Genomic DNA, 55,128 nt, shown 5'->3' with positions numbered 1-55,128 from the left:
TTTCATAATGCCCAATCATTTGATTAATTTCATGAGACTTTGAAACAAGAGCATCGCTTAATACAGAAAGCGTATTATGTTTTTCTTCAAGTGTTGCACTAAGTGAATTTTCAGACTGTTCAAGAACATGAATAGTTTGGGAAAGTGTCTTTGCATGTTCACCAAAACTGCTCGTTATATGATTAATTTGTTCAAAGGTACTCTTTGAAAGTCCTTGCAGAATTTCAACATTAGTATTGAGCGCTTGATTTGAGGCTGACAAACGCTCTGCTACTTGGTCCGTGTTGCGGAAAAAATTATTCGTACTCTCATTAAACTGCCCATCAATATTTTGAACAGCCGATAATAAAACATTACTATTTTCGTGAAAATTGTGAATTGATTGATTCAACTGTGTTAAGATGGATGAGACATTATTAACAAGCTCTTCCTTCATAATCGTTATTGTTTGAAGTGTTTCAGAGTTGGCTTTGGTTAAGCTATTCACTAAAGATTCATTATGTGCATAAATTCTTTGTTCAGCATCTTGTGTGGAAAGAGAGAGTTGTTCACCGATATGCTGTGTTAAAGAATCAATTGATTCTGTCGTATTTTGCGCTGCTTGATTTAAGTGATTTGTAAGCTCTGTTATTTTTCCAACATGTTGTGAAATTTGTGTTGTTGTTTGATTTCCAGCATCTTCCAGACGGCTCGTGACATCAGAGAGCTGATATCCTAAATTATTTTTAAGATTTTGCATAGAGTGATGAAGAACATCACAGCGTTCATTAAGGACTTGCTCTATTGCTGTTGTTGATGTGTGAATAGTTTCATTCAATAATGCTTGTGCATTATGACTGGCTGTTGCGAAAGCTTCGACAGTATGCGCTGTTTGTTCAGACAGAACGGACAGAACTTTTTCACTGGTATCATAAACAGTTTTTTTGACATTTGATACAATGCGATTGCCTGATTCTGAGAGAATATTTTCTGCTTGTGCAGTAACATTTGTAACAGATGAAAGAATTTGTTCACTCGTAGAAGAAAGAATATCAGAAGCTTTTATAATCTTATTATGCAGGTTATCTGTAACTGTATTAACAGAGTCTTCTAAGGTTACACGCATATTGTCAACACTACTTTCCAGCGCTTGTTGAATTATCTGACTTTGCTCATTATTAAAAATGAGAGACGTTTTTAACGTGTCAGAACGTTCCTCAATAACAGATGTTTGCATATCAATGGCTTCACAGATTTGGCTGAATTTTTCAGATAATGTTTCCTCTAGCGTTGTTGTTCGTTCAAAAATTTTGTGTGCACGATCTTCTAGATCTGTATCAAATGATTCCATACGTGTTTCAAGGGTTTCAAAGAAAACACCACTCGATTGAGAAAGAGTATTCTTTAAAATTTCGGCATGGTTTTCAAGGTTTCTGATATGATCTTGAACCGTTTCAGTAATGTTTTTATTATTGGCGACAATTGCACTCTCAACTAAATCTATTTGTTGTTTCAATGCAACATCGACACGTATATCACTTTTTGCAATGAGGTTATGGATTGTTTCCATGCGTTGCTCAAGTGTGCGTGCTTGATCGGCAAGAACTTCATTGAGAGAAAAACTATTAATCGCTAAAGAGTCGCGCAGAGCATCGGCACGGATATCAATATTTCTCGCCTGTGCTTCTAAAGCATCTTGGGTTGTATTGCAGCTTTGTACAATGACATCTTGTAGCTTTTCAGTGCATTGAATGATGTTTGTAATATGATTTTCAGCTTGTTTATCAACGACTTGAACATTATCAGCCAAAACTTTTTCAATATGAGAAGTATTTTGGGACAAAACATCAATTTGATTTCTTAATGTATCCGCAATTTTATTTTTCTCGTTATCGAGCATGTCTGCCATAAGAGCTCGTTGATCAGAAAGTTGTACTTTAAAATCTTGTGAACGTTCTTGTATGATATCAACAATGGCATTGTCGACATATTGAATTTCTTCTCTCAGACTTTCTTTACTTTTATCAATTGCAGAAAGAATAGCTTCACGTCCATTTGTAAATGCATGGGTAATGTCTGCTGTTTTTTCTTGGAGGTTCTCATTTATTTTCAAGACATGAGCTTCCAAGAAGTTACCAAGTTTTTCAGCATTATCCTCTAAAGCCTGACTGCGTTCTATAAAGGAATCAATGATGGAATCACTATGTTCTTTAAGAGAAAGATCAACAGTTGCTAAACGTTGTTCAAAGGCTCCAATTGCTTGCGAGGTTACGTTATCAAATTTAGAAGAGAGTTTATGTGCTTGGTCGTCGAGCTTTAAGATCTTCTCATCAAAATTCTGTAGAGATTGATTATTACGATCAATAAGAGCTTTATCCAAGGCTTTAAACTTTTCATCGACAGCGTGCAAAGTTTGATCTGTTACTGCTTGTATATGTGTTGCAATTTTAGCAACATGTACTTCCGCTTTTTCTGCTGTTTCATTAAAGGTTTTTTCTATTTGTTTTTCATTATGATCAAATCGTTTTGCAAAACCATCAAAGTTTTTTCCTAATTCATGAAAAAATTCCGTGTTTTTCTGCTGAATTTGTGTTGTTGTTTTGTTAAATTTTTCAACAAGTTGATTTGTTACGCCATCACCGGCATAGGAAAGTTTTTCAACAAGGTCTTCACCTTGTTTTTGTAAAGTTTGAGAAAGGGTTTGTGCAAGCTTTTCAACATTGGTCACAATGTTAGAGGTAACCAAACCAAATTCATCACTCAGTTGTTCTTGGGTTCCTTTAATTGTTGATTGTACGCGATCTGCGTGATTCAAAATGGCTATGCGTTCATTACTCAATTCTTTGATTAATGTGTGAATGCGTGATTCATTCTCAGCATAGGCTTGTTCTAGATTGTGAACTTCACCTTGTATGATTGCTTCAAGTTCAACAGCACGTCCGAGGGTACGTTCAATACCTTCGTTCATTGCCGCTACTTCTTCACGAATGGTTTGCCCTATAGCAATAGCTTGTTTTTCAGATAGATGTTGTGGTTCACTAAGGCGCTGTGCAGCATTGGTCATAAGAAGCGCAATATTATGCAAGTCGTTTGAACGTTTTGTTAATTGAGCAACGCCCCAAGATATAAGGATAGGAATTGCTGTTCCGGCTGCTACAGCAAGTCCTGTTGGGGATGTAACAAAAGTGCTGATATTGGATAAAGAGCTGAGTCCGGTAGGTGCGAGCTTATGCGCAATAAAAGCTCCTCCCGTTGCCCATAAAGCACTAAGCGCTGTTGTATACCAGTAGACTCGAGAGGAAGAACGCTGCTTGAATGGTCCAAAATTTACAGGGGTTGTTATATCATCATTTGCAGGAAGAAGTTTTGTAGGCAATAATGTATTATGAACAGTTCCACCTGAAATATCAGGTGAAGGTTTTGGAGCAAAAAGCTGTTCAACAACGGATTTATCAATAACAGCTTCATCATGAATATTAGAAACAAAAGTTGACGTACCGTTTTCAGCAAAAAATTCTTCTTCTGCCATTGCAATTTTTTGAATCAGATCATCAACATTAACAACATTTTCAGAATTATTGGATGATATCGTTTCAAATCCTGTGTCATCGAAATCAAAGTTCATAGCTTTTGTGAGGGCTTCTTCAACTTCAACTTCAAATGTTTGCAATTTGGTTCTGCGTGCCATACTCGCCTCGTACTCTTACAGCCGGAAAAGGGATACGTCCTCTTCCACATAATTTCTATATACTAGCTGTTAATTATTTAGAAAGGAATATGCTTAGGGAAAAATTTTAAAAACTTATCAAGATAAAGTTAACGCAGTTTCTTATACCCTGTTTAAAAATGTTATAAAATATAGTAAAAACAATTTATTATTTAAATCTAACAAAAACAAAAATACTGTTTACAACTTGTGTTTATAAAAAGCTTTATAAGCCGGCAGTCTTTGAAATAAGGACAATTTAATAGCAGTTATATATACAGTAAGGTGCGAACGCCTCTCTTTAATACCGATAATCGTTAATAAATGTTGTTGTCCGCTTACTTTTATTGATTCTAAACGAAGCAGTTTCATCATCACATATAGTCTGTAATAGCTTAGGACGTATAAAAGTATGCCTTTGAATTGTAAGCTCATAAAAAAGTAAACGTGGAAAAATTTTTAATTTAGTATAGCTTTTCGTAAGCTGTACTTTATTATTGCCTTAAAGAGCCGTTTTTTCTCTAATTTCAGTTGTTTGTTGCTGAATTTTGAAGCTTCTACGTTGACAATTGGATATTTTTCAGTCGATATGCATGCACGAATATTTTATGCAATCTAGATAAAGGTGTAAGAATAATGGCAGAGCGATCACAACACCTACAAGATGTGTTTTTAAATACGGTGCGTAAGCAAAAAATTTCCCTTACAATTTTTCTTGTCAATGGCGTTAAACTCACGGGTATTGTAACTTCATTTGATAATTTTTGTGTTCTTTTACGCCGAGATGGACACGCGCAATTGGTTTATAAGCATGCTATTTCTACGATTATGCCTGGGCAGCCTGTACAGATGTTTGAGGGTGAAAGTCCTGAGTAAACATATCATTTTAAGATAGACCTCTTATCCCATTTTAAAAGTACTTAGATTGCTATGATAAATGAAAATGAGAGATTAGGAGGGGTATTTGCGCAGAACACAGGACAGGTGCGCGCACTTGTTTTGATACCGTTTTTTCAAGAAAATAGAAGTGAAAGCTCTTTGAGAGAGTGTTCTGTATCTTCTCGTGTTAAAGAGTCATTAGGGTTAGCGCGTGCTATAGGGTTAGAAGTTGTTAATTATGAAACGATTAATATTGCAACGCCTCGCTCTGCGACTCTCTTTGGAAAAGGTAAAGTAGATGCGTTAACCTGTTATATAGATGAATATTCTATTGAGCTTGCGATTGTAGATCACTTTTTAACGCCAGTACAGCAGCGTAATTTAGAAAAATTATGGAATTGTAAAGTTATCGATAGAACGGCTTTGATTCTTGAAATTTTTGGGGATCGTGCACGAACAAAAGAAGGAGTTTTGCAAGTAGAGTTAGCGCGTTTGTCCTATCAAAAAGGGAGGCTTGTGCGTAGTTGGACACACTTGGAAAGGCAACGGGGGGGGCGTGGCTTCCTAGGTGGACCTGGTGAGACGCAAATTGAAGCAGATAGGCGTCTTTTACAAGAGAAAATTATTCGTATTCGCCGCGAATTAGAAACGGTTATTAAAACACGTGCACTTCATAGAGCAAAAAGGAAAAAAACATCTTATCCTGTTGTGGCACTGGTAGGATATACGAATACAGGAAAGTCAACTCTCTTTAACTGTTTAAGCGGTGCAGATGTTTTAGCAAAGAATATGTTATTTGCAACGCTTGATCCGACTTTGCGCAAAGTTGTTCTTCCCCATGGAAAAACTATTCTTTTGTCTGATACTGTAGGGTTTATTTCTAATTTGCCAACAAATTTGATTGCAGCTTTTAGAGCAACCCTTGAAGAAGTGGTTGAAGCGGATCTCATTCTTCATGTAAGAGATATGTCAGATCTTGATCATCGAGCACATGCTCAAGATGTTTTAGAAGTGCTTTCAAGTCTTGATATCGATATTGATGATATGGAGCATATCATAGAAGTTTGGAACAAGATTGATATGTTGGATGGGCAAGCATTGAGTGTTTTACAAACAAGCGCAAAAACACGATTAAATCCTGCTCTCATGGTATCAGCACTTAAAGGGGATGGACTTGATCAATTATTAAGAGCTATTGAAATGCGAATTTTTGGAGAGGTGCAAAGCATTGAATATCTTTTACAGCCTCATGAAATGTCGCTTATCGATTGGTTTTATGAAAACTCTGCGGAAATAGTGCAAGAAGGACATGATGATGGGTCTATTACCATTAGAGCCGTTATTACTTCTGAAGCAAAAAAGCAATTAGAGAATATCAAAAAAAATATGAATTAAGTTCTTTAAAGCTATTGTCGAACATTTATGCTTAAATTTTATGTTTTTCTTATCTCAAAATAATATGACAGCAAATTAAGAGGATAGTTACTACTTTCTCTTAATAAAACAATATGAAGAAGTATTTTGCTGGTTAAAATAAAGATGAGTCTTAAGTGTAATAAAAGACTATTCGTACGTACCGTATGGCGAAGCATTTTGATTGTTTTGCTATTACAAATGCTATGTGTATCTTTGATTTGGTTGTATTATTTTGTCCAGCCCCGTGGTTACCAAGCAACTTTAGTATTTTCATTATCTGATTCTGTAGGAAAACCATTACCAATTAAAAAGCAAGACGATGTTATCGCTTTTTTGTTTTCACAGCCTATGTTCTTCAATGATTCGAATTTTTCTTTAAGTGCTTCTTATAAGAAAAAAAATCATGAAAATATCCATTTATCGCGTCATGGTGATTTTATCGATCTTACTTTTGAAGCCGAGACACTTGAAGCAGCTCAACGTGGGTTGGAAATTTGGTTTTCCGCATTTTCACAAGCAATCATAAAACAGAAACAATTTTTGTTAAATGATAAATTAGAAGACAAACAATATGATAATACTGCAATCGTTAATATCGTGCAGGAATTTCGTAAATCTGTTGATTCTTTTATTCAGCATGGTGTAAAACAAACAGAGCTTCATGATCTTTCGATGCAATTAACGCAAGCAACTTTAAAGCGTATTCATTTAACAAGTTTGAATTCAACAATTAATATGATGCGTGAAAATGGGCAGTCTTTACTGTCTTTATCGTTTATTGCAGGCAATTCAGCAATTGTTTCTCTGGAATCTAAACGTGACCTCTTGGAAACACAAAGAGCACATATGGCTGCGCAACTGGGGTGGACACATCCTCAAATTAAAGCGATGACTGCAGAATTAGAGACAGTTTCTCATCAATTAAAAAATAAAATTTTACAAATCGTTTATCAAGTTCATTCAGATGAGGTTATTGCAACGGAATTAGAAAAACAGCTCAAAAAAAGAATAAACTTTTTTGTAAAAGATCAATCCCAATCTTTGAATGAAATATTTAACGAGTTTGAAAATAAAATAAAAGCAGCAGTCGATGCACAAAATGAAGCGATGAGCAAGTCTGCTCAACGAAGAGAAAAAATTATTGATTCATATCGGAGATTGAGTGATGATCCTCTTCTCTTACAAAATACAAATATCCACGTGGTTATGCCAACAACGTTAGCACCAATTTCTTTTATGGCTCTTTATGGAAAAAATATTCTTGTGAGTGCATTGGCCAGCTTCCTTACTCTTTTGCTAGGAATATTGTTATTTTATCCGTGCTTTAAAAGCAAAAAAGACCAACTCTCAGAAGAGGATTTGAGATCAAAAGAAAATGCTCTTAAGAAGAATGAGAGTATTTTAGTCTCTCAAGAAATGAAAAATTTTGAAGCTTTTATTACGATAGAGGGATTATCTGATGTTTTGAAATGGCGTGCTTCAACCATTGTTTCAATCATTGGACCAGAGGCTGCACGGACAGCGGCAAAGCTTTCACTTCATCTCACAAAAGAGAATAAAACAATTTTGTTGGTCGATATTTCTGGTCAACAAATAGAGAAAGTCATTGGCCCACATCGCGGACTGAGTGATATTTTAACGGGCAATGCCAAGTTGCATGATGTTATTTACCGTGATTATGATACGGGGGTTGATATTCTTCCTCAGGGGTTAACAAGTGCTATTTCTGCACAAGATTTTTCAAATGATATTTCTCATATATTACAAGAATTTAAAAAAGAATATGATTTTATCATCCTAGAGATGGCAAGTGAACCAAAATATGGATTTGAGCAATTTGCAGAGCTAACAGACTATTATATTTGTAATACTGTTCTTAATGAACAAGAATGGATGATGCGGATGGTAGACAGCTTTCCAAAGACTGTTTATCGCATTGTTGCATCATAAGCTTCGTAAAAAAAGAAATATGTATCGCATGTTATAGTGGTATGCTTGTTTTTTGCTAAAGTTGTAGTACATACTAAAATAGACAAAGAGTTAATGTTTAAATTTTAAAATGCATTTTAGTTGGAGAGAAGCGTGGGGCAATCAGAGATGGCAGTAAAGAGATTAAACAATAGCATTTTAACACCTGTGCAAAAGAAAAATAGAAAACAAATACAGGTGTGGCTTTACTCTATTTTATTGCTTTGTTTGGCAATTGTCTTAGTGGGTGGCGCTACTCGTTTGACGGGATCAGGATTATCTATAACGGAATGGAAGCCAATACATGGCGTTATTCCACCGATTGGTGCGGATCAATGGCAAGAGGAATTTTTAAAATATCAACAGATAGCACAGTATAAGCTGCTTAATCCTGATATGACTTTAAGTGCTTTTAAGGTCATTTTTTGGTGGGAATGGGCGCATCGTTTTCTTGGGCGTCTTGTTGGTCTTGTTGCTTTATTGGGGCTCATTTGGTTTTGGGCGACTAAGCGTGTTGAAAAAAATATCTTACTTCCGCTTATTGTCGTGCCTATTCTTATCGCCTTTCAAGGCTTTATTGGTTGGTGGATGGTTGCTTCAGGGATTGGGCAAAGTAATTTAACAAGTGTGAGCCAATATCGTTTGGCATTTCATCTTATAACGGCATGTTTTGTTATTGTTTTTGTTACTTATTTATCTCGAGGACTTGCAGAATACTCAGAAAAGCCAGCAAATCAAAAGGTGCAATATTTTGCGGCTTGGCTTGTTATTCTCGTCTTGATAGAGATTTATTTCGGAGCTTTGGTTGCAGGGCTTCATGCTGGAAAAGTCTATAATACATGGCCGCTTATGGATGGGCAGATTATTCCTGATGGATTGTTGCAGCATCGTCCTGTTTGGCTCAATTTATTCGAAAATTCCTTAATGGTTCAATTTATTCATCGGTTTTTTTCTTATTTTTTATTTATTGTCTCAGTTGTTCATGCTTTCTATGTACAAAAAAATGTTCCACATTCAACTCATTCTCGTCGTGCATTTCTTATCTGTGTTATGATTATTATCCAAGCACTCTTGGGTATCTTAACACTGTTACATGAGGTTCCGATAAGTTTAGGGCTCATTCATCAAAGTATGGCACTAGCAGTGTTATGTTTTGCGGTTGCGCACTGGCGAGCAACAAAAGGGGCATATCGCGTTGTTGAATAAAAGTTTGTGTTTAAGGAGGTTTAGTCGCTTGAAAGCATTAAATCGAGGTTTTGTATAGCCGCAGCTGATGCGCCTTTTCCTAAATTATCGAATATGGCGCTGAGATTAAAAATACCTTCACGATCATTTCCAAATACGAACAGTTTCATATCATCTTTATTGGCTAAACACTCTGGATTAAGTCTTTGAAGTGAAGCAGTTTCTTCTTGTGATGCAACTAAAATGGTATTTTGTCCATCGTAATGGTTTGCGAGAATTTCGCGCAAATCAGAACAGTTTGCTGATTTTGTGAATAAATGGCGGTGCAGAGGAAGATTCACAATCATTCCCTGAGAAAAACGACCCACACTTGGTATAAAAAGTGGGGTTTGATTGATTTGTCCATAGATTTTGATTTCTGGCACATGTTTGTGTTCAAGATTAAGACCATAGATAAAATAATTGTCCTGAATATTTTGTTGAGATTGATTTTCCATTTGTAAAATCAACTGTTTCCCACCACCAGTATAGCCGGAGATTGCATTAATCGAGATGGGATAATAGGCGTCTAGTAGTCCTGCTTCACGGAGGGGGCGAATCAAACTAATGGCCCCGGTAGGGTAGCATCCGGGATTGGTTACATAATGTGCAGCTTGGATGCGCTTTCTTTGTCCTGCTGTCATTTCAGGAAAACCGTAAACCCAGTCTGGTGCAATACGGTGGGCTGTCGAGCTATCAATAATCCTAATGTTTTTATTTTTTTTAAGCCAATGAACTGTTTCGCGTGCAGCATCATCTGGAAGACACAAAATAGCAATATCGGCTTGATTAAGATAGTCTTGTCGCAGATGAACATTATGGCGATCTTTATGAGCTAGAGAGAGTAGTTTTAAATCTGTACGCCTTTCTAAGCGTTTTTGTATTTGTAGTCCGGTTGTGCCATGTTCACCATCAATAAAAACTTTGGTTAGCATTCTTATTTGCCTTCGTATTAACTTTGCCTATTATATTCAGCTTTTCACATTATAAATTATTTCTAATCATTAAATTATTGAATTTCTTTAGATTATAGATATTTTTTGTAAAAGGTGTAAACAAATTAAGAGTGTAAAAAAAGAAATGTAATCTCATTTTTTACCATTCTTGAGAGGGAAGTTTTTCGCTGTTTTTATAACAAAGAATAAGATAAATATTTGCTTCATTATTTTTGAGTGTAAGTAGTTTAAAATGTTTGGTTTGCATGGTTTGCTGTGTTATCGTTTCTTGACTTTATTTTTTTATGTTAGGAATGTGTTTTATGACTCAGCAAGAAAATGACGCACAAAAGCGCTTTTTTAATGATAGTTTACAAACTGTTGATGGTGCAATTTTTGATGCAATTAGAGGGGAGTTTGAGCGTCAACAACATGAAATTGAACTGATTGCTTCAGAGAACATTGTTTCAAGAGCGGTTCTTGAAGCGCAGGGGTCTGTTTTAACTAATAAGTATGCAGAAGGTTATCCAAGAAACCGCTACTATGGTGGATGTCAATTTGTTGATGTCGTTGAAGATTTAGCCATTGAAAGGGCAAAACAGCTTTTCGGTGCTGCTTTTGCGAATGTACAGCCTAATTCTGGTAGCCAAATGAATCAAGCTGTCTTTTTAGCTTTACTGAAGCCTAATGACACATTTATGGGATTAGATTTAAATGCTGGTGGTCACCTTACGCATGGTTCATCTGTTAATATGTCAGGAAAATGGTTTGATGTTGTTTCCTATGGTGTACGTAGAGAAGATCAGATTATTGATATGGATGAAGTTGAGCAGCTGGCAAAAGAGCGTAAGCCCAAACTTATTATAGCGGGTGGTTCATCTTATCCACGGCTATGGGACTGGAAGCGATTCCGTGAAATTGCAGATGAGATTGGTGCTCATCTACTCGTTGATATGTCTCATATTGCTGGTCTTGTTGCTGGTGGCGTGCATCCTTCACCTGTTCCACATGCGCATATTGTAACAACAACAACACATAAGTCGCTTCGAGGTCCTCGTGGTGGTTTAATATTGACAAATGATGAGGCTTTATCCAAAAAAATTAATTCTGCAATTTTTCCTGGTCTTCAGGGTGGTCCTTTAATGCATGTGATTGCCGCAAAGGCTGTTGCGTTTGAGGAGGCTTTGCGTCCCTCTTTCAAGAGTTACAGTGCCAATGTTGTCGCTAATGCGAAAACTTTAGCAAAAACATTACAGAGTAATGGTTTTAATATTGTTTCTGGTGGTACAGATAATCATTTGTTGTTGGTTGATTTACGTTCCAAAAATCTAACAGGTAAACGTGCTGAATTGGCTTTGGGACGCGCTCATATTACCTGCAATAAAAATGGTATTCCTTTTGATTCTGAAACGCCATCTATAACATCGGGAATTCGTTTGGGATCACCTGCTACCACAACGCGTGGTTTTTTAGAAAAAGAGTTTATTCAAGTTGGTCATCTGATTTCAGAAGTTCTTGATGGTCTTCGGAGCGCAAAAAGTGATGAAGATAATCATGCTGTTGAAATGGCTGTTGAGAAAAAGGTAAAAGATATAACGAATCAATTTCCTCTTTACTCTTATCTTAGCACTCGTTAAGGATACAAAGGATGCGCTGTCCTTACTGCCAATATGAGGATACACAGGTTAAAGACTCACGTCCAGCAGAAGAGGGGGCAGTGATTCGCCGCCGTCGTGTGTGTTCCGTTTGTGGTGGTCGTTTTACAACTTTTGAACGTGTTCAGTTGCGCGAGCTCTTGGTTGCTAAAAAAAGTGGACGATGTGAACCCTTCGATCGTGATAAGTTAATGCGATCAGTTGATGTGGCTGTACGTAAGCGCAATATTGATCCTGATCATATTGAACGAGCAATTTCTGGCATTGTACGTCAGCTTGAAAGTTTGGGAGAACCAGAGATTTCTTCAGAAAAAATTGGACGTCTTGTGATGGAAGCATTGAAGAGAATTGATGATATTGCTTATATTCGTTTTGCTTCTGTGTATCGAGATTTTCGTAATGCAAGCGATTTTCACGATGTTATAGATGAATTGTCAAAGGGTATCGCGGATACAGAATCTCGTTTTGATGAATAAAAAAGTGCAAGATGAACGGTTTATGGCTGCAGCTATTCGTTTAGCAGAACGTCATGTCGGTCTTACAGGTGGGAATCCTTCTGTTGGTACGTTAATTGTGCAAAACGATAATGGTGCGGGAGCTTTTATTGTTGGCTATGGCGTAACAGCTATTCATGGGAGTCCTCATGCGGAAGTGCAAGCTTTACACATGGCAGGTTCTTTGGCTCAAGGAGCGACTGCTTACGTTACTTTAGAACCTTGTGCGCATTATGGAAAAACTTCGCCATGTGTGAATGCACTTATTGATTCAGGTGTTTCTCGAGTTGTTGTTGCGCTGACTGATTGTGACAAGCGTGTTGATGGTCATGGTATTGCTCTTTTACGAGCGGCGGGTATTGAAGTGGTTGAGGGCATTTTAGCTGAAGAGGCTTTTGAATCCTTATGGACGCATTGGTGCATAAGGAAGATACAACGCTGTGCGGTTACTTTTAAAATGGCAATTTCTGCCGATAATGGTGTTGGAAAAAGAGAGAAGGGCAGCGTAAAAATTAGTGGAACACTTTCTCATGCCCATACGCATATTCTACGTGCTCAAAATAATGCTATCCTCGTTGGTATTGGTACTATATTAGCAGATGATCCACAACTCAATTGCCGCTTGCCAGGGATGGAGATGCGCTCACCAATTCGTATTATTTTGGATGCAGATTTATCTATCCCCCTTGATGCAAAAGTTGTCCAAACAGCCATAAAAATTCCTACATGGGTTATTTGTGATGTGGATCTTTCAAAGAAAAGCAAAAAAAATGCATTGGAGCAATATGGTGTGTCTGTTTATTCGGTCGAGATGAACAATGGTTGTGTAGAACCCTTTGCTCTTTTACAGATGCTTTATAAACATGGGATTAATAGTGTTTTATTGGAAGGGGGCGTCAAGACAGGGGAAAAATTTTTGAATGCTGGTTGTGTTGATCATTTGATATGTTTTCATACCCCCATTGTTTTAGGCAAAAATCGTATTGAAGCCCCTCATTTTGGAAATTATCTCTCGCAGTTTCATGAGATTGAGACAAGAATGTTTGGAAATGACCGTTTTTATAAGTGGAGACGTAAGACATTATGTTCACAGGAATTATAACGGATATTGGTTGTGTTGAAGATGTTCAACCTTTAAAGCAGGGGATGCGTTTAAAGATTTCTACCCGCTATGCTATAGAAAGCTTAGCAATTGGCGCGTCAATTGCTTGTTCAGGAATTTGTCTGACAATTGTAGAACGAGGATTAAAACAAGAAGATTCCAATTGGTTTGTTGTCGAGGCGTGGGAAGAAACATTACGTTTAACGAATCTTGCACAATGGATAAAAGGAACTTTTGTTAATTTGGAACGTTCGCTTCGATTGGGTGATGAAATGGGAGGACATTTGGTTTCTGGTCATATTGATGGTTTGGCTGAAATCATTGATCAAAAAAATGAAGGGGATGCAATTCGTTTTTATTTAAAAGTTTCAAGACAATTTATGCCGTTCATTGTTAATAAGGGATCTATTGCTCTTAATGGGACATCTTTAACTGTTAATGGTGTTGAGGACTGTGTTTTTGATGTTCTTATTATTCGCCATACACTCGAAATGACAACGTGGGGACAAGCTAAAATTGGAGATCGGGTCAATTTGGAAATTGATCAACTTGCTCGTTATGCTGCAAAAATTTTAGCTTTAAAAAGAGAAGATGAATAAGCCAAAACTTTCTTGATCGTTTTCAGAATTTTATGCTTTATAACCCTGATTTTTTTGATTCGTTTTTTGTGGAATTCCATTATGATGAAAGAGATACGTAAAAAGCCTCACGTATTGATTGTTGAAGCACGTTTTTATGAGGGGATTTCTGATGCGCTTTTGAGAGGTGCAGTGAATACTTTGCAAAAAGCTGAAGCAAGTTATGATGTTGTAACGGTTCCTGGAGCATTAGAAATACCAAGTGCAATAGCTTTTGCTGAAAAAAATAAGATATCGTATGATGGTTATGTTGCTCTTGGTTGTGTTATTCGGGGTGAAACATATCATTTTGAAATTGTTGCTAATGATTCTTGTCGTGCATTGATGGATTTAACTGTTCATCAGCACTTGGCTATTGGAAATGGTATTTTGACTGTTGAAAATGAAGAACAAGCATGGGTGCGTGCAAAACTAGATGATAAAAATAAAGGTGGTTTTGCGGCTGAAGCTGCTTTATGTATGATCGCTCTAAAAAAGAGATTTGGAGATAATCGTTAAATATGGCTGATATAAAAAGCAGACATTTTCCGCGTTCAGCCAATAAACGTGGAGCAGCAAGACTCGCTGCAGTTCAAGCACTCTATCAAATGGATATCGTGGGTTCGGGGGTGTTGGAAACGGCAGCTGAGTATGAGGCTTATCGCTTGGGAAAAGATATTGATGGAGAGCAGTATCTTGAAGCTGATTTTCAATGGTTTTTGGCGATTATAACGGGTGTTGTAAAAGATCAAAAGCAGCTTGATCCTCTGCTTCATCAACAGCTTTCAGCAGAGTGGTCTCTTTCACGTCTTGATTCTATATTGCGAGCAATTTTACGAGCAGGTTTATGGGAGTTGATCAACCGTAAAGATGTCCCCGTTGCGGTTGTCATGAATGAATATGTTGACATAGCAAAGGCGTTTTTTGAAGGTGATGAACCGAAACTTGTTAATGCAGTTCTCGACAGTATGGCAAAAAAAGTTCGCCTCTAAGAGCTACAAATTCCCCTATTATAGGTCTGATAGTATCAGACCTATAATATTGAAACGGTATGTAGACTATATGATTTAGTTATGGCGTGGCAAATTCGCAGGGCCTTTTATAATTTGAATTAAGAAAGGATGTTCTTTTGTTACAGTTGGCGTTGTTTTTGTAATAAAATCAAACACTTGACCGTCTTGTAATCCGTAATTTGCAACTTTTGCAACCTGATTATTTTTATTGAAGTAAATGGCTAAAACTTTGCGATCAATAATCTTTGTTTTCATAAACTGCATCCCACGATAACGTGTCTGTGAGATGTAATAAAAAACTTCATTATCATATTTTGTTTTTAATGAAGGGGTCCCTAAAGTTAAAAGAACTTGCTCTTGACTTGAGCCAATAGAGATAGAACTTAAAGCATTTTTATCAAGAACATAGCCCTCTCTATAAATTTGGCTCGAACCTGAAGAATCAAGAAGACTACACCCAGCAAGCATTCCTATGCTTGCTATTGATAGACCAATTAATAATTTACGTTTGATTAAGGCTATTATGTGAGGCATTTGAAACAATGATATCTCCTTTTTATACTGAGATGTAGGACAAGAAGGCAACCTCAAGTTTTTTCTAATTTTAACTTAATCTACCGTAGCTTACACTGAGTTTCCTTGTTATAAAGCAAATTATGCCATATAGAATTTCTTTAGAAAAGAAAAAAATGCATAAATACTTGAGATAAATAAAAACACAGTGCTTTATGCGTTTTTATGTTTGGGAGTTGTCAATGAATGTTCAAAATGTTCCTCAAATGACATTTGCTTTGGCTTATCCAATATCCGTACGTTCTCTACCTGCTAAAGGTATAAGGGTTCATCTTTGTGCAAATAAAAAAGAATGTACACATTTAGCTCAGAACCATAATTTAATTGAAGTAAAATCTTGTGAGGGAAAATTCCATATTTTCCCGTGGAAAAAACGCGGAGTGCGTATAAAAGGTCTATTGCAAGCGCGTATACTGCAGTTATGTGTTGTTACATTAGAACCATTAGAAAATATCCTTTGTGAAAATATTGAGGTTGTTTTTGTTCCTGAAGATTCAAATTTGATGAAGCCTAAAATATCAGAGGATACAGGAGAATTGTTTTTAGATGTGGAGGGGCTTGATACTCCTGAAGTGTTTTATGATGATAAAATTGATATTGGTGCAATCATGGAAGAGTTTTTTGAGTTGTCTATTAATCATTATCCACGTAAAGAGGGGATACAGATGAATATGGTTGAAAATTTAGAAGAAGCAGAGCAAAAATTCTCTCCATTTTCTGTTTTGAAAAATTGGAAGTGATTGTAAAAACATACAAAAAATATCTATTTGTATGCTAAACGGCATTTCTGCGGAGCGATATTTTCGCAAGATGTGCTGTGTGAGTGTTCAGGAGCCAAAAATCATAATATGTATTTAAAAATGAAAAGATGTGGGATATGCAAGCGTGATTAGAATTTCTGTGGATGTCATGGGCGGTGATTACGGTCCAGAAGCAGCTATTGCAGGAGCAGCAATTGTACAAAAATATTTATCAAATATTTATTTTCTGTTTTATGGAGTAGAGGAGGCTGTTCGTCCGGTTTTAAAAAAATATCCCTGTTTGGATTCTGTATCGCGCTTTTGCCCTACAGAAAGTTATACACGCATGGATGAAAAGCCAAGCCAAGCACTTCGTAATGGACGTGGTAAATCATCAATGTGGTACGCCATTGAAGCGGTAAAAAATGGTGAAGCTGATGCTTGCATTTCTGCTGGTAATACGGGTGCACTTATGGCCATGTCGTATTTTTGTTTGAAAATGCTTGCAGAGGCTGAGCGTCCTGGTATTGCGGGTATCTGGCCAACACTGCGCAGTGAGAGTATCGTTTTAGATATTGGAGCAACAATAGGTGCCTCGGCTAGTCAGTTGGTTGATTTGGCGGTTATGGGAGCGGGTATGTTTCGCGCTTTATATCACACTGAAAGACCAAGTGTTGGGCTTTTAAATGTGGGGGTGGAAGAGGTTAAAGGACTTTATGAAATAAAAAAAGCAGGAATGATATTGCGTGAAGTGCAATTAGAAGGATTGGAATATAAAGGATTTGTTGAGGGCAATGACATTGGAAAAGGAACGGTCGATGTTGTTGTGACAGAGGGGTTTTCTGGTAATATTGCTTTAAAAACCGCAGAAGGAACTGCGCGACAGATAGGGGAGATTTTAAACTCTGCACTGCGCAGTTCTTTTTTAACATCTCTTGGTTATTTTTTATCGCGAGGTGCTTTTCGTATACTGAAACATAAAATGGATCCCGATAGGGTGAATGGAGGAGTGCTTTTAGGTTTGAATGGTGTTGTTATAAAAAGTCATGGCAGTGCCAATGCTAATGGTTTTGCTTCTGCTATCCGCGTTGGTTATGAAATGGTTAATAATGGACTTTTAAAAAAAATAACGGCTGATTTACGGCGGTTTCATGAGAATAAAGAAACACTTCTTGACCAAGAAGATGAAGTGGTGATGAATGGAGAGTCCTTATGATAAGCTCTTATAATAGAAATGAAAAATTTGAAGAAAAGGTAAGAGCTGAATGATTCGCTCAATTATACGTGGTGTAGGAAGTGCTTTGCCAAAAAGAAGTTTATCAAATGATGAGATTGCAAAGTTTGTTGAAACGTCAGATTCATGGATTGTTCAGCGTACAGGAATACGCCAACGTTATATTGCCAGTGAAAATGAAACAACTGTTTCTTTAGGAGTTGAGGCTGCGCAAGCCGCCCTTATAAATGCTGGTCTTACAATAAAAGACATTGATTGTATTATTTTAGCAACGTCCACCCCGAATCGTACTTTTCCTGCTTCTGCTGTTGAAATTCAGCATGCTTTGGGAATGAGCCATGGATTTGCTTTTGATATTCAAGCTGTTTGTTCTGGTTTTATTTTTTCTTTAACAACAGGAGATTCTTATTTACGATGTGGAGCGGCTAAAAGAATTTTAGTTATTGGATCCGATACATTTTCTCGAATTTTAGATTGGGAAGATCGTACGACATGTGTTTTGTTTGGTGATGGTGCGGGTGCCGCTATTTTGGAAGCTCAAGAAATTGAGGGGACTATTGCTTTTGAGCGTGGTATATTGTCTGCAAAACTGCGCTCTAATGGTGCTTATATAGATAAGCTATATGTTGATGGTGGACCTTCAACAACACAAACGACAGGCTATTTGCGTATGGAAGGACGAGAAGTTTTTAAATATGCTGTTGGTATGATAACGGATGTGGTTGATGATTGTTTTGCAGCTGCAGGTATGGATTCTTCACAACTAGATTGGTTTGTACCTCATCAGGCTAATAAGCGCATTATTGAAGCATCTGCTAAAAAGTTGGGAATTTCACTAGATAAAGTTGTGATTACCGTTGATCAACATGGTAATACGTCTGCCGCATCAGTTCCGTTGGCTTTAACAACAGCTGTTTGCGATGGAAAAATAAAAGAAGGAGATCTTATCATGTTAGAAGCCATGGGAGGTGGATTTACATGGGGAGCAATTCTTATTCGTTGGTAAATTATGGCTACTTGACCATATTTCAAGAAAACGTATAAGTCATTTTGTAATTTTAAATATTTTAATAGGTGGTTATAATGACAAGTAAGACAGTAACGCGTGCAGATTTAGCGAGCGTAGTTTGTAAAAGAGTGGGCTTGTCACATACTGAATCAGCAGCTTTAGTCGAATTGGTTTTGGATGAGATTTGCAACTCACTTGTAAGAGGTGAAGCGGTTAAATTATCTTCTTTTGCAACTTTTCAGGTTCGCAGTAAAAATGAACGTGTTGGACGCAATCCAAAAACAGGTGTTGAAGCACCTATTCCGCCGCGACGTGTTGTGACGTTTAAGGCTGCCAATGTCCTTAAACAGAGAATTTTAGATTCGCATCGTGCAAAACAGAAAAAATGATATCTCATAAATAAATGCCATGGTATGTTTGGTATTTGTTAAAAAAATGTATAAAATAAGGGTCTTTGTTTTTTAGAAAAAGACTGTTGAGTAAGTTGTCAATGATGGTCTTATTTTTGACTAATCTTGTTGAGAAATTGAGACAGAATGAGTCATTGTGAAGTAATTTATTTTGTTTTAAATAAGGTGTTGCAAAATGGATAAAAGCTCTGATGCTTTTCGCACAATTAGCGAAGTAGCGGAGTTATTGGAGCTTCCGCAGCATGTCTTAAGATTCTGGGAAACACGTTTTAGGCAGATTAAACCAATGAAACGTGGGGGAGGAAGGCGCTATTATCGCCCTGTCGATGTTGATTTGCTCAATGGTATTAAGCAGTTACTATATGATCAGGGTTATACGATAAAAGGTGTGCAACGCCTTTTGAAAGAAAATGGTGTTGCTTTTGTGACTGCATTTGGTAATGGTGATCTTGATGCTATGAATGTGGTCATAGAAAAGAAACATGCAGGACAAACTTCTGAAAATGCTAGTAATAAGCCTAAGAAATCTTCTTTTGGGCTTTTGAGTTTCATGAGGAATGAAGGAGAAACATCTGTCGGTTCTGTGAATCTTTACAAAGATAAAACTGATAAAGCATTGTTACAAGAGATTCTGTTTGAACTCATTGAATGTAAGCGTGTTCTTGATAGAGCACGATAATAATAATATTTTTTTATTTTATATGTGTTTCGTAGATATTTAGACGTTTTATGGATATGCTCAGAGTTTAATACGTTCAACGAGTGGTCATGTATCGTATATGTATATTTAACGAGTTTTTTATAAGAGTTTTTAATTTGGTAAAATATGAAGAGGAGAAAGAATAAACGCTGAGTTTTGCCATTTTTCTTTGATTTAGCTTTATAAAAATTAAGGCAATATCTCATCAGTGTAGATTGCGGGATGTATAATGCCATTGGCTTACCAATTCATGTGCTTGTTTTAAAGAGATGTTTCTTAAGGCTTCTTAATCTTATTTTACTATAATGCCTTGTGAATGATTAATGGTAAACTCGTTGAGTACTGCTATTTTTACATTTATAAAGAAGCAAGTCAGCATCATCATTATAGTTATAGTCGGTCCTCAATGATTGCAACAATCCTTAGCACTTTAGGCGGTTCATTGTGGGCATTTTAAAAGTTCTTTCTCAATAACTTTTATCCACACACTCATTCTGCTTGTTTCGTGCAAGCAAATGATTTTGATAGATTCAACATAAACATATTTAAAACGAGAGAAGCTTATGATATTCGAAACCTTATTTAATATGAATAACGATATATTACCATTATAAATCAATATCTTGTCTTTTTATAAGAGCTTATCTTACGAATAAGACATATCATTGTTCAGCTAATTTTACATATTTTTTATTAATAAATATAATCTTGTTTTCAGCCTTCTTGCTTGATGTTGCTATAATTATCGTAATGATCTATCCATGATAGTAGCAGCATCTTTTCATTATAAAAGTAAAAGATTAATGTTATTATTAATATTCAATTGTCTATGTTGTTTGCATTTAAACAGCTCATAGCTTACATTCAACTTTTTCACCAAACCACCTTGTAGAGAGAGCACGCGATTCTTTCTGGTGATAGGTAGTTGTGCATGAAACAAAAACACTACAATATCAAATTATTTCATTTTGTACAAAAATTGAAGATTTATAGTAAAAAAATTAACGTATTACCATCTTCTGTGATATTATGCATTTATTACACGTTGCAAATCTGGAGGTGTTGCCTCATTTGAGAGTTGTTTAATTGCATCTTCTACAGATAAAAGGGTTTGATTTGTACTTCCTAAGCGGCGCATATTTACGCTGTTTGTTTCAGCTTCACGTTTGCCACATACCAAAATTACGGGGACTTTTTGTAAAGAATGTTCTCGTATTTTATAGTTAATTTTTTCATTGCGGAGATCTATTGTTGCGGAAAGCCCAATAGCTTTAAGTTTTGCTGTTATTTTTTTGGCATATTCATTTGCTTCGGATGTAATTGTTGCAACAACAATTTGTTCAGGAGAAAGCCAAAGTGGCATATGTCCAGCAAAATTTTCGATTAATATACCAAGAAAACGCTCCATTGATCCAAAAATAGCACGGTGGATCATAACAGGTTGACGTTTTTCTGAATCTTTATCAATATAGAATGCACCAAAACGTTCAGGAAGATTAAAGTCTATTTGTGTTGTTCCACATTGCCATTCACGACCGATAGCATCCTTTAATGTATATTCAAATTTTGGACCATAAAATGCTCCTTCACCCGGAAGGATGCTTGTTTTGATTTGTCCTGCAAATTTTGTTTCAATCGTTTTAAGGACAGATTCCATGATACTTTCTGCATGATCCCATAATGCATCAGATCCAACTCGTTTTTCTGGACGTGTTGAAAGCTTAAGACTAATTTCTTTAAAACCAAAATCAGCATAAGTTGATAAAATAAGATCATTAATACTGAGACATTCATCGGCTAATTGTTCATCAGTACAAAAAATATGCGCATCATCTTGTGTAAAACCACGCACACGCATAAGACCATGTAAAGAGCCTGAAGGCTCATAACGATGAACAAGTCCAAATTCAGCAAGTCTAATAGGCAAATCACGATAAGATTTTAAACCATGTTTAAAAATTTGAACATGACCAGGGCAATTCATTGGTTTAAGGGCATAAACATTCCCATGATCTGAATCTTCTGCTGCTGGAATTACTTTGAACATATTCTCCTTATACCAGCCCCAATGACCAGATATTTCCCAGAGTGACCTATCGAGAACTTGTGGTGCATTAACTTCAGCATATTGATGATCATCAAGGCGTCTACGCATATAGCTGATTAAATTTTGGAACATTTTCCAACCTTTTTTGTGCCAAAAAATCATTCCTGGCCCTTCTTCTTGAAAGTGAAATAAGTCCATCTCACGTCCCAAGCGGCGATGATCACGTTTTTCAGCTTCTTCTAGCATATGGAGGTAGGCTTTTAAGTCATTTTCATTTGCAAATGCTGTTCCATAAATTCTCGTGAGCATTGGATTATTGGCATCGCCACGCCAATAAGCTCCTGCAACTTTCATTAATTTGAAAGCATTCCCAATTTGCCCTGTAGATTGCATGTGCGGTCCGCGACAAAGATCAAACCACTCCCCTTGATAATAAACTTTTAAATCTTGATTTTCAGGAATGCTATCAATAAGTTCAACTTTATAAAATTCCTTTTTCTCAGAAAAAATTTTTCTCGCTTTTTCACGAGACCAAATTTCTTTTCTAATAGGTTTATTGCGTTGGATAATTTCACGCATTTTCTTTTCAATAACAGTGAGATCATCTAATGTAAAAGGTTGTTGGCGTGCAAAATCATAATAGAATCCATTCTCAATAACAGGACCTATTGTTACTTGCGTTTCAGGAAAGAGTTCTTGTACTGCTTCAGCAAGGACATGGGCGCAATCATGCCTTATGAGCTCAAGAGCGCGTGAATCTTCTCGGGTAATAATCTCTACTTGACCAGATTGTCCCAATGGATCCGATAAGTCTCGCGTGATACCATTAAGACTATAGGCGACTGCTTTTTTTGCAAGTGATTTAGAAATAGATTCTGCTAATTCCAAGCCTGTCATTTCGGCGGGGTAATTACGTTTTGAACCATCGGGAAAAAAAAGAGAAATAGAGCAAGACATAAAAACACCCTTTTAATCCAATTCCGCTAACGATTGCGGATGGTTTCGTGAAAATTGAGTAAAAAGCTTATAGACTGATTTTTTATCAATACATATGAAAAAAGAAAAGGATTATTTGTTGTGTTTGTCAGAAATTTTCCAGTAACGCCAAGGTTTATAAAAACAGCAAGAATTTCCAAGCGAAATAGGTACTGGATCAAAGCCATCTGTTCCAAAGGGCCCACAACGCATGATACGAAAGAGTCCCATCCATGCACCAGCCCAAAGCCCATGGCGTGCAATCGCTTCATATATATATTCTGAACAAGTCGGGGCATGGCGACACTGATTGCCTATAAGGCTCGAAAGTGTTATTTGATAGAAACGTATTAAGAAAATTCCCAATAATCGTCCGGGTGTTTTTTGCCAAGTGCCTGTGTAATTTCGAGTCAATTTTTTTTGTTGAGATTGTGATTTGAACATTTATTTTTCTTCAATTTGTTGAATGCAGTCTATCGTTGCATCAAAGGGTAGTAGTGTTGCTGTATGGCGCACTTTATAGTCTTTAATGGGCTGTAAGCAAGAAAAATCCTCAAATGGAGCTTGAGGAGAAGGACCATTTTGCGTTAGCATTTTGTAGATAACTTCACGCAATATTTTAAGATCTTGTGTTGTTTGTCCGATGATATGAGATGCTAAAAGTGAAGCCGAAGCTTGCCCTAGCACACATGCATGTATTTCGTGAGCAAAATCCGTAATAATACCATTTTCCACTTTTAAATCTACAGTGATTGTCGAGCCACAAAGATGTGCATGTTTTCTTGATGTTGCATCAGGATTATTAAGACGCCCAATTTTGCCTATATGTGCAGCATATTTAAGTATTTTATCATTATAGATATTATCAATCATGCACTATTGCCTGAAATTTTGAGAGTCGTGATTGTTTAAACTTTTAATTCGCTTATATAGAGATTATACAAAATGAAATAGGTATGGAGCAAATGCTTTGTATAGAGTAAGCTTGGAGTTTTTGAATGCGTAATGTTGTTAAAGAAGACGCAAATTTATCTGAAGAAAAGCGTCCGAGTATTGAAGAGGTGGAAGAAGCGATTCGTACATTACTCTTATGGATAGGGGAAAATCCAAATAGAGAAGGGCTTTTAGATACTCCAAAACGTATAGCCAAGGCATATCGCGAGCTTTTTAATGGTTATAGTCAATCTGTTAAAGAAACCTTAGGTACAGTTTTTGAAGAGGTTTCAGGATATAATGAATCCGTAATCGTAAAGAATATACCTTTTTATTCACACTGTGAGCATCATATGATCCCAATTATTGGGAAAGCACATATAGCATATCTTCCTAATGAGAAAATTGTTGGTCTTTCAAAAATTGTACGTGTTGTAGATATTTTTTCTCGTCGTTTACAAACTCAAGAAGCTATGACAGCGCAAGTGGCTCACGCGTTAAAAACGTATCTGAAGCCTCATGGTTTAGCAGTATTGATTGAGGCTGAGCACATGTGTATGGCTATGAGAGGAATCCAAAAACAGGGCTCTACAACAATTACAAAAAACTTTCATGGTTATTATGAAAAAGATCAAGCGGCACAAACACATTTTATGATGATGGTTCAAAGGTCATAGTAGAGCCCATATTTCTCGTAATCTCTATTAAGTTATAAGTCGTCTGAATAAAATAAATTATGAGAAAAAGAAAATTGGCTTGTACCTTTCTTTATGATTTGTTAAAGGCTAAAAACCAAGGTTTTTTCTTTCCACGTGCGGTCGTGGCGGAATTGGTAGACGCGCAGCGTTGAGGTCGCTGTGGGGCAACCCGTGGAAGTTCGAGTCTTCTCGACCGCACCAGTTAGCAGTGAGTCTCTCTATAATGAGATGAAGTTATGTTAGAGAGAGGGGATTTATACGTATTATAGAAAAATCTTTTTTGTATGTTATTTGTTGGTGTGTTTCTAAGAATGTTTCGTTTTTTATTACTTTATCTATGCATTTGAAATGTTATATTTTTATAAGGTGGGGTGAAATTGCAGTGAGAAGTATAATGATTCTGAGATATTTAACACTTCTTATTTGTATTTCTTTATTGCCAGCATGTAGTGATTCACGTGCTGTACTTTGGCATGGGGTGCATGCAACACCTTCTATGACTGCCGTAGAAAGGGAAGTTGGAGGGAAACCAGTTTCTCCAAAAGCCATCGTTCCAGTGTATGTTGCAACAAGTCGTATGATGCAAAATAATTACGCTCAACCTTATGGTGCAGAGCGATCAAATAAAGTTCATTATAATCGCGTTGACGTAGGAATTCCTCAGCAACATGTAAAGGGAGTTGTTGAAATAAATGCGTATAAACCTACACATGATAAGTATTTTGCAGCAGTAGCATTGCAAAAATACGATAATAAAGAACAGTTTAAACAGCAATTAAATGCTGCTTTAGCAAAAAAGCCAAAAGGAAAAAGAGAAATTTTTCTTTTTATCCATGGGTATAATAATAATTTTGCAGATGGTACATTTCGTACAGCACAGTTTACACACGATTATTCTTTAAATGTTGTCGCTGTGCATTATTCTTGGCCTTCTGCCGGATCTGTTCCTCTTTATATTTATGATCGTGATAGTGCTAATTTTGCCCGTGACGGATTGATAGAGCTTTTAACGCTTATTAGTGAAACCAATGCTGATCAAATTTCGGTTATTGCACATTCTATGGGCAATTTTGTTATAATGGAAGCATTTAGAACATTAGCTTTACAGGGAAAATATAGGCCTATTCGTCGTATTACAAGTTTATTAATGGCTGCACCCGATATTGATGTTGATGTATTTGAGCGCCAACTTAATGATATAAAAAAACTCCCGCAGCCAACAGCTATTTTAGTATCCAGAACGGATAAAGCTCTCGCGGTTTCAGGACGTCTTACGGGTGGACATCATCGTGTGGGCGATGGCTCAGATATTGAAATGTTGCGTAAAAATGGAATAGCTGTTCTTGATTTCTCTCATGTGGATGGGGGAGCACACAATGTCTTTGCATCTTCACCAACGTTGATGGCTCTTTCTCGAGAAGGTTCTTTAGCTTCCACAATTATGCAAGGTACAGAATTGTCACCTAGTCAAGCCCTTCTTGCTGATGGTAGTAGTGTGTTGGAGAAAACAACACATCTTATCCTTTATACACCTGTACGTTTTCTCTCTCCACGGATTCCACGTTGATAGTGAAAAGAGAGAAGGAGCTCCATCAAATAATGTATTGGAGGTAATGTTTTTTAGCACTTTCTTTAGAATGGTTTTGTAAAATGAAAAATAAATAGCGGGATGAATGTAAAAAACAGTCATTAGGTGAGTTTGTGATGATCACACGGAAACGCTATGTTAATACGCCTACAGTTGTTGATTATTTATCTCATTCCGCAATTAAGTTGTTAGACATTCATGCTATGCTTGTGAAGGTGAGAAAAGGTGATATGGGGGAAAAACCAAATTTATTGCGTCAAATTGATTCTACAAAAAAACAGTTAGATGAGATAAGCCATGCTCTTATTTTAGAATATCGTAAACGCCAAGAAAATGAGCGTTTTTTAAAACAAATTCTGCTATCCATTTCTGATCAACTTTTTGCACTTAATAATGGTTTTAAGGAAACAGGGCGTCTTTTTTTTCAAGAAGTTAGAATACTTCAATCTCAGATGCAATGTTTATATGAGGGAAAGGAGAGGCTGCATTTGTTGAATAGCCAAGAATCTTTTTGTTCTCCGTCAAAGATTGATGAGGTCATTAAACAGTTACAAAAAGCACGAGAAAAGCTTATTCTTGAAAGCCCACATCTCTTTGAAAAAAGCACAAAAGCTAAACAATAAAAGTTCTTTAGTTGAGCAGATAGATAATTTGAATTTTACAGCAAACAACGCTGTTAGATAGAAGGCTATAACCTTTTTAAAGAAAAGAATTTGCTTTAAAAAATGAAACACATGTATTTTATAATCACACTCTTTATCGCATTAAAGCTTTAGAAGACTTTGGTTATATCTTTGCTAAAGTTAAGGCTGATGAATCAGGTGGCTTTATTGAAGAAAATGTTTGTGAAAAGAATTTACAAAAAACTTTCTGATTCTTTTAATAATAGCCCGCCGGATAATTTTGCCAATGTTATGAAGTTGTTAGTATATTCATTAGAAACTTAAATTTTAATATTTTCCTTGGTATAAATTAGCTGAATTTAAAGCATTAAAAAAGAAGTTTGATAAAAATAACATGTTTTGTAAATTCACGTTCATCTCTACCTTCTCTTGGATTTAAAAACACTTGGAAAATGAATAAGCTACACGTAATTAAAAAATATATGGTATCCCCAGAGGGTGGAGCGGGCTTTTGCAACAAGATTCAAGTTATGTAAATATGTGCAAGAGCTATTGATGCAGATAATTTTTTATGTTCCAATAAAAAATTAAGTATTAAAGAAAAAATCTCAAATCAGAAATTAAAGGTGATCTAAGAGGTGGACGAGAGGGGCGTTAAGTGAGGGCTATTCATTGGTTATCAGTATCATTCGTCAAGTCATCTTCACAGGGTAAATTATTGAGATGGGGCAGGGCTATGGTTGAATGTTCTAAAAGACAATACACGCTCTTGGTTTTTTCGCTATACGCACCACAATAAGCGCCGTGAAATGGGACTTGGTCCTGTTACGAAACTCTATTTAAAAAATTAGATGCCATACCAGCCGATCAAGAAGCGGCTGCTTTAATACGCTTACAGATTGAAAATTGTTGTGCGCCTGACATTGCAGTGTTGCGTTTTGCTTGTGTGGATGATTTAAAAAATCAATCGGATTATCAACGAAGTCAAGCTGCTTTTAATTGGTGTGAGGGGCGCTTAAAACCTCTTCATATTGGGCTTGACCGACGGCGCCAACATGTTTTTGGTGTTGATCTTGCCAGATCGGGCGATGCGACGTCGATTGTGGTGATGGAAGTGGGACAAGATTTGGTGCGCCGTGTTCGGTTTATGGTGGAATTGCGCAATACGCCGTTTGACCAACAAAGAGAAATTTTATTTTATGTGGTGAATAGTTTGCCGCGTTTGTTGGGGGGCGCTTTGGATGCACGGGGCAATGGGGCTTATTTAGCCGAAAAGACGGCGCAGCGTTATGGGGGGCTTGTGAAGGAAGTACAATTGTCGCAAAGTTGGTATGGCAAAGAAATGCCGGCTTATTTAGAAGCTTTTGGGGATGGGCTAAACAAAGCCTTTCCAATTTTTGGCAATGGTTGAAGAGTTTTTTTGTTCGCGAAAAGCTCTCTGATGCTGCCAAGGCTGGTATGGAACAAGCCGGCGAAGATTTAGCAAGTTGGATTGTCGATGGTTTTATGGGCACCATCTCACAACTGACAGATTTTTGTAAATCTTTGCCCCATCGCATGAAGGGGTGGATTGGTTCCATTGATGTAAGAGAGTTTTTGCCAAGTTTTTTGGGGGGCAAAACACCAATCCAGCCCATAGCACAATTTGCGGGGGCGGGGCGTGCAAATTCCCCTTTCACAGAAGCAAAAGGCANAGAGTTTTTGCCAAGTTTTTTGGGGGGCAAAACACCAATCCAGCCCATAGCACAATTTGCGGGGGCGGGGCGTGCAAATTCCCCTTTCACAGAAGCAAAAGGCAAAGAGCGCTCCACCATCACACACAATCAAAATGTCACGGTGCATGTCAATGGCGCCCGTGATCCTGTTGTCACTGGTCGTGCGGTTGCCCATGCCATTCAACGGGCACGCGCTAATGCCCTGTATGGCGGGACAGAATGATACGGGTTACAGAATAAGGGAAAAGACGGCGTGCTGGAAAGAACACAATGAGGGGAGGGATGAAGTGCTAGGAGGGCGCAATGGTAGGAGAGATGCAATGATACGTTTCGAAAGAGATGACGTGCTGGAAGGGATACAATCAATGGGAGGGAGCCTATGAGAGATCCTTTGATGATGTTAGGTCCGCATCAATTTTATGTGGACTGGCTGAATTTCCAATCTTTTGAAGAAGAGCTTTCTGCCTCATGGGTTTGTATGGAGTGTTTTGGCAGGTCCCCCAGTTTGCAATTTACCGGCTATGGCAATGATGCAAAGACCATTCATGGAGTTTGGTTTCCAGAAGAATTTGGGGACCGGGTAGCGATAGATGCCATCACTACAACTATCCGAAGAGCAAAGCCTGTCCAGATGCTTCGTTGGATCAATGATACCCCACCTATAGTGTCCTTCTCCATGGACCCGTAGTAATCACCACGATCAATAAAGACCATGACTATATCAGTCGCTCTAGTCAATCACAGCGCATCCGCTATTCCATTACGCTCTTGCCCTTTTTTAATGGCGGAAAACCACAAGGACAATACCAAGAGAGACAATATCAAATGGGGTATTACCAAGAGGAACCTACCCCATGAAGATACCCAAAAAGCGCGTTATTGTAGAGCTAGAGGATATGAGCCTCGATCTCCTTTGCTTTCACCATGTCATGGCTGTGTTAGGAGACCGGAGGCAAGCTGGTTTACTCAAAGGCTATTTAGAAGCCACACTGGAAGCTAATCCAGAGATTGCCAAATATGGTGTGTTTTTACCACGGGGCTTAAAGGTCATTCTGCCTGAATTTGTGTTTTCTAATCCCCAAAGCATGGTGAAGCGGTTATGGGATTAATGCGTACACACCCTTTTATTGCAAGGGTTTCGTGAGCAAATCAATGGTCCATGGAAAGCCGCGACCGTCACCCACTGCTATGAGAAACAAAGTGGATACACCACAGAAATTACACTTGAAGCACCAGACAAGGGAAGGGACAAAAATAGAGGCTGGGCTGGTCACCCAAGCCAACGGGAACAGTTTAGCGACAACCCCGTCCGATGCAACTTAACTTAACATCGCAGCCACTTCTTATCACTTAAAGCAATGAGAAGACGATTAACATAGATGAAAGAGTGTTAAAAAATAATGGATATACTTCATAAGGAAAAATTAAAATCTGTTGAACCTATTTCACCAGCTGCTGCTTATATTGGGGGCAAAAGAAGATTAGCCAAAACCATTGTCAAAATCATTGAAGATATTCCACATAGCATTTATGCTGAGCCTTTCGTTGGTATGGGTGGAATATTCTTTAGACGAAAACTGATTCCATCTACTGAAATTATCAATGATTTTTCAGGAGATGTGGTGAATTTTTTTCGGGTGTTACAACGCCATTATCACCCTTTTATAGAACTGTTAGCGTTTCAAATAAGCAGCCGTGAGACGTTTGAACGCTTACAGACACAAAATCCAGAAACGCTTACGGATTTAGAACGGGCTTTGCGGTTTTTATATTTGCAGCGTTTAAGTTTTAGTGGGAAAGTAGCAGAGCGTACGTTTAGAGTTGAGACAGACCGTAGTGCACGGTTTAATCCCTTCAAACTTGAAGGTATATTAAAGCTTATTTACCGCCGTTTAGCGAGAGTTATCATTGAACATTTAGACTGGTCTGATTTTATTGTGCGTTATGACCGGCCAAATACCTTGTTTTATCTTGATCCACCTTATTTTGGTTTTGAGGATTATTATGGCAAGGACTTGTTTAAGCGGGAGGATTACCAGACGATGTCTATGCTGCTTGCACAATTAAAGGGGAAGTTTCTTCTCTCTCTCAATGATGTGCCAGAGATTCGAAAAACCTTCAGTCAATTCCATATAAAAGAGGTGAGAACAATTTATTCCTGTAATTTGTCAAATAATGCGATTCCGGCAAAGGAACTCATCATTACCAATTGTGATATTTAGGAGAAGAGAAAAAGATCTATTAAAGGGATTTAAACAATCTTTGAAAGGTCTTTGAAGACCCTTTGAGCCCCCCTTAAAATCATTGTAGTTTGACACTAGGTTTTATACTAAGTGGGAAAAGGTGGGATTAGGTAGGAATACGTGGTAATTTGTTGTTTTTATGTATAAAATTTAGCATTAAATGCGCGTTTTGTCAAAATAGATTTTGACACCTAAAATTGTAAAAAAGAGCTAAAAAGAGCGAAAATCAGAAAAAAGTGCATTTTCATGGTAAAAATGAGAGAAGGCTTTGAAAGGTCTTTGAAAACCCTGTGAAAAATTTTGAAAAGTCTGTGAAAACCCAGAAAACCGCCTTTGAAGACCCTGTGAAAAAAATCACTCCAAAAGTTCAATTGACTCCAAAATCAGCCAAAAATGACCCAAAAAGCAAAAAAGATATGCGCCATATGGCGCGTTTCTATTTTTTTGCAAATATAATTATTTAAAAACAATGCATTATTTAAGTTTCTTAATGTAAATAGAAACGCGCCTGTATTTTTCATATTAAAGAGGCATTAAGCCGTATTTTGTGTAGTTTCTGGATGTGCATTTTCAGCTTCTATTTGACGCTTTAAATGCAGTTTTAAAAGAGGTAAAATAAGCTCAACTTCTTCCGTGTCGTTGATGTCTTGAACAAGCTCTTGCAGTTTTCCATAAAGTTCCGCCGCGAGTTCCGCTATATCTTCAGGAGGGATCTTTATATTTGTATCGCGATAGGTTGTATAAGCTATGCGACCAAGCTTTTTCATGAGACCAGCAGGGATGGTAGGTGGAGATATATTGAAAGACTGAGTTTTCATCATGTTTATGAACATTTCATCTTCACCAGTCAAAAGCCAATTTAGGTTGACCCCAAATTTTTCTCCATATGATGTTAAAACGGTTGCGTCTGGGGTTCTATCACCGCGTTCGTAATTGCCAAGCCCTTGAATACTAATACCAATTTTAAGAGAAAATATATCACGAGATAAGCCTACAAGCTTTCTTACCTCTATGAGGCGTCTTGCTAATGGGGTTTTGGGTTCATTTCTTTGTCGTGTCATATTAAAGAGGCATTAAGCCGTATTTTGTGTAGTTTCTAGATGTACTCTTTCAGCCTCTATTTGACGCTTTAAATGCAATTTTAAAAGAGGCAAGGTGAGCTCGATCTCTTCCGTGTCGTTGATGTCTTGAACAAGCTCTTGCAGTTTTCTATAAAGTTCCGCCGCGAGTTCCGCTATATCTTCAGGGGGGAGTTTTATTTTAGCATCGCGATAGGTTGTATAAGCTATGCGACCAAGCTTTTTCATGAGTCCAGTAGGGATAGTTTGTGGTTTAAAACCTGCTGCTTTCGCTTTTGCCATATCACTAAACATTTCACCTTCACCAGTGACAAGCCAATGAGGATTAATGTTATAGGCTGTATAATAGGCGTTAATTACTGAGGATGGAGGCTCATGTGCTCCGATTTCATAATTGGCAAGGGTATTGCGTTGTAAATTAAGGCGTTGCGCAAAAATGCCCCGCTCTTCGTTTCCGAGTATTCGTCGTACTTCACGCAAGCGTTTTGCCAGTTCTGTTTTTGGTTCTACTTCTGGACGTGCCAAAAAAAATCACCTCTATACAAAATAAATTGTTTACAACACAAAATATTTGGTATATATATCTAATTACCGCCCGATATAGAGGGCAGATATTTTACAATTAACCCCACAAAAAACGGATGGTTTGAGCATCCGTTTGAAGCAGGAGCGAAAGTTATGACAACCACCCAAACATGCATCCAAGTATGGGATCGCCATAGTATTTTAGCCGAGCTACGCCGCCGTAACATGACCTTGGCGGAGCTCGCGAAAGCTTATCAACTCTCGTCATCCAGTGTGCAACACATTTGGACACGGTCTAACGAGAAAGCCGAACGTGCTATTGCCGATTTTATCGGTTTGCCCGTTGAGCAAGTTTTTAGCGACCGCTACCCCAAAAGTCGCCGTCGCATTTTTAAAGCAGCAAAACATGCCAATACAGATTCGCGTGCGCATTCTGCTTTGCGCGGGAATGCTGCTTGAACTTCGTTACACGGCTTTGCGTTTTTGCGCATTTGCCATGAATTTAAATACCATAAGATAAAAAGGTTTATCAATGTCTAAAGATCAGTACGAAATAGGCAAGATAAATTGCATAGAGTTGCATCATAGAACAGCCGTTTGGATGGGTTGGTTCTGGCGATTAGGGGGTGGTCATATTGTTTTTATAGGGGGTGGTTATGGTTGCTGCTTGTAATTTATGGACCCCAGATGTCAGAAACGATATCGTTAATCCTTATTCAGAAGTTGAACGTTTACAGGTGATGCTTTCCTGTTCTTTAAAAGCCGTGAGTAGTGGATTTAAGCATCTGCCGATCCGGTATATTATTGACCCCCCGCATGGCTTATTTGATGCGGCGTTAGCACGACAGATTGTTATTCATATTTTGCATTATCAGTTTGAGGTGCCACGGCGGCGTATTGTTGCGATACAGGCACGTCAGCGGACTTCTATTTCTCTATCTATGCAAGTGATTAACCGGCGTTTGGAAGAACCCGTTTTTGCGAAAGCTTATCGAAGATGGGCAGGGCGTGCGATGGATTTATTCTTTAAAGAGATCAGAAAGGCGGCGGCGTGATGGCACAGTTTCAAAAGCTTGCTCTTGATGTGATTGTGGTACCGGAGCGTATACGCCCTGTGGATGATGAGCATGCCAAGGCACTTGCACAATCAATGGCGCGGGAGGGATTGATGAATCCGATTACGGTGCGCCATACCCCCAATGCTAAGGAAGGTAATTACACGCTTATTGCTGGTGCGCATCGGCTTCGTGCTGCTGAGCTTTTGGGCTATAGTGACATTGATGCGGTTGTGGTGCTGGCTGATAAGGACAATGCCGCGCTTTTAGAAGTGGCTGAAAACCTTTTTCGCAATGAATTGTCTGTTATTGATCGTGCGCTTTTTGTCCAGACTTACCGCGAATTGTGGGAAAAGAAGTATGGGGAGATTAAGGTTGGTGGGGACAGAAAATCAAAGGGTAAACATTACCCTTTGATCGGTGGTAATCAATATACAAAGGACAAAGTGGCAAAGGTGCAACTTGCACCTTTGCCAAATGATGGTTCTTCAGAGCACCATGAAACTGGGTGTGAAGGGGATGAAAAATCAAAGGATCAAGTTGATCCTTTGATCGGTGATGAGAAATTGGGACAAGTTGTCCCTATTTCTTATACAGATGAAGAAAATGGTAAAGGGACAGTTTTATCTTTTTCTAAACATGTGGCGGATCGTATTGGTTTGTCTCAAGTTTCAGTAAAACGTCTTAACAGCATTGCTCAGCATTTACAGCCGGAGTTGCGGGCGGTTTTGCGGGGGACGGCATTGGCGGATAATCAAGCGCAGTTGTTAAAATTAGCCAAGATGGAGCCGGTTGCGCAACGGCGGGTGGCAATTGCTTTGCAACAGGTTGAGGGAGATTTACGGCGGGCTGTTGATTTGGTCAATGGGATTAATACGCCGCCGCAAATTAATGAACAAGAGCGGGTTTTTGCTCAGTTATTGGGTGTTTGGCAGAGGGCGGATGCGCAGACAAAGGCGCGGTTTTATGATTATTTGAACAAGCAATCGGGGGAGGTGCTGTCATGAAGAGGCATGGTTGCGGGCAGCTTGATTTTTTCCAAAAGCCGGTTTTTCCTTGTCGTGAACCCGTTGCACAGATTGATTTAGGGCGGTTTCGCTCGCGCATTAAGCGTGCGATGGCGCGTGCTTTGAGAGAATGCCGGCATGAGCGCAGTGTGATTGCGGAGCGTATGGCGCATTATTTAGGGATTGGGTGTTTAAGTAAGGCGAGTTTGGATGCTTATGTGGCAGAAAGTAAGCAGGTGGATATTTCCCTGCCGCGGTTTAAGGCATTTGTGCGGGCGACAGAGGCATTTTGGCTTTGGGATGAGGTGGTGAGTGAAGATGGATTGTTGCTGTTGCAAGGGGATGAGGCACGTTTAGCAGAGATTGCGCGGCTTCAGCAGGAACAGCGGGAGATTGCAGCGCAATTGAAAGCCATGCGCGCAACGCCGGTTCGCATTAAAAGGGGGCAGCCATGAAGGAATGGTTTACTATTGCCGAATTGGCTGAGGCAGCTTTGCCAGGGTTGCCTAAGAGTAAGGGCGGATTGCGTAAGATTTTGGCGTCCACATGGCGTCATCAAAGTGGTTTGACACGTAAAGTTAAAGGGGTTTCTCGACCTATTGTAGAAATTCACATTTCTTTATTGCCGGAGGGGGCGCGGGCGGCGTTGTTGGTGCGGTTTGGAGTGGGTGTTGATGTGAAACAAACGCAAGGGGAGCAAAAGACAAGCATTTGGGTGCGTTATGAGGGGCTTTCCAAGGCGCATAAAAGGCGCTGTGAAGAGCGTTTGAAGGCACTTTGCTTTTGGGAAGATTTACTCCATGCCGGTATGGGTGTGCATGATGCGGCAAGTTTGAGTGCGGTGCAATTTGGTGTGAGCCGGATGTCGCTTTTTAATTGGCGGCAGATGGTGGAGGGGTATGAGCGCCCTGATTGGTTGGCAGCTTTAGCGCCTTGTTATGGTGAGGAGAATGTTTCGCAATTTGCGCCGTGTCATGAGGGGGCGTGGGAGGTTTTTTGTTCGGATTATTTGCGCCCCTCTAAACCTGCTTTTTCGGCGTGTTATCGGCGGATGGTTTCGGTTGCACAGGAGCGGGGTTGGCAGCCCATTCCTTCAGAGCGGGCTTTGCGGCGTCGTTTTAAGGCGCAAGTTTCCAAAGCGGTTGTGGTTTTAGCGCGTGAGGGAGAAGAAAAGGCAAAAAAGCTTTATCCAGCCCAACGGCGTGATCGCTCGAGCTTGCATGCATTGCAAGCAGTGAATATGGACGGGCATAAGCTGGATGTTTTTGTGAGCGTTCCTTGGACAGAGAAGCCTGTGCGGCTTTATCTGATAGCGATACAAGATCTTTATTCGGGCAAGATTTTATCGTGGCGCCTGTCGGATGCTGAGACTTGGGAAATCGTGCGTTTGGTGATTGGGGACATGGTGGAAGCTTATGGCATACCAGAGCGTATGACCTTGGATAATGGGCGTGCCTTTACCAGCAAGTGGATTTCTGGAGGTGTGCAAAACCGTTTTCGTTTTAAGATTAAGCCGGATGATCCGCAAGGACTTTTGACGAGTTTGGGGGTGCAATTGCAATGGACCACCCCTTATAGCGGACAGTCTAAACCGATTGAGCGGGCATGGCGTGATCTGGCAGAAGCGATTTCGAAACATCCCTTTTGTGCGGGGGCTTATACGGGCAATAAACCGGATGCCAAGCCTGAAGATTACGGCAAGCGCGCGATAGGATTTGAAGCGTTTAAAGCCCATGTTGGTGCGCAAATTTGTGCACACAATGCGCAAGCAGGGCGCAAAGCGGTTAATTGTGCGGGGCGCAGTTTTGATGAGACCTTTACAGAGAGCTTGCAAGCCGAGGGGACGATTATTCGGCAAGCAACGGCAGCACAACGGGCTTTATGGCTTTTAACCTCTGAGGCATTGCGTGCGCAAAAGGGTACGGGCGAGATCCATTTTTATGGCAATCGTTATTGGGCGCGGGCGTTGAATGAGCATGCGGGGAAAAAAGTGATTGTACGCTTTGATCCGGATCATTTGCATCAAGATTTACGGGTTTATGATTTGAACAATCGGTTGCTTTGTTTGGCACCATGCCTTTCTGATGTAGGTTTTTATGACCAGCAGGCGGCGCGCTTGAATGGGCGTTTGCGTAAAGAATATGTGAAGGCTGTTAAAGCAGAAAAACAGCTAGCGGCAAAGCTTGCGCCTGATCACTTGGCCGATGTTTATGGTCGCCTTGAGAAAAAGGATGAAGCGTTCAAATCTAAGCTTCCGATAAAGCCAAAGGTGAGCCGCTTGATGCCAAACAATGTGGGGAATTTAGCTTTGAAAGCAGACGATGATGAGGCTTTGGGGGAGGAAGAATTCAGTCAACACTTGCATAAAGCTTTGAGAAAGCTTTCCGCCTCTGATGAGGGGCGTGAGGTGATCAAGTTTCCCAAGCAATAGAATAAGGAAATAGGAAAAGAGAGGGGGGATTTAAGGGGACCGGTTGAGGTCCATGTGCGGGGTTGAAGCGTTAACAAAGAAAAGGGGGGAGAAGTCTTAATCCTTTAAAAGTTTAAATCAATACATGAAGTTTCTAGGTATCTTTGCCTGATCGGGAGAGATGCGTGGAGTTAGCAAGTTCTCTGATGTGTGAGAAAGAGAGGGGATTTGCAAGGTTAGCCGTTTTAGTATCGCGTACGGCTTTAAATGTTCATTCTAAAGACAAAAGATAAGGGGCGGGTGGGAGCCCTTCCCCTTATCAATAGTCTAAAATCAATACAGAGGGGAATATACATGAAAAACGCGATAAATGCAACGGTCGATAAAAATCCTTGGGCGCGACCTAAAATCCAGCCTAATGGAACAGCACAAAACCGCAACAGTGATGACATTGCTTTATGGAATGAGCTTGTGGATGCGGTGAGAGCTTTGGGACAAATGAATGATTGGTCGAAAGCAGAGGTGGCGCGGCGCATTGGCATGCCGGATGGGACGTTTTCGCAATGGTATGCGGGCAGTTATGCGGGACAGTTGGGGAAGCAAAATGCAAAGGTTCAACAATGGGTTGAGGTTTTAAAGGAAACGGCGGGGTTTTTGGAGCGCATTCCTGAAAAACCAGCCTTTCAGAGGAATCGAATTGCCAGTGAGATCATTGATACTTTAACACTGGCACAAAGTACGGGGGATATGGTGATGATTACGCTTGATGCGGGCAGTGGTAAGACCGAAACCTGCCGCCATTATCGCTCTACCCGCCCGCATGTTTATCTGGTGACAGCAAGCCCGCATACGCGCAGTGTTCACGGTATTTTGAATGATATGGCAGCAGAATTGGAAGTGGTGGAATATAATCCCACCCGCTTAACGCGTGCGATTGGCAAAAAGTTAGAGCGCGTGGGCAGTGGCACGTTGTTGATTGTTGATGAAGCGCAAAATTTAACGGATGAGGCGATTAATCAGTTGCGCCACTTTGTTGATATTAATGGTACGGGGTTGGCTTTGGTTGGCAATGATGAAATCTCTGGACGGTTGGTTCATCGTCAAAATGGTCCCTCTTATGCGCAAATTAAAAGCCGATTGGCGATGCATTTGAAACGGCGCAAGCCCTATAGTGAGGATATTGCAGCGCGCATTCATGATTGGGGGATTGAAGATGTTGGTGCGATAAAGTTTTTGACGGGAATTGGTTTGAAAGCTGGTGCTTTGCGGCAAATTGACAAAACCATGATGTTGGCACGCATGGCAGCGCTTGGAGATGGGTGTGAGGTGACCCTGAAACATGTCAAAGCGGCATGGAAAAACCGTGACGTGGAGGAATTGGCATGATCTCTTTATGCGACAAAGAATTATCCGATACGCTTGTTGGTCTTTATGACGATTATCAATGCGGTTTTGATATTGGAGAACAGCTTAAATTGTGTGTTGATTTGGCGTTATTGCTTGAATTGGAGTTGAGTGTTCACCGTTTGGGGGAAGCGGATGCGGTTTTGGAAGGCCAAGTTTCAGAAGTTTTGGCTGAGTGTGAAGGCTCTGATGCGGATGAGAGCAATCGTGTGATTTATATGGATTTTGGAGGAAGCAAATGATGGAACGCAACCCCTATATGGTGAGAGATAGCTTGATTGCTTTGCGCTCTGCCTTGTTAAAACATGAAATGGATGGGATTTTTATGCATGGACAAGATGTTCGAGAATTGAATGAGTATTTGCGTCGTTTGGCAGGCTATAACCACGTTTTAGGTCATGAGCTTATGCGGTGTCGTTGGCAATTGAAAGCGGGATGTGCGCCTTCTTCAGGGGATGTTGTGCCATTTCGTCGGTTTCAAAAAACATAAGGAGGAAGTTGGTGATGAATCCACAAATTGAACTTGAAGGTACGCGTTATATGAAGGATGCGAAAGGGGCTTTGGTGCCGGTAAACCTGATCCGCCCTGCGGATTTGTTAGAGGATGAAACGGTGCGCAAAATTATGGGTTTTGCGAAAGAATTATCGGCAAGGATTGCACGTTTTAACAACCATACGATTGCGGATTTGAGTGATTTTGATAGCTTGCTTGCGCAAGAATATGGTGTGGAGCGGCGTGGCAAAAAGGGCAATTGTACTTACACAAGCTTTGATGGTTTGCAACGCATTAAGGTGCAGGTACAGGAAAGTGTTGATTTTGGACCGCAATTGCAAATTGCCAAAAGCCTTCTTGATGAATGTTTGAATGAGTGGTCTGCGGATGCGCGCCCTGAAATCCGTGCGATTATTACGCGTGCTTTTAATACGGATAAAGAAGGCAAGGTGAATCGGGGGGAGATCTTTATGCTGTTGCGTTTGGATATTGATGATCCACGCTGGAAAGAGGCGATGCGTGCTATTCGTGAGTCATTCCGTGTGACGACATCTAAGGAATATGTGCGTTTTTATGAGCGTGATAGCCTAGAAAGCGCTTGGCGTGCTGTGACCATTGATTTGGCGAAGACATGAGGGAGGTAACATGTCTTTAGCTGTCCTTCATATGGGAAAACGCGCGTTAGGTCTTGATGATGAGACCTATCGCGCACTGCTCTATCGCTTAACAGGCAAGCAATCGGCGAAAGATTTGAATTTTTCAGAAAAGCACTTGGTTATCGCTGAAATGAAAGCGTGTGGTTTTAAGCCGAATGGGAAGCGTTTAGAGGGTAAATATGCCAAGAAGCTCCAGGCGCTCTGGATTGCTGGGTGGAATCTTGGCATTATTCGTGATCGTTCAGACAAGGCGTTGCTTGCCTTTGTGAAAAGACAGACAGGGATTGATCATATTCGTTTTTTACGCGATAGCGATGATGCATGCAGAGCTATTGAGGCGTTGAAAGGTTGGTTGCAGCGTGAGGGTGGGGTTGACTGGAGAGGAAAAAACCGCGAAGATTCATGGAGGAATAAACCAAGCATTTCCATTTTGTGTGCCCAATGGAAGTGTTTGAATCCCGATGCTGTGTTTGATCTTGGGGCTTTTCATCAAAGTGTTATGGCGTTAAGTGGTAAAGCTTTGGGTGAGATGAGTGGGGGCGACTTTAGAGAAGTTATGAATGTTTGGGGGCGGAAAATCCGAAAAGGTATTAAAAGCGAGGGGTAAGCATGTATGCAAGAGGAAATCTATAGCGATTTTCCTGCCTTATTGCGTGAAATAGCTGATGTTGCGGGCAGTGAAGCAGCATGGAATATGATGCGGGCTTTTGGTGGACGAGAAGTTTATATACCCGGGCGTCTTGAGAGTGCGGATTGGTTGATTGAAATTGTTGGGTTTGAAGAGGCGCAGCAACTCATCAACCATTTTTGTTTTAATGGTTCTGGTGTGCGCCTTCTTATCCCCCTTGGCAGAGATGCTGAACGGCGGCAAAAAATGGTGCAAGCGTTGCAAAAAGGCTGGTCGGTGGATACTGCAGCTGCTGTTTCTGGTATGCATGTGCGTACAGCCTATCGCTTGAAGAAGAAAATTTCTTTGCAAGAACCACAAGGTTTATTATTTCCAGAGTTTTATGAGTATTGAGAGTTTTGACTGACAGTGTCAGGCTTATATTGGGGGAGTGAGACCCGATAAACTGCGAATGGATTTTTATTCATTGAGTGGTTTGTTATGGTTTCAATAGATGCCTCTTTTCTTCATCGCCTTGCGCCTAAATTGGCGCATCATGCGCGCCAAGATTTTATTATTGTTGAAATGGCACGTGTGTTGCCTGAAGCTTTGTCTTATGGTGCGATCACGACACCATTGCGTGTTGCGCATTTTTTAAGCCAATGTGCCCATGAGAGTGATGGCTTTTTTACCGTTTGTGAATATGCCTCAGGGCGCGCTTATGAGGGGCGGCGTGATTTAGGCAATGTCAACCCTGGGGATGGGGTGCACTTTAAGGGGCGTGGTTTGATCCAGTTGACGGGGCGAAATAATTATCGTCGTTTTACGAAGTTTTGGCGCTTAGTCGATGAACAAGCGGTTGATTGTGAAGCATTTCCGCAAGAGCTGGAAAAGTTTCCAGCAGCGCTTTGGTCTGCTGTTTGGTTTTGGCAAATGAAAGGCTTGAATAGGCTGGCTGATCGAGATGATTATCTAGGGATTACCAAGGCGATCAATGGGGGCAAGAATGGACTTGTGCAACGTTTGATTTATTTGAACCGCGCCAAAAAGCTTTTGGGACTTGGAGGCGAGGTAAAGGCATGAAACCTTCTTATCGTGGTTCTAGGCTCTATTTATGGTGGTCCTTTTGGTTTGCTTGGGGGGTTATTTTTTTGCTCGTTTCTGGTGGTTTGTGGGGGGCTCCGCATATTGTTGATATGGCGAGCATTTCTATTCCTTCGATGGTGGCGATTATTGTTGGCAATCTGGGGGTGCATCGTGGCTTTGGCTCGTTGGATTTTTCCAATAGGAAGCATTCCCATAAGCGGCATAGCCGCTCCTATGATGGGGTGGAGATAACGAGGTGGGGAGATAAAAGCAATGTTTAGCCCTGTTTCAAAACTGTCTTTTGGTCTGCTTTTTTTGGTCAGTGTGATGTTGGCGACTTTTGGCTTTATGAAAGCGCAAATTTTAAAGGCGGAAAAGGCGCGTGATTTGTATTGGCAGTTGGAGATTGCCAAGGCTTCAGCACGTGCACTGCTTGTACAAGAGCGACAAAGACAAGCAGCGTTGGAAGCTGAGCATCAAGCGCAAGGGGTGATTTCGGCTTTGGAACAAAAGCTTGTGAAAATGGAGGAAGTCAATGAGAAGTTGCCGGTTACTGGCGGTGGCATTGGGCTTGAGCGTGTGCGCTTGCTCAACACACAAGCCGATGGGTAGCCTTTCTTATCATTTTTTATCGGTTGAGTTGCCGCCTGTTGTTCGCATGGCGTGTGCCCGTCCAGCTTTATTGCCAGAGCGTGCTTTGAATGCGCGCGAAGTGGTGCACTATTGGGGGCGTGATCGTGCTGCTTTATTGATTTGTGAACAGCGTAGAAAAGCTGCGGAGAGGGCGATTTTAGGCAAAAGAGAGGGGACTTTTAAGTGAATTTGGATATCAGTGTTGCCAATGGCTGGTTGTCTTTATTGTTATCGGTTATTGCGATTTGTGGGGTTTTGAGAGCCTATTTTTCTTCAGGTGCGCGGGAAATGCTGAAAGATATCACGGCGCTTAAAGAGCGTGTGCAAAAGTTAGAAACAGAGATGGACTTTTTGCCTGATCGTGATGCGCTGCAAAGATTGGAAGTGAATATGGAGAAATTGAATGGTCGTCTCAACACGCTTTCTGCACAATTACAACCGGTGGCAGCCATTGGTGAGCGCTTGCAAGAGTTTTTGTTGGAGAATGCCAAGAAATGAAAGCAGATATGGATAAAATCATCCGTGAAGAAGCGCGGTTGATTATTTTAAAAGGGCTTGCTTGTGAGCGCAGCGAAACTTTATCGAGTGCGATGATTGAGCGGCTTTTATACAGTTATGGCATCAGACGCGATCGCGATTTTGTGCATAATGAACTGGCATGGATGGAAGATCAAGGTGCTGTTACTTTAAAATGTGTGGGTTCAGTTTTTCTTGCGGCGTTAACAGAACGGGGAGCGCGTCATTTAGACCGGAGCTTTTCCATTGAGGGGATTAAGCGGCCTAAACGTTCATCAATAAAAGACGAGGTGAAGGATGCGCAAGGTCGGGCGTGGACGTTTAACGGCGATTGATTTATTGCCGCAAGCTTGTGATCAAATTATTGCTGCTGCTGCTGAGGCTTTAAATGGGCGTGAGAAGACACAAATGGCTATTTATGGTGAGTTTAAAGCGGCTTTGAAGGCTTTACGAAAGGAAACGGGTCTCAGCTTTTCTATTCCCTCTTTTTCCAGTTTTAATCGTTATTCTTTGCGGCTAGCCGTGATGTCACGGCGCCTAGAACAGACAAGAGAAATTGCCGCAAGCCTCTCCAAGCGCTTTGATGCTAAAGCTTCTGATAATATCACTCTTTTGACGGCAGCAGCGATTAAGGAGTTGATTTTTTCAACGTTGAGCAGTGGGAAAAACCTTTCGCCAAAGGCAGCACAAGAATTGGCCAATGCGCTTAAAGGCGTGTTGGCGGCTGAACATTTGTCGACCACCAGACGGCAAAGATTAGAGAAGGATTTTACCAGCAAAGCAAGCAAAGCGGTTGACGCAGCAGCAGCAGCGGCGGGGCTCTCAGAAGAAACAGCGCGAGCTATTCGTGCGCAGGTGTTGGGGGTAAAACATGGCTGAACAGCCCTTTTCAAAAAGTCATGTCTTTGATCATCAAAGTGGTTTTGATATTTGGCGGAAAAGTACTTTTCCCAAAGAGAGTGATCCCTTAGCGGAAGGCGTTTTGATGGCGCATCAACGGGCATGGATTGAAGATAAGTCCCCATTAAAACTGGTGGAAAAGGGGCGGCGGACCGGCATTACTTTTGCAGAAGCTTTGGATGATACACTGATTGCAGCGGCGGCACGTGAAGCGAGGGGCGATAATGTTTTTTATATTGGTGACACCAAAGACAAGGGGCGGGAATTTATTGGCTATGTGAGCAATTTTGCTTCGGCAATTACGAGCCATAGTGGGGATGTTGAGGAATTTTTATTCTCTGATCAAAGGGCGGATGGTTCAACGAAATATATCTCTGCTTATCGGGTGCGTTTTGCTTCGGGGTTTCGGGTTGAGGCGCTTTCTAGCCGCCCTGAAAATATTCGCGGACTACAGGGCATTGTGGTGATTGACGAGGCGGCGTTTCATCAAGATGTGCGCTCTGTTTTGGATGCTGTCAATGCTTTGCTCATTTGGGGAGGAAAAATCCGTGTGATCTCCACCCATAATGGTGTGCTCAATCCTTTCAATGAACTGATCCGTGAGGCGCGAGCAGGTAAGGTTCCTTTTTCGGTGCATTGTTACCCCTTTGGTGTTGCTGTTAAAAATGGCTTGTTTAAACGTGTTTGTGCCATGAAGGGGGAGGTGTGGAGTCGAATTTCTGAGCAACAATGGGAAGATCAAATTCGCGCGTCTTATGGGGTGCGTTTGGCTGCTATGCGCCAAGAATTAGATGCCATACCAGCCGATCAAGAAGGGGCTGCTTTAACACGCTTACAGATTGAAAATTGTTGTGCGCCAGATATTGCGGTGTTGCGTTTTGCTTGTGTGGATAATTTTAAAAATCAATCGGATTATCAACGAAGTCAAACTGCTTTTGCTTGGTGTGAGAAACATATAAAACCTCTTCATATTGGGCTTGACCGGCGGCGCCAACATGTTTTTGGTGTTGATTTTGCGCGGAGTGGCGATGCGACATCGATTGTGGTGATGGAGGTGGGACAAGATTTGGTGCGCCGTGTCCGGTTTATGGTGGAATTGCGCAATACGCCGTTTGATCAACAAAGAGAGATTTTATTTTATGGGGTGAATGGTTTGCCGCGTTTGATGGGCGGCGCGTTAGATGCGCGGGGCAATGGGGCTTATTTAGCTGAAAAAGCGGCGCAACGTTATGGAGCTCTTGTGAAGGAAGTGCCCTTGTCACAAAGTTGGTATGGCAAGGAAATGCCGGCTTATTTAGAAGCTTTTGGGGATGGGTCCATTGTTTTGCCGCGCGATAGTGACATTGTTGCCGATCATCAAGCGCTTGCTTATGTCAATGGCATTGTGAAAATTCCAGACAATCATCGTTTTAAAGGCAGTGACGGTTTTATGCGCCATGGTGATAGCGCGATTGCTTGCGCTTTGGCTTATTTTGCCAGCCGCCAAACTCCTGAAATTTATGATTATACACCTGTGAGAGAGGCTTATCGTTTTGATGAAAGCTCGCTCTTTTCAACGCCTTTTTTTTCAACAATGCGATCAAAGATTTATTGATGGGATGATGAGATGGTAAAACTTTTAGATCAGTGGGGTAGGGCGCTTAATATCAAAGGGTTGGAGCGAGAAGTTGCAAGCCCTACCGTTGGCGGTGTTCGTGATGTATGGTCACAAACCATTGTCAGTGGTCTGACCCCTGCGCAACTTGCTGATATTTTGCAACAGGCAGCAGAGGGGCATCCAGAGCAGTTTTTTCAACTTGCCGATGATATGGAAGAGCGTGATTTGCATTATCGTGCTGTGCTTGGCATGCGTAAAAATGCTCTCACAGGGGTGGAGCCTGGAGTGATTGCCGCAAGCAACAGTGCACAGGACAAAAAGATAGCAGATGCGGTGCGGGAAGTGATTAGTGCGCCTACCTTTGTTGATGATTATGTGACGGATTTGTTAGATGCTTTGGGAAAAGGCTATGCGGTTGTTGAAACTTTGTGGGACAAGAGTGCCAAGGAATGGTGGCCGGTTGCTTGGAAATGGCGTGACCAGCGGTTTTTTCAATTGGATCGACGGGATGGTTTTCATTTGCGTTTAAAAGAAGAGGGCTCTTTGCATGGAAGTGAATTGCCTGCTTATAAATTTTCTATTCACAGACCCAAGTTGAAAAGCGGTTTGCCTATTCGTTCTGGGCTTGCGCGGCTTGCAGCTTGGGCTTTTTTGTTTAAATCTTATACCTTAAAAGATTGGATGGCATTTTTAGAAGTTTATGGCATGCCTTTGCGTGTGGGTAAATATGGGGCAAGCTCTTCTCATGAGGAACGACGGGTTCTTATTCAAGCGGTGCGTGATTTATCCAGTGATGCGGCAGCGATTATTCCCAAAGAAATGGAGATTGAATTTATTGAAGCGGCAGGGGGCAGTGGCAATGCGGTGTTTGCTTCTAAGGCGGAATATTTAGATCGACAAATTTCTAAAGGTGTGTTGGGGCAAACCATGACGACGGATGATGGTTCGTCCTTTTCGCAAGCGCGCATTCATGAAAATGTGCGCCATGATATTGCCAGAGCTGATGCACGTCAATTAGCTTTAACGGCTAATCGTGATTTAATTGTGCCCTTTGTTGAGATTAATTTTGGGCGCCAAGAGCGCGCTCCCCTTGTCTATTGGCCGATTTCGGAAAATGAAGACATTAAAGCGATTAGTGATGCTTTGGAAAAACTTGTGCCTTTAGGTTTGCGTGTTGGGGCGCAAGAAGTGCGCAATAAGATTGGTTTTTCGCAACCAAAAAAGGAAGAGGATGTTTTAAAGGCTCCTGATAATGCGCTTGATGATGAGAGGGGAGAAAAGGCTCATGTTTGTGCTGATTGTGGAGGTGTTTTTGATGTTTCTGTGACAAGAGAGAGCAAGGGTGCAAAAGAGAAGGGTGGGAAACATCACGACGAATTGGACCGGCTTTCACAAGAAGCTTTAAGCGACTGGGAAGAGGACTTAGAACCCCTTTTAGAGCCTTTTAAAAAGCTTGTGAGAGAAGCAACAAGTTATGAGGATATCCTAAAAGGCTTAGATGAATTGCTAGGTGAGATGGATCATCACGCATTAGCAGCGCGCTTGGCAAAAGTACAAATGATTGCACGTGGGCTTGGGTATCATGGATGAGGAACTTTTTAAAACCGCCCCTAAAGAGGTCACCCGTTATTTTGAAGCCAAGGCACTTGTTCCAAGCTTTGATTGGCGTGATATAGCACCAGAAGAACATGCCTTTTCCTTTACGGTGGCAAAATCGCTAGGCTATGATATTTTGGAGGATTTTAAGCGAGCGGTTGGAGAAGCCATAAAGCATCAAGTTCCTTTTCAAGATTTTCAAAAAAATTTGATGCCGATTTTACAGGAAAAGGGTTGGTGGGGTAAAAAGACCAGCATTGACCCCAAAACTGGTGAAAATAGCGTGGTACAATTGGGCAGCCCACGGCGTTTAGAAACGGTCTATTGGGCCAATACCATGAGTGCGCATGCGGCAGGTGAGTGGGAGCGCACACAAAATAATAAAGAATTTTTGCCCTATCTCACCTATGCTTTGTCAAGTTCAGAACATAAGCGTTTAGAACATGAAAGTTGGGTGGGGTTTACCGCACCTGTTGATGATCCGGTTTGGGATTGGCTTTATCCGCCCAATGGTTGGCGGTGTAAATGCAGTGTGCGACAGGTAAGCCGTTATGAAGCAGAAGATTTAGGCTATGAAGAGGGGGCAGAGCCACTTCATGTTGAAAAGCAGGTTTGGCACAATAAGCGAACGGGGAAAGTTGAGAAGATACCAAAGGGGATTGATCCTGGTTGGCATTCTAATCCTGGGAAACATCGGGCGCAAAATTTAAGCCGTTTTTTGAGTGATAAAGTCTCTGTGATGGGGGACAATGACAAACGCATTGCCATTGAAGATATTGTGGGTTCACCACTTTTGGAAGCCATGTTTGAAGGACGGATGCCTCGCGGGTTTATACCCATTGCACCGATACCACAAAAGGTGGGTGATGTTTTTGCAGCGGAAAATTCTCTTATTCGCTTATCCGCAGACAGTGTGAAACATATTTTGTTAGAGCATCAAGCGCGTGATCTTCGCTTGGATGATTTTCGAGGCGCCATTCAAACACTCATTCGCCCCCATGGAATTATCAGGCGAAAAGGTGTACCGAGCGTTGTGTTTTTGGGTGAAAATGATGGGGTATGGTGGCGCTTAGCGGTTAAATTTGTGGCAAGCAAACAAGAATGGTGGTTGACCTCCATGCATAAAAAAAGCTCTAGAGAAATTGGACGCTTATTGGATGCGGCTGAAAAAAAGGGCGAGAGGTTGTTGTAAAGAGAACAACAGGAAGAAAGTCTTGTGTTCTTAACGGAAAAGAGGCGAGGAAAAAGAGAAGGCGTGGAGGGCGGTCAACTCCTCGCAGATCCGGTAAAACCGTCCTGGTATAACTGGCTCACGCCTCGTGGATAGAAGTAACAGTTTAAAAGTTTAAAAGCAATCTTTAAAAAAACGACTTGAGAAAAACCATGTTGGCTTTTGTGAAGAGAGCCGATGCGTGAGAAAAAGAGAAGGCGTGGAGGGCGGTCAACTCCTCGCAGATCCGGTAAAACCGTCCTGGCAAAACTGGCTCACGCCTTACCTCCAATGATATAATGTTTTTAAGCCAAAAAGCAATTTTTAAAAAAAACGGCTTGAGAGAGGCTTTTTTTGTATAAGGCGATAAATTGTACCTCTCACTTCACAACGGCGCTCTATCGTCTTTGAAGTGCCTTTGAAAACGATTTTATGGGATGGTTTGGCACGGGGGTTTCTCTCACAAGGAGAAGAATAGGGAAAAGAGTGCTTTTTTGAGAAATGCTCTTTTGACTGACAGTGTCAGACTTATGGTGGGAGTAAGTTTCATGCATTGTATTGCCAATGACAATTGTAAAGCAATAGGCAATGTATGGAACAGGAATTTCACGAAGATCAAAAAGATGGGGATGCAGAAACATTTCATGCTGCGTTAATAGATCTCTGTCCAGACGTTTTATGCCAAGACATTTCATGTGAAGACGCCACCGTTAGCCAAGCGCCTGAATGGGTAGAGCTTTTGCCCAAAGCGCCCCATGTGAAGGCACGTGATGGACGACAATGGCATTATAACCCGCAAACTATTTTAAAAGCCTTTGCAGCCAATAAAGGACCGCTTGTGATTGATTATGAGCATGGGCAACATCACCGTGCGAGAAATGGTTTAGAAGCACCTGCCAGTGGCTGGATTGAAGAATTAGCAGAGCGGGATGGTGCGATTTGGGGGCGTGTTAAATGGACCGATATGGCTACCAAAAAGATTGTTGCCCGAGAATATCGCTATCTTTCGCCTGAGTTTCGCCATTCCAAGAAAGGTGAAATTTTAAATTTAGCAGGTGCTGGTTTGGTGAACCGTCCAGCCCTTGTCATGACGGCTTTAAGCCGTGAACAGCCTTCCCCTATAACTTTGACGGAGAAAATGATGGATTTGACAGCCATTGCCAGTGCACTATCGCTGGCAGAAGATGCTAAAGCGGATGAGGTTTTAGCAACGCTTAAAGCGCGCGAAAAGGAACGCGTGGAATTAAATGCCCAATTAACAAAAGCGCGAGAAGATTTAGCGCTTTTGCAAGAAGAGCAAAAAAACAGTGCCATTGAGAGTCTTTTAGATAAGACCATTGAAGAGGGCAAGATTTTGCCGGCTGCTCGCGAGGAATATCGTGCGCTCTGTAGCCTTGAAGGGGGGATGGAGCATTTTAAAAGTTTGGTCGAGAAGTTGCCGGCGCTTGCCTCAACAAGCCCTTTAGAAGTGTGTGCCTTAGCGCAAGAACCAAAGCTTGCTCCAGAAGAGGTTGCCCTTGCGGCACGCCATTATCAGGAAGAGCAGAAGCAAAAAGGCTTCGACATCACCATTAGCCAAGCGGTTGAGTATATTAGCGAGCAAAAGGAGCGCCCATTATGAGTACGATGATTTTGATTAAATCTTTTCGCGCTGGAGATGTGATTTCACCTTATTGCATTGTTGCAGCGCGCGGTGACGGAATGGTGGCAACGGCTTCTGGTAAGGGTGATAAATTATTAGGGACTGCTGGGTCATTGAGTGCAAAGGCTGGTGAGATGATTGATGTTGGCCAATGTGGTTGGGGCGAAGTGGTTTGTGGAGGCAATGTTTCCTTTGGTGATTTTTTGACCTCTGACCCCAAAGGACACGCCATTAAAGCGGAAGCCGCAGATCGCACCATTGGTATTGCCATGAGTGATGGTTCTGCTGGTGATGTTATTTCTTTTAAAATTAATTAATCGAGGCATAAAATGAACAGACCTTTTCCCATTGATCCAACACTCACCGCTATTGCTATTGGTTATCGCAATCCAGCAGGTTCTCTTATTGGCGATAGAGTTTTGCCACGCGTTTGTGTTTTAAGTGAGGTGTTTAAATATAGTGAATTTCCTTTAGCAGAAAATTTTACCGTGCCTGAACTTGAGGTTGGGCGAAAAGGGCGCCCGAATGTGGTGGAATTTTCTGCCTTTGAACGGGAAGCCAGTGTCAAAGATTACGGACTTGATGATCTCATCCCCAATTCAGATATTGAAGCAGCGGCACGGGCACGGGCAGAAAAGCGCTCTCGTTATAACCCCGAAAAGACAGCTGTAGAGGGACTTGCCAATTTGCTAGAATTGGGGCGTGAAGTGCGTGTGGCAGCTCTTGTGCAAAGAAGTGAAAATTACGCACCAGAGCGGGTGATTACGCTTAAGGGTGAAAATAAATTTAGCGATTATGAGAAATCTGACCCTTATGCCACTTTAGATGAGGCGATGGATAAAAGTCTCGTCTATACGCCCAACACCATTGTGATGGGCAAAGTTGTTTGGTCAAAACTCAAACGTCATCCCAAAATCATTAAAGCCGTTAAAGGGGGTGGCACTGCTGATGGTTTTGTCACCAAGGCGCAATTTGCTGATCTGATGGAAATACACCCCGATCGTTTACTCATTGGTGAATCGCAAGTGAATTTGGCACGTAAAGGGCGTTCGGCACAATTGGCACGCGTGTGGGGCAATAAGATTGCACTGCTTTATATTGACCCTACCAAACAACAGGCAGATGGTTCGGTGATCAGTTGGGGCTTTAGCGCCCAGTTGGGCGAGCGTTTGTCTGGAGTGATCCAAGATCCAGATATCGGCTTGTCGGGTGGTAAACGGGTGCGTGTGGGGGAACGTGTGTGTGAATTGGTTGCCGCAAAAGATGCCGGTGTTTTGTTGCAAGAAGTTGTCTAAGGGAAACTTTTAAACATGGCTTATGCAAGCAAAACATTGATTGAAGAGCTCTGGGGTGATGACTTCTTGGATGATTTGTGTGGGATGGATGAGAGTTCTGAACCAGTTTTTTCAGAGCAAGCCATTGCCCGCGCGCTCGAACAGGCAAGTGGTGAGATTGATGTGCATTTGTCTCATCGCTACTGCGTCCCCATTGCTGGACAGCCGGCGGCTCTGGGTATGATCTGTGTCAATATTGCTGTTTATAATTTAGCCATACGCCATACGGCGCTGACCACGACCATTGAAGATCGTTACAAACAGGCGGTTGATTTGCTGAAACGTATTGCCGAAGGCAAAGCGGGGTTAGGCATAGATGAACCTAAAATTATGAGCGAAGATGGACCGGTTCGTGATGGGGCTTTTTTTCATGCCAAGCCGCGTTTGATGGGAAGGTAACATGTCTGTTGCAACCCATATTGAGATTAAAGAGACAGGGCTTGAAGCGGCTTTATCCTTTTTGCAAAAGGGCGCTGATAGCTCGATGGGGACTTTGGCACAAGGGGTTGGGCGTCTCATCCAAGAAAGCACAAGGCGGCGGATTCAAAGCGAAAAAAATTCTGCCCAAGGAGAGAAGTGGAAAAACAATTATGCCCGCACCTCCATTCTTTATGCCAGTGGGGCGCTTTCACGCTCCATTGATATGAAAGCTTCACCAGAACAGGTGATTGTGGGCTCTGGGTTGGTTTATGCGCGGATTCATCAATTAGGTGGGGTTATTCGCCCGAAAAATGGCAAGACACTGCGCTTTTTTCTTAAAAGCGGTAATGCACACCGCTTTGTTTGTGTGCATCAAGTGACTATGCCGGCACGCCCTTATTTGGGGCTTTCAGAGCACAATAAAGTGGAAATTGTCAAAGCGACAGAAGACTGGCTGGAAAGGGTCTTTTCATGAACCAAACGATCACACAAGCAGGGCGCATTAATCAGTTTCGTGAAGCGGTGATAAGGAGCCTTAAAGGCGCTTTGCCGGATGTGCGTGATTGCGGCTGTCAATTTGGACGTTTTAATTTAGAAGAACTTGAAACACAGATGCTGGTGGCTCCAGCAATACGGGTTGCGGTGTTAGAAAGCCGTTTGAATCCTGTAGCAAGTGGACAGATGAGTGCTGATCTTCATTTAGGGGCTTTTATTATTACCACTGGTAAAGAGCGTGATGTTTCCAGTTGGCTTTTAGCAGAAGCCATTGCGGTTTTATGCCATAGCGGGCAATTGTGGGGGCTAACGCATTTGAGTGCCCCGCGTGATGTCCAGATTGAACCGATTATTTCCGCGGCGATTAAGCAGCGTGGTGTATCGATAAGCGTGGTGGAATGGCACCAAGATTTGCATCAGTTGGGACATGATATTTTTTGTGATGAAGGACAACTCAAAAGTGGTTTGATTTCATGTGATGATGAGGTGTTGCCATGAATGATGCGCATTTGTTGAGTGACACCTTTCGACAAATCATGAAGCGTCTTGATGCGCTTGAACGCTGTCTTGCCAACCAGCACATGATCGGGCGGGTTGTGCAAGTTGATGGCCATAGGGTGCGGGTGAAACTTTCCGAACAGGGTTCTAATGGACAAGCAGTTTTATCGCCTTGGCTACAAGCGCAAGAAGCTTCTGGCGCTCTCTCAAGCAATATGCCCCTCCATGTTGGTGATCCGGTGCGGTTATTAAATCCCCATGGCGAAATTGGTTCTGCCTCTCTGGTGGTGCGCGATAGTTATAGTGAGGATGCACCTAATCCCGCACGCTCTTTCCAAGAGTTGGCGCTCTGTTATGCCGGTGGCGCTTTGCGAATGACAAAAGATGAACTTATTCTCTCCCATGGGGAAAACCAAATCCATTTGAGTGAAAAAGGTTTGGTGCTTTCTCATCAAGCAACCCGTGTTGAATTAACGGGTAGTGTGCGGATTCAAGCAGAAGATTTACAGCATAATCAAAAATCTGTTGGCGCAAGCCACAAACACGGTGGGGTCAAAATGGGTCCCTCCACAACCTCTTCCCCTCTTTAAAGGAGTTTTATCATGCGTGAGAACATTTATGTTATTTTAACCAATGCCGATTTTGTTGCAGGCAAGCGTTCACTGGGCAAAGGTGAAGAAATTTGTTTAAGTGAGGAGGCGGCTAAATATCCGTTGCTGCTTGGTCAGATCGCTGAAAAACCAGCCCCTGTTGTTGCGGCGGCCCCAACGGTTTCTACCACAAAGACAAGCAAAGGGGCTTAAAGCATGCGGTGCGGGATGAGCGAAAAGGATGGCTCTCTCTTGTATGGCTTTGCGCATTGTCAACAGTCACTTCGTAAATGTCTGACGACAAGAATTGGGACACGGGTTTTGCGTCGTCATTATGGATGTGATGTTGGAGCATTCCAAGATGCCAATGCTGACCCTGCGACGATGATGCAGCTTTATCAAGCAATTGTTGAAGCACTCGATGATCCAGAGTGTGGAGAGCCTGGGTTTTCGTTGCAGAGGATTGATCTGACAAAAGCAACGCGTGAAGGCACATTCCATTTTGTTTTAACAGGTGTTTTTTATCCCAATGGGCATTTGGGGGATTGGTCACACAAAGAGCCAATGAGCATCAATTTAGAGGTTGGTGATGACTGAGTTTGAACCTTTATCCTTTTCACAGATTCCTTTGCCACAAATTATTGAAGAGCTTTCTGTTGAAACAATTTTAGAGCAAAAGATCACGCGTTTGACTGAGCTTTTTGCGGCGCATCATATTCCTTATAATGTGGAAAAGACGGCTTATGATCCGGTTGTCATTCAATTGCAAGCGGCGGCTTATGAAGAGTTGCTATTGCGCCAGCGAATTAATGAAGTGGCGCGGGATAATTTACTCACATTTGCCCATGGAACAAGTTTAGATCATTTGGGGGATTTTCATGGGGTCACGCGCCTTTTGGATGAAGATGATGAGCGTTTGCGCCGCCGCATTCGCTTGAATAGACAAGGACATTCCACAGGTGGCACAGCGCCACGTTACCAATATTTTGCCCTCTCAAGCGATATCCATGTCAAAGATGCTTTTGTTTATCGTGAGGGTAAAAGTCCGCTTATTCATGTTGCGCTTTTTAGTGACGCTCCTTCAGGGGTGGCTGATGAGGCTTTAATTGCAAAGGTGCAAGCAGCCCTTGATGCCCCCCATGTTAAAATGACCAATGACCACATCCTTGTGAAAAGCGCGGTACAGCGGATGATCAATGTTTCTGCTGATTTTTGGTTGTTACCGGATGAAGGCTCCTTTGTTTTGGAAAGAGCGGAGCAGAATTTAAGAGCAGAATGGGCGCGTGCATGGAGGCTTGGGCGTGATTTGTCTTTAAGTTGGATACTAAGCCGCTTGATGGTTGAGGGCGTTCACCATGTGAACATAACGCAACCTTTTGAGGATATTTTGGTCGCACCTGATGAAGCAGTCGCACTAGGGGATATTGTTTTGTTTGAACGGGGGCGTGCTTATTGATGCTTTCCTCACTTTTGCCCCCGAATTCGAGCTTGTTTGAACGTTGTTTTGCAGAAGCAATGGCTCTTGAACTTCACGTTAAAACTGCACTCGAAGAAATACCTCGCGCGAAATTTATCACGCGTCCGCCTTCTTGGTTGCCCTTTTTAATAGACGAATATGGCTTACAAGAATTAAACCCTTATTTCTCTAACCTTTATGATTTAATTGATCAGGGTCTTGCATGGCAAAATATTCGCGGCTCCCTTGCGGCAATAGAGATGGGGCTTGAATGGCTAGGGATTTCGGCACGCTTTCAACCCGCCTGGACGGGGCGAGCATGGTGGAATTCCTTTCAACTTGATTTTGATCAGTTGCCTGAACGCAAAAGCCTTGAAGCCATTGAAGCGATTACCGACCTTTCCAAAAGTTTGCGCTCTGATTTTCGCCGTGGGACCTATGGTTATAATGTGCAAGCCATGGAAGGCAATATGTCACGCCTCGATGATAGCATGTTGGAGTATGAAAGCGGTGTTCGCTTAACAGCTGGGGGCACTTTGTTTTCCTTTGGGCGCACAACAGAGATCAATCATACCCTCACAAAAGAAGAAGGCAGGCTTATTGGCAATTGGATAGATGACTTTGACGAGGAGTTAAGCTGGAACCAAATTGATTACCCTTGGGATTTGGCAAATTTTCCGTGGTGTTCGGTCAAAAAACATGAACGCGATATACTCATGGCAGAGTGGTTTAGCAACCGCACGCTTTATCTCGTGTTAAGAGACAGCCAAAATAGCGTGATTGGGTATCGCAGATGCTATGCTGTAGCGCCTGTCGAACAAGCTTTGGATGGTGTGTACAGCCATTGTGGCGTCAGGTTCCAGCCCTCCTCGATGGGCACGGCGCTTTTTCTGGCAGCACGCACAGACTTTCACGATGTTGATGGGAAACAAGCAGCATTTGTTTCTATTCTCGTTCACGGCATTCCCAAACAAGATGTCCCCCTTGATATCCCCCTGGGCAAGCTTTGGTGTGATGCCAATGAACTGAATGGTGGTGTAGAGATACTCAAAACACCCATCAATATTCCTTTGCGTGCCGATGTTCGCGAACAATTCAAGATTTTATTGAGGTTTTAATATGAAGCATGAAAGTGGTTTACCCTTTGCAATTGACAGATCTCGCGGCAAAGAGGAACAACAAAGCGTTGTCTTTTATGGCACGCGTCCCTTTATTCAAAGTGGTGAATTGAATGAGGTTCAAACCATCATCAGGGGGCGGCATGACCGCTTGGGGCGCCTTGTTGCAAAAGAAGGAGACCGCGTTGAACGGGCTGATGCTTTTGTCAACAAAGAGACAAGGACCGTCACTTTAACGGATGGTAAAATTTATATCGCAGGCGATATTTTCCCCGTTGCACCCGCTGTACTCAACAATGTTGCCATGATTGGGCGCTTGGAAATT

General features: G+C 41.2%; 63 protein-coding genes, 1 tRNA gene and 5 pseudogenes (1 of these 69 only partly in view). 61 read left to right on the top strand and 8 right to left on the bottom strand.

Annotated elements, in window-relative coordinates:
* A protein-coding gene (locus ACFILN_RS04230; RefSeq protein ID WP_375670958.1) for a hypothetical protein crosses the window boundary here: on the bottom strand, positions 1-3,667 show its 5' portion. Its footprint begins 893 nt before the window's first position; only the first 3,667 of its 4,560 coding nucleotides appear in the window; the start codon lies at positions 3,665-3,667; the stop codon falls past the left edge of the window.
* A 654-nt stretch (positions 3,668-4,321) separates the two neighbouring features.
* Here ACFILN_RS04230 and hfq point away from each other — a divergent pair.
* The 4 genes from hfq (at position 4,322) to ACFILN_RS04210 (ending at position 9,154) form a co-directional block, all read left to right on the top strand.
* The gene (gene hfq, locus ACFILN_RS04225; protein WP_005773461.1) at positions 4,322-4,561 is read left to right on the top strand and encodes an RNA chaperone Hfq; all 240 of its coding nucleotides are present in this window, start codon (positions 4,322-4,324) and stop codon (positions 4,559-4,561) included.
* A 54-nt stretch (positions 4,562-4,615) separates the two neighbouring features.
* A complete protein-coding gene (gene hflX, locus ACFILN_RS04220) occupies positions 4,616-5,959 on the top strand; it encodes a GTPase HflX (RefSeq protein WP_375670956.1) in 1,344 nt (447 codons plus the stop codon).
* A 144-nt stretch (positions 5,960-6,103) separates the two neighbouring features.
* Complete coding sequence (locus ACFILN_RS04215) at positions 6,104-7,930, top strand: hypothetical protein (RefSeq protein WP_375670955.1); 1,827 nt, start codon at positions 6,104-6,106, stop codon at positions 7,928-7,930.
* Positions 7,931-8,077: 147 nt separating this feature from the next.
* Complete coding sequence (locus ACFILN_RS04210) at positions 8,078-9,154, top strand: COX15/CtaA family protein (protein WP_375663115.1); 1,077 nt, start codon at positions 8,078-8,080, stop codon at positions 9,152-9,154.
* Between the two features lie 20 nt (positions 9,155-9,174).
* Here ACFILN_RS04210 and argC read toward each other — a convergent pair whose 3' ends face one another.
* Positions 9,175-10,107 (bottom strand): N-acetyl-gamma-glutamyl-phosphate reductase, encoded by a 933-nt coding sequence (gene argC, locus ACFILN_RS04205; RefSeq protein WP_375670954.1) that lies wholly within the window; start codon positions 10,105-10,107, stop codon positions 9,175-9,177.
* A 323-nt stretch (positions 10,108-10,430) separates the two neighbouring features.
* On the opposite strand from argC, the gene glyA reads away from it, so the two are divergent.
* The 6 genes from glyA (at position 10,431) to nusB (ending at position 14,967) form a co-directional block, all read left to right on the top strand.
* Entirely contained in the window at positions 10,431-11,744 is a 1,314-nt protein-coding gene (glyA, locus tag ACFILN_RS04200) for a serine hydroxymethyltransferase (protein WP_375631269.1), read from the top strand.
* Positions 11,745-11,755: 11 nt separating this feature from the next.
* Entirely contained in the window at positions 11,756-12,238 is a 483-nt protein-coding gene (nrdR, locus tag ACFILN_RS04195; RefSeq protein WP_273791385.1) for a transcriptional regulator NrdR, read from the top strand.
* Positions 12,231-13,358 carry a bifunctional diaminohydroxyphosphoribosylaminopyrimidine deaminase/5-amino-6-(5-phosphoribosylamino)uracil reductase RibD gene (ribD, locus tag ACFILN_RS04190; RefSeq protein WP_273791384.1) on the top strand — a complete coding sequence of 376 codons (1,128 nt, stop codon included), beginning with the start codon at positions 12,231-12,233 and terminating at the stop codon, positions 13,356-13,358. Before nrdR ends, ribD begins: the two co-directional genes overlap by 8 nt.
* Entirely contained in the window at positions 13,340-13,957 is a 618-nt protein-coding gene (locus ACFILN_RS04185) for a riboflavin synthase (RefSeq protein ID WP_273791383.1), read from the top strand. The genes ribD and ACFILN_RS04185 overlap by 19 nt, the downstream gene beginning before the upstream one ends.
* 81 nt (positions 13,958-14,038) lie before the next feature.
* Positions 14,039-14,494: a 6,7-dimethyl-8-ribityllumazine synthase gene (locus ACFILN_RS04180; RefSeq protein ID WP_273791382.1), complete on the top strand. Its 456-nt coding sequence runs from the start codon at positions 14,039-14,041 to the stop codon at positions 14,492-14,494.
* 2 nt (positions 14,495-14,496) lie between these two features.
* Complete coding sequence (gene nusB / locus ACFILN_RS04175; RefSeq protein ID WP_273791381.1) at positions 14,497-14,967, top strand: transcription antitermination factor NusB; 471 nt, start codon at positions 14,497-14,499, stop codon at positions 14,965-14,967.
* A 75-nt stretch (positions 14,968-15,042) separates the two neighbouring features.
* Here the strand turns inward: nusB and ACFILN_RS04170 are convergent, their stop codons facing one another.
* Complete coding sequence (locus tag ACFILN_RS04170; RefSeq protein ID WP_375670975.1) at positions 15,043-15,522, bottom strand: outer membrane protein assembly factor BamE; 480 nt, start codon at positions 15,520-15,522, stop codon at positions 15,043-15,045.
* 221 nt (positions 15,523-15,743) lie between these two features.
* Between ACFILN_RS04170 and ACFILN_RS04165 the strand changes: the two genes are divergently transcribed.
* From ACFILN_RS04165 to ACFILN_RS04145, 5 genes are all read left to right on the top strand, one after another.
* The gene (locus ACFILN_RS04165) at positions 15,744-16,301 is read left to right on the top strand and encodes a DUF177 domain-containing protein (protein ID WP_273791380.1); all 558 of its coding nucleotides are present in this window, start codon (positions 15,744-15,746) and stop codon (positions 16,299-16,301) included.
* 145 nt (positions 16,302-16,446) lie between these two features.
* On the top strand, positions 16,447-17,517 hold the full coding sequence (gene plsX, locus ACFILN_RS04160; protein ID WP_375631272.1) for a phosphate acyltransferase PlsX: 1,071 nt from the start codon (positions 16,447-16,449) through the stop codon (positions 17,515-17,517).
* A 49-nt stretch (positions 17,518-17,566) separates the two neighbouring features.
* Entirely contained in the window at positions 17,567-18,541 is a 975-nt protein-coding gene (locus ACFILN_RS04155; RefSeq protein ID WP_375670952.1) for a beta-ketoacyl-ACP synthase III, read from the top strand.
* Between the two features lie 77 nt (positions 18,542-18,618).
* Positions 18,619-18,933, top strand: coding sequence for an integration host factor subunit alpha (locus tag ACFILN_RS04150; protein ID WP_273791377.1), 315 nt, complete (start codon positions 18,619-18,621; stop codon positions 18,931-18,933).
* A gap of 196 nt (positions 18,934-19,129) precedes the next feature.
* Positions 19,130-19,633, top strand: a complete 504-nt coding sequence (locus ACFILN_RS04145) for a MerR family transcriptional regulator (RefSeq protein ID WP_273791376.1) — start codon at positions 19,130-19,132, stop codon at positions 19,631-19,633.
* A 1,048-nt stretch (positions 19,634-20,681) separates the two neighbouring features.
* Here the strand turns inward: ACFILN_RS04145 and thrS are convergent.
* The 3 genes from thrS to ACFILN_RS04130 all read right to left on the bottom strand — a co-directional run bounded on the left by thrS (position 20,682) and on the right by ACFILN_RS04130 (position 23,549).
* Complete coding sequence (gene thrS, locus ACFILN_RS04140; RefSeq protein ID WP_375667824.1) at positions 20,682-22,658, bottom strand: threonine--tRNA ligase; 1,977 nt, start codon at positions 22,656-22,658, stop codon at positions 20,682-20,684.
* Between the two features lie 111 nt (positions 22,659-22,769).
* A complete protein-coding gene (yidD, locus tag ACFILN_RS04135; protein ID WP_273791374.1) occupies positions 22,770-23,120 on the bottom strand; it encodes a membrane protein insertion efficiency factor YidD in 351 nt (116 codons plus the stop codon).
* Positions 23,121-23,549 carry an iron-sulfur cluster assembly scaffold protein gene (locus ACFILN_RS04130; protein ID WP_273791373.1) on the bottom strand — a complete coding sequence of 143 codons (429 nt, stop codon included), beginning with the start codon at positions 23,547-23,549 and terminating at the stop codon, positions 23,121-23,123.
* A 125-nt stretch (positions 23,550-23,674) separates the two neighbouring features.
* Here ACFILN_RS04130 and folE point away from each other — a divergent pair, with 125 nt between their 5' ends.
* The 12 genes and pseudogenes from folE to ACFILN_RS04070 all read left to right on the top strand — a co-directional run bounded on the left by folE (position 23,675) and on the right by ACFILN_RS04070 (position 30,940).
* The gene (folE, locus tag ACFILN_RS04125; protein ID WP_273791372.1) at positions 23,675-24,286 is read left to right on the top strand and encodes a GTP cyclohydrolase I FolE; all 612 of its coding nucleotides are present in this window, start codon (positions 23,675-23,677) and stop codon (positions 24,284-24,286) included.
* A gap of 137 nt (positions 24,287-24,423) precedes the next feature.
* Positions 24,424-24,508: transfer RNA gene (locus tag ACFILN_RS04120), tRNA-Leu, on the top strand.
* Positions 24,509-24,701: 193 nt separating this feature from the next.
* Complete coding sequence (locus ACFILN_RS04115) at positions 24,702-25,874, top strand: alpha/beta hydrolase (protein WP_375631276.1); 1,173 nt, start codon at positions 24,702-24,704, stop codon at positions 25,872-25,874.
* A 137-nt stretch (positions 25,875-26,011) separates the two neighbouring features.
* Positions 26,012-26,518, top strand: coding sequence for a hypothetical protein (locus ACFILN_RS04110; protein WP_273791370.1), 507 nt, complete (start codon positions 26,012-26,014; stop codon positions 26,516-26,518).
* A gap of 658 nt (positions 26,519-27,176) precedes the next feature.
* Positions 27,177-27,363 (top strand): annotated as a pseudogene (locus ACFILN_RS04105) (Arm DNA-binding domain-containing protein); the annotation flags it as partial.
* A pseudogene (locus ACFILN_RS04100) lies at positions 27,363-27,893 on the top strand (hypothetical protein); the annotation flags it as partial. The pseudogenes ACFILN_RS04105 and ACFILN_RS04100, both read left to right, overlap by 1 nt.
* A pseudogene (locus ACFILN_RS04095) lies at positions 27,884-28,456 on the top strand (hypothetical protein); the annotation flags it as partial. The pseudogenes ACFILN_RS04100 and ACFILN_RS04095, both read left to right, overlap by 10 nt.
* 156 nt (positions 28,457-28,612) lie before the next feature.
* Positions 28,613-29,091, top strand: a pseudogene (locus tag ACFILN_RS04090) (phage tail protein).
* On the top strand, positions 29,088-29,342 hold the full coding sequence (locus tag ACFILN_RS04085; RefSeq protein ID WP_375670950.1) for a tail protein X: 255 nt from the start codon (positions 29,088-29,090) through the stop codon (positions 29,340-29,342). The pseudogene ACFILN_RS04090 and the gene ACFILN_RS04085 overlap by 4 nt, the downstream one beginning before the upstream one ends.
* Positions 29,343-29,354: 12 nt before the next feature.
* Positions 29,355-29,561, top strand: a pseudogene (locus tag ACFILN_RS04080) (hypothetical protein); the annotation flags it as partial.
* A gap of 72 nt (positions 29,562-29,633) precedes the next feature.
* Positions 29,634-30,455 carry a DNA adenine methylase gene (locus ACFILN_RS04075; RefSeq protein ID WP_375670948.1) on the top strand — a complete coding sequence of 274 codons (822 nt, stop codon included), beginning with the start codon at positions 29,634-29,636 and terminating at the stop codon, positions 30,453-30,455.
* Between the two features lie 311 nt (positions 30,456-30,766).
* Positions 30,767-30,940: a hypothetical protein gene (locus ACFILN_RS04070; protein ID WP_375670946.1), complete on the top strand. Its 174-nt coding sequence runs from the start codon at positions 30,767-30,769 to the stop codon at positions 30,938-30,940.
* 69 nt (positions 30,941-31,009) lie between these two features.
* On the opposite strand, the gene ACFILN_RS04065 is transcribed toward ACFILN_RS04070, so the two are convergent.
* Both ACFILN_RS04065 and ACFILN_RS04060 read right to left on the bottom strand, forming a co-directional pair.
* On the bottom strand, positions 31,010-31,537 hold the full coding sequence (locus ACFILN_RS04065; RefSeq protein ID WP_375670944.1) for a helix-turn-helix domain-containing protein: 528 nt from the start codon (positions 31,535-31,537) through the stop codon (positions 31,010-31,012).
* Between the two features lie 12 nt (positions 31,538-31,549).
* Positions 31,550-32,080: a helix-turn-helix domain-containing protein gene (locus ACFILN_RS04060; RefSeq protein ID WP_375670942.1), complete on the bottom strand. Its 531-nt coding sequence runs from the start codon at positions 32,078-32,080 to the stop codon at positions 31,550-31,552.
* Positions 32,081-32,233: 153 nt separating this feature from the next.
* On the opposite strand from ACFILN_RS04060, the gene ACFILN_RS04055 reads away from it, so the two are divergent.
* The 34 genes from ACFILN_RS04055 to ACFILN_RS03890 all read left to right on the top strand — a co-directional run.
* On the top strand, positions 32,234-32,539 hold the full coding sequence (locus ACFILN_RS04055) for a helix-turn-helix transcriptional regulator (RefSeq protein ID WP_005864619.1): 306 nt from the start codon (positions 32,234-32,236) through the stop codon (positions 32,537-32,539).
* A gap of 73 nt (positions 32,540-32,612) precedes the next feature.
* On the top strand, positions 32,613-32,753 hold the full coding sequence (locus ACFILN_RS04050) for a hypothetical protein (protein WP_375615419.1): 141 nt from the start codon (positions 32,613-32,615) through the stop codon (positions 32,751-32,753).
* Positions 32,737-33,135 carry a hypothetical protein gene (locus ACFILN_RS04045; RefSeq protein ID WP_038474380.1) on the top strand — a complete coding sequence of 133 codons (399 nt, stop codon included), beginning with the start codon at positions 32,737-32,739 and terminating at the stop codon, positions 33,133-33,135. Before ACFILN_RS04050 ends, ACFILN_RS04045 begins: the two co-directional genes overlap by 17 nt.
* On the top strand, positions 33,135-34,142 hold the full coding sequence (locus tag ACFILN_RS04040; RefSeq protein WP_375670940.1) for a ParB/RepB/Spo0J family partition protein: 1,008 nt from the start codon (positions 33,135-33,137) through the stop codon (positions 34,140-34,142). Before ACFILN_RS04045 ends, ACFILN_RS04040 begins: the two co-directional genes overlap by 1 nt.
* On the top strand, positions 34,139-34,597 hold the full coding sequence (locus ACFILN_RS04035) for a hypothetical protein (protein WP_012232200.1): 459 nt from the start codon (positions 34,139-34,141) through the stop codon (positions 34,595-34,597). The genes ACFILN_RS04040 and ACFILN_RS04035 overlap by 4 nt, the downstream gene beginning before the upstream one ends.
* On the top strand, positions 34,594-36,573 hold the full coding sequence (locus tag ACFILN_RS04030; protein ID WP_375670938.1) for a transposase domain-containing protein: 1,980 nt from the start codon (positions 34,594-34,596) through the stop codon (positions 36,571-36,573). The genes ACFILN_RS04035 and ACFILN_RS04030 overlap by 4 nt, the downstream gene beginning before the upstream one ends.
* Positions 36,574-36,906: 333 nt before the next feature.
* Positions 36,907-37,938, top strand: coding sequence for an AAA family ATPase (locus ACFILN_RS04025; RefSeq protein WP_273790128.1), 1,032 nt, complete (start codon positions 36,907-36,909; stop codon positions 37,936-37,938).
* Positions 37,935-38,198 (top strand): hypothetical protein, encoded by a 264-nt coding sequence (locus ACFILN_RS04020; protein WP_273790127.1) that lies wholly within the window; start codon positions 37,935-37,937, stop codon positions 38,196-38,198. The genes ACFILN_RS04025 and ACFILN_RS04020 overlap by 4 nt, the downstream gene beginning before the upstream one ends.
* Positions 38,195-38,446, top strand: a complete 252-nt coding sequence (locus ACFILN_RS04015; protein WP_375667518.1) for a hypothetical protein — start codon at positions 38,195-38,197, stop codon at positions 38,444-38,446. The genes ACFILN_RS04020 and ACFILN_RS04015 overlap by 4 nt, the downstream gene beginning before the upstream one ends.
* A 14-nt stretch (positions 38,447-38,460) precedes the next feature.
* Positions 38,461-39,084, top strand: a complete 624-nt coding sequence (locus tag ACFILN_RS04010; protein ID WP_375627429.1) for a DUF3164 family protein — start codon at positions 38,461-38,463, stop codon at positions 39,082-39,084.
* A gap of 10 nt (positions 39,085-39,094) precedes the next feature.
* Complete coding sequence (locus ACFILN_RS04005) at positions 39,095-39,712, top strand: regulatory protein GemA (RefSeq protein ID WP_375670936.1); 618 nt, start codon at positions 39,095-39,097, stop codon at positions 39,710-39,712.
* 6 nt (positions 39,713-39,718) lie between these two features.
* The gene (locus ACFILN_RS04000; RefSeq protein WP_273790124.1) at positions 39,719-40,126 is read left to right on the top strand and encodes a helix-turn-helix domain-containing protein; all 408 of its coding nucleotides are present in this window, start codon (positions 39,719-39,721) and stop codon (positions 40,124-40,126) included.
* A gap of 87 nt (positions 40,127-40,213) precedes the next feature.
* Positions 40,214-40,795, top strand: a complete 582-nt coding sequence (locus ACFILN_RS03995; protein ID WP_375654599.1) for a glycoside hydrolase family 19 protein — start codon at positions 40,214-40,216, stop codon at positions 40,793-40,795.
* Positions 40,792-41,079 (top strand): hypothetical protein, encoded by a 288-nt coding sequence (locus ACFILN_RS03990; protein ID WP_375631548.1) that lies wholly within the window; start codon positions 40,792-40,794, stop codon positions 41,077-41,079. The genes ACFILN_RS03995 and ACFILN_RS03990 overlap by 4 nt, the downstream gene beginning before the upstream one ends.
* Entirely contained in the window at positions 41,072-41,410 is a 339-nt protein-coding gene (locus ACFILN_RS03985; protein WP_375670934.1) for a hypothetical protein, read from the top strand. Before ACFILN_RS03990 ends, ACFILN_RS03985 begins: the two co-directional genes overlap by 8 nt.
* Positions 41,403-41,618: a hypothetical protein gene (locus ACFILN_RS03980; protein ID WP_375613747.1), complete on the top strand. Its 216-nt coding sequence runs from the start codon at positions 41,403-41,405 to the stop codon at positions 41,616-41,618. Before ACFILN_RS03985 ends, ACFILN_RS03980 begins: the two co-directional genes overlap by 8 nt.
* Complete coding sequence (locus ACFILN_RS03975) at positions 41,615-41,929, top strand: DUF2730 family protein (protein ID WP_375607966.1); 315 nt, start codon at positions 41,615-41,617, stop codon at positions 41,927-41,929. The genes ACFILN_RS03980 and ACFILN_RS03975 overlap by 4 nt, the downstream gene beginning before the upstream one ends.
* Positions 41,926-42,282: a hypothetical protein gene (locus ACFILN_RS03970; protein WP_375612320.1), complete on the top strand. Its 357-nt coding sequence runs from the start codon at positions 41,926-41,928 to the stop codon at positions 42,280-42,282. The genes ACFILN_RS03975 and ACFILN_RS03970 overlap by 4 nt, the downstream gene beginning before the upstream one ends.
* Positions 42,245-42,826 (top strand): phage protein Gp27 family protein, encoded by a 582-nt coding sequence (locus tag ACFILN_RS03965; RefSeq protein ID WP_375631553.1) that lies wholly within the window; start codon positions 42,245-42,247, stop codon positions 42,824-42,826. The genes ACFILN_RS03970 and ACFILN_RS03965 overlap by 38 nt, the downstream gene beginning before the upstream one ends.
* Entirely contained in the window at positions 42,819-44,441 is a 1,623-nt protein-coding gene (locus ACFILN_RS03960; protein WP_375670933.1) for a hypothetical protein, read from the top strand. The genes ACFILN_RS03965 and ACFILN_RS03960 overlap by 8 nt, the downstream gene beginning before the upstream one ends.
* Before the next feature lie 12 nt (positions 44,442-44,453).
* On the top strand, positions 44,454-46,034 hold the full coding sequence (locus tag ACFILN_RS03955; RefSeq protein ID WP_375670931.1) for a DUF935 domain-containing protein: 1,581 nt from the start codon (positions 44,454-44,456) through the stop codon (positions 46,032-46,034).
* Positions 46,027-47,232, top strand: coding sequence for a phage minor head protein (locus ACFILN_RS03950; protein ID WP_375670929.1), 1,206 nt, complete (start codon positions 46,027-46,029; stop codon positions 47,230-47,232). Before ACFILN_RS03955 ends, ACFILN_RS03950 begins: the two co-directional genes overlap by 8 nt.
* Before the next feature lie 610 nt (positions 47,233-47,842).
* The gene (locus ACFILN_RS03945) at positions 47,843-48,871 is read left to right on the top strand and encodes a phage protease (RefSeq protein WP_375631560.1); all 1,029 of its coding nucleotides are present in this window, start codon (positions 47,843-47,845) and stop codon (positions 48,869-48,871) included.
* The gene (locus ACFILN_RS03940) at positions 48,868-49,209 is read left to right on the top strand and encodes a hypothetical protein (RefSeq protein WP_375613753.1); all 342 of its coding nucleotides are present in this window, start codon (positions 48,868-48,870) and stop codon (positions 49,207-49,209) included. The genes ACFILN_RS03945 and ACFILN_RS03940 overlap by 4 nt, the downstream gene beginning before the upstream one ends.
* A gap of 12 nt (positions 49,210-49,221) precedes the next feature.
* Entirely contained in the window at positions 49,222-50,187 is a 966-nt protein-coding gene (locus ACFILN_RS03935) for a capsid protein (RefSeq protein WP_375613754.1), read from the top strand.
* Between the two features lie 15 nt (positions 50,188-50,202).
* The gene (locus tag ACFILN_RS03930) at positions 50,203-50,625 is read left to right on the top strand and encodes a gp436 family protein (RefSeq protein WP_375662993.1); all 423 of its coding nucleotides are present in this window, start codon (positions 50,203-50,205) and stop codon (positions 50,623-50,625) included.
* Between the two features lies 1 nt (position 50,626).
* On the top strand, positions 50,627-51,121 hold the full coding sequence (locus ACFILN_RS03925) for a phage virion morphogenesis protein (RefSeq protein WP_375631564.1): 495 nt from the start codon (positions 50,627-50,629) through the stop codon (positions 51,119-51,121).
* On the top strand, positions 51,118-51,639 hold the full coding sequence (locus tag ACFILN_RS03920; protein WP_375670928.1) for a hypothetical protein: 522 nt from the start codon (positions 51,118-51,120) through the stop codon (positions 51,637-51,639). The genes ACFILN_RS03925 and ACFILN_RS03920 overlap by 4 nt, the downstream gene beginning before the upstream one ends.
* Positions 51,636-52,229: a baseplate assembly protein gene (locus ACFILN_RS03915; RefSeq protein ID WP_375662995.1), complete on the top strand. Its 594-nt coding sequence runs from the start codon at positions 51,636-51,638 to the stop codon at positions 52,227-52,229. The genes ACFILN_RS03920 and ACFILN_RS03915 overlap by 4 nt, the downstream gene beginning before the upstream one ends.
* A 12-nt stretch (positions 52,230-52,241) precedes the next feature.
* Positions 52,242-52,442, top strand: a complete 201-nt coding sequence (locus ACFILN_RS03910) for a hypothetical protein (protein WP_375662996.1) — start codon at positions 52,242-52,244, stop codon at positions 52,440-52,442.
* A 3-nt stretch (positions 52,443-52,445) separates the two neighbouring features.
* Positions 52,446-52,826 (top strand): GPW/gp25 family protein, encoded by a 381-nt coding sequence (locus tag ACFILN_RS03905; protein WP_375633729.1) that lies wholly within the window; start codon positions 52,446-52,448, stop codon positions 52,824-52,826.
* Positions 52,819-53,685 carry a baseplate J/gp47 family protein gene (locus ACFILN_RS03900; RefSeq protein ID WP_375662997.1) on the top strand — a complete coding sequence of 289 codons (867 nt, stop codon included), beginning with the start codon at positions 52,819-52,821 and terminating at the stop codon, positions 53,683-53,685. The genes ACFILN_RS03905 and ACFILN_RS03900 overlap by 8 nt, the downstream gene beginning before the upstream one ends.
* The gene (locus ACFILN_RS03895) at positions 53,685-54,803 is read left to right on the top strand and encodes a phage tail protein (RefSeq protein ID WP_375670926.1); all 1,119 of its coding nucleotides are present in this window, start codon (positions 53,685-53,687) and stop codon (positions 54,801-54,803) included. Before ACFILN_RS03900 ends, ACFILN_RS03895 begins: the two co-directional genes overlap by 1 nt.
* A gap of 1 nt (position 54,804) precedes the next feature.
* Positions 54,805-55,128 (top strand): DUF4815 domain-containing protein (locus tag ACFILN_RS03890; RefSeq protein ID WP_375670925.1); only part of this gene is annotated, 324 nt, incomplete at its 3' end.

Origin of the sequence: Bartonella sp. CL434QHHD (assembly GCF_042195145.1) — a bacterium.
In the GTDB taxonomy this organism is placed as follows: Bacteria; Pseudomonadota; Alphaproteobacteria; order Rhizobiales; family Rhizobiaceae; genus Bartonella.
Note: the sequence above shows the minus strand (reverse complement) of the source record. Positions and strands in the feature narration are given on the sequence as shown.

Excerpts from the sequence above, each read along its gene's own strand:
- ACFILN_RS04165 (WP_273791380.1), top strand. The coding sequence starts at position 15,744 with ATGAATGTTCAAAATGTTCCTCAAATGACATTTGCTTTGGCTTATCCA.
- hflX (WP_375670956.1), top strand. The coding sequence starts at position 4,616 with ATGATAAATGAAAATGAGAGATTAGGAGGGGTATTTGCGCAGAACACA.
- ACFILN_RS03960 (WP_375670933.1), top strand. The coding sequence starts at position 42,819 with ATGGCTGAACAGCCCTTTTCAAAAAGTCATGTCTTTGATCATCAAAGT.
- ACFILN_RS04150 (WP_273791377.1), top strand. The coding sequence starts at position 18,619 with ATGACAAGTAAGACAGTAACGCGTGCAGATTTAGCGAGCGTAGTTTGT.
- ACFILN_RS04055 (WP_005864619.1), top strand. The coding sequence starts at position 32,234 with ATGACAACCACCCAAACATGCATCCAAGTATGGGATCGCCATAGTATT.
- ACFILN_RS03945 (WP_375631560.1), top strand. The coding sequence starts at position 47,843 with ATGGAACAGGAATTTCACGAAGATCAAAAAGATGGGGATGCAGAAACA.
- nusB (WP_273791381.1), top strand. The coding sequence starts at position 14,497 with ATGGCTGATATAAAAAGCAGACATTTTCCGCGTTCAGCCAATAAACGT.
- ACFILN_RS04130 (WP_273791373.1), bottom strand. The coding sequence starts at position 23,549 with ATGATTGATAATATCTATAATGATAAAATACTTAAATATGCTGCACAT.
- ACFILN_RS03935 (WP_375613754.1), top strand. The coding sequence starts at position 49,222 with ATGAACAGACCTTTTCCCATTGATCCAACACTCACCGCTATTGCTATT.
- ACFILN_RS03950 (WP_375670929.1), top strand. The coding sequence starts at position 46,027 with ATGGATGAGGAACTTTTTAAAACCGCCCCTAAAGAGGTCACCCGTTAT.
- ACFILN_RS03965 (WP_375631553.1), top strand. The coding sequence starts at position 42,245 with ATGCGCAAGGTCGGGCGTGGACGTTTAACGGCGATTGATTTATTGCCG.
- ACFILN_RS04010 (WP_375627429.1), top strand. The coding sequence starts at position 38,461 with ATGAATCCACAAATTGAACTTGAAGGTACGCGTTATATGAAGGATGCG.
- ACFILN_RS04180 (WP_273791382.1), top strand. The coding sequence starts at position 14,039 with ATGATGAAAGAGATACGTAAAAAGCCTCACGTATTGATTGTTGAAGCA.
- nrdR (WP_273791385.1), top strand. The coding sequence starts at position 11,756 with ATGCGCTGTCCTTACTGCCAATATGAGGATACACAGGTTAAAGACTCA.
- ACFILN_RS03995 (WP_375654599.1), top strand. The coding sequence starts at position 40,214 with ATGGTTTCAATAGATGCCTCTTTTCTTCATCGCCTTGCGCCTAAATTG.
- ACFILN_RS04110 (WP_273791370.1), top strand. The coding sequence starts at position 26,012 with ATGATCACACGGAAACGCTATGTTAATACGCCTACAGTTGTTGATTAT.
- ACFILN_RS03905 (WP_375633729.1), top strand. The coding sequence starts at position 52,446 with ATGCGGTGCGGGATGAGCGAAAAGGATGGCTCTCTCTTGTATGGCTTT.
- ACFILN_RS03955 (WP_375670931.1), top strand. The coding sequence starts at position 44,454 with ATGGTAAAACTTTTAGATCAGTGGGGTAGGGCGCTTAATATCAAAGGG.
- ACFILN_RS04155 (WP_375670952.1), top strand. The coding sequence starts at position 17,567 with ATGATTCGCTCAATTATACGTGGTGTAGGAAGTGCTTTGCCAAAAAGA.
- yidD (WP_273791374.1), bottom strand. The coding sequence starts at position 23,120 with ATGTTCAAATCACAATCTCAACAAAAAAAATTGACTCGAAATTACACA.
- ACFILN_RS04170 (WP_375670975.1), bottom strand. The coding sequence starts at position 15,522 with ATGCCTCACATAATAGCCTTAATCAAACGTAAATTATTAATTGGTCTA.
- glyA (WP_375631269.1), top strand. The coding sequence starts at position 10,431 with ATGACTCAGCAAGAAAATGACGCACAAAAGCGCTTTTTTAATGATAGT.
- ACFILN_RS04035 (WP_012232200.1), top strand. The coding sequence starts at position 34,139 with ATGAAGAGGCATGGTTGCGGGCAGCTTGATTTTTTCCAAAAGCCGGTT.
- ACFILN_RS04040 (WP_375670940.1), top strand. The coding sequence starts at position 33,135 with ATGGCACAGTTTCAAAAGCTTGCTCTTGATGTGATTGTGGTACCGGAG.
- ACFILN_RS04005 (WP_375670936.1), top strand. The coding sequence starts at position 39,095 with ATGTCTTTAGCTGTCCTTCATATGGGAAAACGCGCGTTAGGTCTTGAT.
- ACFILN_RS04025 (WP_273790128.1), top strand. The coding sequence starts at position 36,907 with ATGAAAAACGCGATAAATGCAACGGTCGATAAAAATCCTTGGGCGCGA.
- ACFILN_RS03940 (WP_375613753.1), top strand. The coding sequence starts at position 48,868 with ATGAGTACGATGATTTTGATTAAATCTTTTCGCGCTGGAGATGTGATT.
- hfq (WP_005773461.1), top strand. The coding sequence starts at position 4,322 with ATGGCAGAGCGATCACAACACCTACAAGATGTGTTTTTAAATACGGTG.
- ACFILN_RS03980 (WP_375613747.1), top strand. The coding sequence starts at position 41,403 with ATGGGTAGCCTTTCTTATCATTTTTTATCGGTTGAGTTGCCGCCTGTT.
- ACFILN_RS04020 (WP_273790127.1), top strand. The coding sequence starts at position 37,935 with ATGATCTCTTTATGCGACAAAGAATTATCCGATACGCTTGTTGGTCTT.
- ACFILN_RS04065 (WP_375670944.1), bottom strand. The coding sequence starts at position 31,537 with ATGACACGACAAAGAAATGAACCCAAAACCCCATTAGCAAGACGCCTC.
- thrS (WP_375667824.1), bottom strand. The coding sequence starts at position 22,658 with ATGTCTTGCTCTATTTCTCTTTTTTTTCCCGATGGTTCAAAACGTAAT.
- ACFILN_RS04215 (WP_375670955.1), top strand. The coding sequence starts at position 6,104 with ATGAGTCTTAAGTGTAATAAAAGACTATTCGTACGTACCGTATGGCGA.
- folE (WP_273791372.1), top strand. The coding sequence starts at position 23,675 with ATGCGTAATGTTGTTAAAGAAGACGCAAATTTATCTGAAGAAAAGCGT.
- ACFILN_RS03925 (WP_375631564.1), top strand. The coding sequence starts at position 50,627 with ATGTCTGTTGCAACCCATATTGAGATTAAAGAGACAGGGCTTGAAGCG.
- ACFILN_RS04085 (WP_375670950.1), top strand. The coding sequence starts at position 29,088 with ATGAAGATACCCAAAAAGCGCGTTATTGTAGAGCTAGAGGATATGAGC.
- ribD (WP_273791384.1), top strand. The coding sequence starts at position 12,231 with ATGAATAAAAAAGTGCAAGATGAACGGTTTATGGCTGCAGCTATTCGT.
- ACFILN_RS03920 (WP_375670928.1), top strand. The coding sequence starts at position 51,118 with ATGAACCAAACGATCACACAAGCAGGGCGCATTAATCAGTTTCGTGAA.
- argC (WP_375670954.1), bottom strand. The coding sequence starts at position 10,107 with ATGCTAACCAAAGTTTTTATTGATGGTGAACATGGCACAACCGGACTA.
- ACFILN_RS03910 (WP_375662996.1), top strand. The coding sequence starts at position 52,242 with ATGCGTGAGAACATTTATGTTATTTTAACCAATGCCGATTTTGTTGCA.
- ACFILN_RS04115 (WP_375631276.1), top strand. The coding sequence starts at position 24,702 with ATGATTCTGAGATATTTAACACTTCTTATTTGTATTTCTTTATTGCCA.
- ACFILN_RS04075 (WP_375670948.1), top strand. The coding sequence starts at position 29,634 with ATGGATATACTTCATAAGGAAAAATTAAAATCTGTTGAACCTATTTCA.
- ACFILN_RS04050 (WP_375615419.1), top strand. The coding sequence starts at position 32,613 with ATGTCTAAAGATCAGTACGAAATAGGCAAGATAAATTGCATAGAGTTG.
- ACFILN_RS03900 (WP_375662997.1), top strand. The coding sequence starts at position 52,819 with ATGACTGAGTTTGAACCTTTATCCTTTTCACAGATTCCTTTGCCACAA.
- ACFILN_RS04045 (WP_038474380.1), top strand. The coding sequence starts at position 32,737 with ATGGTTGCTGCTTGTAATTTATGGACCCCAGATGTCAGAAACGATATC.
- ACFILN_RS03985 (WP_375670934.1), top strand. The coding sequence starts at position 41,072 with ATGTTTAGCCCTGTTTCAAAACTGTCTTTTGGTCTGCTTTTTTTGGTC.
- ACFILN_RS04030 (WP_375670938.1), top strand. The coding sequence starts at position 34,594 with ATGAAGGAATGGTTTACTATTGCCGAATTGGCTGAGGCAGCTTTGCCA.
- ACFILN_RS03970 (WP_375612320.1), top strand. The coding sequence starts at position 41,926 with ATGAAAGCAGATATGGATAAAATCATCCGTGAAGAAGCGCGGTTGATT.
- ACFILN_RS04145 (WP_273791376.1), top strand. The coding sequence starts at position 19,130 with ATGGATAAAAGCTCTGATGCTTTTCGCACAATTAGCGAAGTAGCGGAG.
- ACFILN_RS03990 (WP_375631548.1), top strand. The coding sequence starts at position 40,792 with ATGAAACCTTCTTATCGTGGTTCTAGGCTCTATTTATGGTGGTCCTTT.
- ACFILN_RS03915 (WP_375662995.1), top strand. The coding sequence starts at position 51,636 with ATGAATGATGCGCATTTGTTGAGTGACACCTTTCGACAAATCATGAAG.
- ACFILN_RS04015 (WP_375667518.1), top strand. The coding sequence starts at position 38,195 with ATGATGGAACGCAACCCCTATATGGTGAGAGATAGCTTGATTGCTTTG.
- ACFILN_RS04210 (WP_375663115.1), top strand. The coding sequence starts at position 8,078 with ATGGCAGTAAAGAGATTAAACAATAGCATTTTAACACCTGTGCAAAAG.
- ACFILN_RS04185 (WP_273791383.1), top strand. The coding sequence starts at position 13,340 with ATGTTCACAGGAATTATAACGGATATTGGTTGTGTTGAAGATGTTCAA.
- ACFILN_RS03930 (WP_375662993.1), top strand. The coding sequence starts at position 50,203 with ATGGCTTATGCAAGCAAAACATTGATTGAAGAGCTCTGGGGTGATGAC.
- ACFILN_RS03895 (WP_375670926.1), top strand. The coding sequence starts at position 53,685 with ATGCTTTCCTCACTTTTGCCCCCGAATTCGAGCTTGTTTGAACGTTGT.
- ACFILN_RS04000 (WP_273790124.1), top strand. The coding sequence starts at position 39,719 with ATGCAAGAGGAAATCTATAGCGATTTTCCTGCCTTATTGCGTGAAATA.